Source organism: Marivirga sp. (assembly GCF_035704835.1).
Taxonomy (GTDB): domain Bacteria; phylum Bacteroidota; class Bacteroidia; order Cytophagales; family Cyclobacteriaceae; genus Marivirga.
Window position 1 is genome coordinate 57,672 of record NZ_DASSWQ010000049.1, and the last position, 57,671, is coordinate 115,342.

Sequence of the window (57,671 nt, forward strand, 5' to 3'; positions counted from 1 at the left end):
TAATTCATGAAAAGAAAGATTTAAGAATTGATGCAGGTTTATCTTTAGTGAAGGGTAATATTGGCGGTACTTTTTCTTATGGTGTCTCAGATAAAATTGCTGTACAAGTTCATGGAAATACAATGTTTGACGGAACTAAGCATAATTATCTACAAGCAGCAGGAGGTTATTACAAGCATTATAACAATAATGCAGTCTTGGAATTATACGGAGGATTGGGATATGGAAATATTTATGCTAGACAACCTTCAACAGGAGGTCATATGGATGGCAATCAGCAACTGTATTTTACACAATTGAATTTTGGTAAAATAAGTATTGACAATGGTAAAATTGATCTAGGCATTGGATTGAAAACGGGGCTTTTATTTTCTGAAATACAGGATAATAATTATTTCTATACTCCTGCTGAAGGCGACTTAAAATATAATTATAGCATTTTGTTGGGAGAGCCCACTGCTTTTATCCGCTTTGGAGGTGAACGTATAAAATTTAACCTTAAAGCAGGAGCAGTTGCAATGCACGAACTGTCAAACAGTAATCAATACTTCCCGTTTTCATGGTGGAATATAGGGTTTGGAGTGAATTTTAATTTCTAAAAGCTATTGATTATTCCTAAATAGGATTGCTTTCCACTTTATAGTTGATTTTCAAGAGACTTATTCTTCTCAAAATATCTGCACATATGCGTGATCTTGCATTCCTCACATTTTGGTCTTCTAGCGACACAAACATATCTTCCGTGTAATATTAACCAGTGATGAGCCACATGTACATATTCAGAAGGAATATGTTTAATTAGGGTTTTTTCGACTTCAAGTGGGGTTTTAGCATTTTGATTTACCAATCCCAATCTTTTGGAAACTCTGAAAACGTGCGTATCAACTGCCATGGCTGGCTGATTGTAAACAACAGAAGCGATTACGTTGGCCGTTTTTCTTCCAACTCCTGGCATTTTCTGTAAATCCTCTACTGATTCGGGAACCTCGGAATTAAAATCTTCCACCAACATTTTAGCCATCCCAAGCAAATGTTTGGTTTTGTTGTTCATAAAAGAAATACTTTTAATATAAGGCAGTACCTCATCAAAGTGAGAATTAGCCAAATGCTCGGGAGTGGGAAAAGCTTCAAAGAGTGCAGGCGTTACCATGTTTACTCTTTTATCTGTACATTGGGCAGATAAAATAACAGCCACAAGCAATTGATACGGATTTTCGTAGTGTAATTCCGTTTCTGCCTGTGGCTGGTTTTCAGAAAAATAATCTAAAAATGCTTCGTAGCGTTCTTTTCTTGTCATTTGCTAATCCTTTACAGGATGCAAATTAACAGCTTTTGAATATTCTAAAATAGAATTGATGGTTTTTTCTGAAGGAGCCATCATTCCCCCATCCATTTGCTTTTTCAGCCATGTGAGTTCATGGTATTGTTCTAAAAGTTCCATGTCCTCATTCAAGGCTAGTTCGATTTGCCGATTTTCCTCCGGCTCTGTTTCCTGGTAAACATATCGGATTAAATCGTCATGAGTAAAAATTTTGGTCATAGGCTATATTATATTGTTGCATCTTTTTCCTCAAATTAATGAGGGCATAGCGCATTCGGCCTAATGCAGTATTGATGCTGACGCCTGTCTGATCTGAAATTTCCTTGAAACTCATGTCCATATAATGGCGCATGATAAGCACTTGTTTTTGTGCTTCAGGTAATTCTTGAATCAGTTTACGAAGCGATTTATGTACATCTCTCTTCATTTGTGCATCCTCAAAAGTGCCTTCTGCAAATTCGAGGGTTTCGAATACACTATTTCCATCATCCATAACGATGGTAGGGTATCTTTTATTTTTCCTGAACTTATCAATTGCTAAATTATGTGCAATTCTTAAAATCCAAGGCAAAAATTTACCTTCCTCATTATAACGACCAGATTTTAAAGTTCGTATAGCCTTAATGAAAACTTCTTGCATTAAATCTTCAGCTACATACTGATCTTTTACAATCATGTAAATAGTGGTGAAAATTCGAGATTTGTGGCGGTTTACTAGTTCTTCAAACGCTACTTCATTACCATTGATATACTGGCCAACCAATTGGCTGTCATCCAGTTTTGTTTTTTGATTATTCATCTTAAAACACCTTGTTTAGTTTGGTAAAAGTTTATTCTATAGCGTTAATTTTTAGAGGTAGAACATAATTTTGTAGTTCCGAAAGTATTCAAATGATTTTGATTCACAAAAATATTTTTCGATTTATTTTATAATGACAACATAAATGTAAAAAAGGTTGGAATCTCTATAATTTATTTTTGTAAAAATCGTTACATGCTATTTTTCTGATTAAGTTTAATACTTTTCAAACTACATGATTTTTCATCTTATTTTAACTACCTTAAGTCACGTCATTATTAGCTTATTCATATTAGTTTAATTAAATTTTCTTTTTTTAGTCTTTATTTTATCTTAAAAAATAGTAGATTTATACTGTATTCGAAGTAGATTTTTAGAAATAACATGATAGATCAGGGAGAAATAACGCAATTATTAGTGCAAGTCAACAAGGGAGATATCAATGCATACAATAAAATATTCCCCGTTATTTATAATGAATTACGCCATATAGCTCATCGGATTAGGTTTCAGTATTTCGGTTTAGAAACTTTAAATACCACAGCCATTGTCCATGAGGCCTATCTAAAAATAATTAATTCTGAGGCGAATTGGAGCAGCAGAGCGCACTTTTACGGTGTTGCCGGCAAGGCTATGCGTCATATTTTGCTAAATGCTGCCAGAAGAAATAATGCTATTAAAAGAGGTAGAGATGCGCAACATATTTGTTTTGAGGAGTGGGAAGAAAAAATTAATTTATCTGATGAGTGTTCGAATGAGCTTTTAAGGTTAGATGAGGTATTGATTGAACTAGAAGAGAAGGATAGCAAGCAAGTGAAAATAGTAGAATGTCGATTTTTTGCCAATATGACAATTGAAGAAACCGCAGTTGTTTTAGATATTTCTCCGTCTACAGTGAAAAGAAACTGGCAAGTTATTAAGGCGTGGATATACAGTCAGATTCAAGCTAAAAAAATCGCTTAACTAATGGATTACTCTTGGAATAAGCTGGAAGAAATTTTCCAAAACGCACTAAAGTTACCTGCTATTGAAAGAGAGTACTATGTTGCTCTTCAAGCAAAAAATGACGATCGTTTGCGTGATACAATTTTAACAATGCTCAAAGATGAGAAGAATGCTGATCAATATTTTGACAATCTTCAGGCTGGGATTGCTACTGGATTTGAAGAAAAAAAGGAAGATATTTTTAAGCCTGGCGATATAATTGATAAATATAAAATTGTTAAAAGTCTCGGAAGGGGTGGAATGGGACAAGTTTATTTGGCGGAAAGAAATGATCAGCAATTTGAACAAAAAGTAGCAATAAAATGCTTTTCAGCAGAGGAGGTAAAGGATAATTTTCTACTAAATTTCCGAAATGAGCAGCAATTTTTAGCGAATTTAAACCACGCAGCGATAGCGCATATTTTGGATGGCGGAATTACAGATTCTGGGATTCATTATATTATTATGGAATATGTGGATGGTCTTCCTATCGATCAATTTTTGCGCACTAACACATTAACTACACAAGAAAAAATTCAACTTTTTTTGAAAATCTGTGATGCAATCAATTATGCACATAATCGTCTAATTTTGCATTTAGATATCAAACCTTCCAATATTTTGGTGAATGCAGACAGACAAGTTAAATTATTGGATTTTGGTATTGCTCAAAAAATAGGAACTAAACTTCAGCATAAAAATCAAAAAGCAACGCCATATTTCGCAGCACCTGAACAGATAAATTTAGGAAGCATAACTACTGCAACTGATATCTTTCAATTAGGCATTTTATTTCATATTATATTAACTTCTAAAAACCCTTTAAACCCTAAAGAAAACAACCCATTTGATAGAAATCTTATAATATCAGAGTCCTTATCTCTTGAAATTAGGAGTATTTTAGAAAAATGTTTAAATGAGCAGTCAGATAATCGATATACGTCAGTAAATGAATTAAATTCTGATTTAGAAAGATATTTACAAAACAGGCCTATAAGTACGCTTAAGCATAATAATTCCTATATTTTTTCTAAATACATAAGGCGAAATAAAATAACTATCATGTTGGTAGGATTAGCTATAGTAAGCTTGACTTCCGGTATAATTTTCAGTAGTTATCAGGCAAATAAAGCACAAAAAAGTGAACAATTAGCGTTAAAACAGAAAGAACGAGCCGAATATATTTCCTCTTTTTTAATAGGATTTTTTGAAAGTCCAAACCCTAGAGATAATTCAAAACTAGGCGCTGATTTCACAGTGGATGAATTTCTTGATTTGGCTAGAGATAAGGTTGATAACGAATTATCAGAACGACCTAAAATGAAATATGAATTGTTGGCGGTTATCACCAATATGTATAATAACTTAGGTAGACAAGAGAAAACGGCTGAAATAGATAAAGAACTGATATCAAAGTATCAAAAATTTCTTGGAGATTCTTCTACTCAATTTCTGGATGCCCAAATAAGGCTTGCACGTTTTTATTCTGAAAGAGGAGAGTTAGCCAAAGCAGATTCTATGTTCAATAAAATTGAATCCAATACTGATATGCCTTATTTTGCAAGAGGAAATGCATTGACAGAACATGCATTGTATTATCAAAACATTAAAGGTGATTTTAAAACCGCAGATTCATTGGTGCAATTATCTTTGAATTTATTCATTGAAAATAGAGATACTTTACGAAAAGAATTTGCTGATGCACTTAGCATTGCTGGTACAATAAAAAACAGGTTTTCAAACTTTAAAGAAGCGGGAGAATATTATGAAAGAGAATTAACGATAAAAAATGAAATTAGTACTAATGATCCTGTAGATATTGCCCTCACAAAATCTAATTTAGCTACCATCTATTTACAAACAGGGAAAGCGAAAAAAGCATTGAAAATTCAATTGGAAGCTTTAAAAGTACTAGAAGAAAATTTAGGTGAATCCCATATTCATACTATGCACGCTTATAATAATCTAACGCATATCTATCTTGATAACTATAAATTTGACTCTGCAAATTATTTCTCTCAAAAAGCTCTCAAATTATACAATAGTACGGTGGGTGATAAATCTTACGAAACTGCTTATGTCAGTTTAAATTCAATAATATTTGACATTAAAAAAGGTAATTATGAGGAGGCGCAAAATAAAATTGACAATGCAAGAGCCTCCTTTGAAAGAACTTTACCTCCTAATCATTACCTGAATAGTTTACTTGGAATATATCAATCTTCCCTTGCCATAGCGGAAACTAATCCTCAAAATGCATTAAAGGCAGTGCAAGAATCAAAAAATTATATAAAGGGCGTTCTGCCTGAGACACATTTCTTTTATGCTTATATAATAATTAATGAAGCACGCGCTCAGTTATTACTGAATGAAAAAGAGCAAGCATTAAAGTTATTGGAGCAATCGTTTGAAATTTTGAAAGAAAGCAAAGGAATGCTGAATTATCGAACTCAGCAAACGGTGGCGGAGTTAGCTAAAATTTATATAGAAAAAGGTGAAATGGGGAAGGCGAATATCTATCAAGCCTATATAACTCCAGAATTTAAATCAAGCAAATTATCAGACTAATTCTCAACAATTAAAATTCCTCAAACTTTAATTTTTGGATGTAGTTCTTTTGCAAGATATTGTCACTTGAAAAGGTAGAAAATTTAAATCCATTAAATGAAGGCGTTAATTATTGGGGCAGGAGTAGGTGGAATAGCAACCTCTATTCGCTTGGCTAAAAAAGGATATGAGGTTGAGGTGTACGAACAAAACAGTTACCCTGGAGGGAAACTATCGGTTTTTGAACAAGATGGTTTTCGTTTTGATGCAGGTCCATCCTTATTTACTATTCCGGAATTGGTGGATGATTTGGTAGCACTTCAAGCAGAAGGAGCTCAAATTGAATTTCCATATAAAAAGTTAGACGAATCTTGTCGTTATTTTTGGGAGGATGGTAAGCGATTAACTGCGTTCACTACTCCAGAAAAATTCGGAGCAGAAGTAGAATCAGTTTTAGGAGTTTCTGCTGAGGTTGTGGTAAATTATATAAAAAATGCTGAATTCAAATATGAGAAATCAGCTCGAATATTTTTAGAAAAATCGCTTCATAAATCTTCTACCTTTTTGTCGAAAGATATACTGCCTGCTTTATTAAATATCTATAAGTTCGGATTATTTGAAAGTATGAATCAAGTAAACGAGGCAAAACTGAAGCATCCTAAATTGGTTCAATTATTCAATCGGTTCGCTACGTATAATGGATCTGACCCCTATCAGGCTCCAGGAATCTTAACTTCCATAGCTAATTTGGAATTGAATAGAGGGACATTTTATCCCAAATCGGGAATGTATCAAATAACAGATACACTTTTAAAAGTCGCTGATAGTCTGGGAGTAAAATTCCTATTCAATGCAGGAGTTGAAAAAATTATTGTTGAAGATAAAAAAGCTGTAGGAATTCAGCAAAACGGAGAGACGATTTTGGCCGATTTAGTAGTGAGTAATATGGATATTTACCCTACCTACAAAAAACTGCTTTCCGAACAAAAGCAACCTGAAGCTATTTTGAATCAAGAAAGGAGCAGCTCGGCTTTAATATTCTATTGGGGCATCGGCAAGGAGTTTAGTGAATTTGGTCTTCATAACATATTTTTTAGCGATGATTATAAAAAAGAATTTCGACACATATTCAAATCAAAAACGATAGCTTCTGATCCTACCATTTATGTGAACATTACTTCCAAGCACACGCCTTCGGATGCTCCTGAAGGAATGGAAAACTGGTTTGTGATGGTCAATGTACCTTCGAATAGCGGGCAAGATTGGGATAAATTAATTCCTGAAATCAAGAATTCGGTTTTAGCCAAGCTAAGTAGAATGTTGAATGTAGATATTTCTGAGTATATTAAAACAGAAAGTATTTTAGAACCTAGAACGATTGAAAGTAAAACTTCATCCTATCAGGGGGCGCTTTACGGAAGTAGTTCCAATAATCGATATTCAGCTTTTTTAAGACATCCAAATTTTCATCAAAAGATTAAAGGCTTATATTTTTCAGGTGGAAGTGTTCATCCGGGTGGCGGAATTCCATTATGTTTGCTATCTGCAAAAATAATTGATGATTTAAGTCCGGAAATTAAATGACTTCAACTAACCTGCGTACTTTTATTGAAAGTATCAAAGCCAAACCATTGATTGGCATTTTGATTATTTCTGCATTCTATTTTTTTGGAATTATTGGGATTCTTTCAAACTATAGTAATTGGTTTATTGAAAAAACCGCATTTAACCTATCTTTATCTTTCATCATACTCCTCATATATCAAGAAAAGTATTCATGGTCATTACTTTGGTCTTTTTCATTTTGTTTCCTAATTGGTTTTTTAGCTGAATACTTGGGCGTAAACTTTGGATTGATTTTCGGAAATTACATTTACCCTGACACTTTAGGGCCTCAAATTGGTGGGGTCCCTATAATTATTGGTGTGAATTGGTTTTTGATTACTTTTTGTGTGGCTTCTTTAATATTTCCTTTAAAGTGGAATTCCATATTAAAAATTATTTTTGCTACAATTTTAACTGTTTTGATAGACGTGTTGATAGAACCTGTTGCAATGGAATTAAACTTTTGGAATTGGGAAAATGATCAGGTTCCATTTCAAAATTACGTTGGGTGGGCTGTAATTTCGTTTTTGATATTTTGCTTCTATTATTTTATTAAACTTCAAATAAAAAATGAGGTAGCAAAGGTATTACTGATTTGGCAGGTGGTATTTTTTGCCATTTTAAACCTACTTCTTATTTCATAAATAAACTGTTTACTTCACAAAAAAGCCGACTTAAAGCCGGCTTTATTTATCTCCTCATGCTGAGTTTTTAATATATTGATTCTCTTCAATTAATGTAAAATACTCTTCAAAGAGCGATTTTGAGATTAATTTACTTTCAGTGCCTGAACCCCATTTCGCATTGAGTTCAAACAATCCGTTAAAAGCTCGACCTTCGTAATTTTCACCTTGTTTAAAACCTGTCAATCCAGTTTTTTGGTCAGGCAATTTATTGCAAACGAAATTTATTCTATACCTATCCATGTCTAAAAGTTTGTGTAAAACTATATACAATAGACCAAGATGTGTGCCAAAAGGTTGGTTTTTCTAAAGTATTAATCGACAAACGGCATGTATTTTCAGATGAGTCCATATTTTAATAAAGTAAAATAGGAAAAGAGTCTACTTTATGAGCTTATGATTATGTGAAGATTTAAAGTGCAGCAACAAAAATTTTAGATCAAGGCATATTAGAGTAAATAACCTCTATTTGGGGCTTAGGTAGCATCATAATTATTTACCTTTGCAGGTATGAAATTTAAATCACTTTTACTTAAGTTTCTTATTTGGCGTGTTAAACATGTCAGCACCAATAATTTTGTAATTGCTACGAGTGGTGTTATAGGAATTATATCGGGCTTGGCCGCTGTAACCCTCAAGGAAAGTGTACATGTAATTCAAAATTTTTTAACTCGCGATTTCCAACAAGAATTTGGTAATTATTTGTACTTAAGTTACCCATTGATTGGGATTGTGTTAACACTTCTTTTATCTAAATATATATTGAAAGAGAAGTTAGGGCATGGGATTACAGATATTTTATATTCAATATCCAAGAAGTCAAGTATAGTAAAGCGAACTAAAACCTTCTCTCGAATGATAACTAGCTCGCTAACTGTTGGTTTTGGTGGTTCAGTCGGATTGGAGGCTCCGATTGTGGTTACTGGCTCTGCAATTGGTTCCAATATAGGGCGTTTAGTCCATCTTAATTATAAACAAAGAACATTATTGATAGGATGTGGTTCTGCGGCTGCTATTTCTGCAATTTTTAATTCACCAATAGCTGGAGTTATTTTCAGTATTGAAGTCATCTTAGCAGAGGTTACTATTAGCTCATTTATTCCGCTATTAATTGCTTCTGTTTGTGGAGCTTTAGTTTCTTTGACATTATTGGGTGATGATGTACTATTTTCTTTCAATCTCACAGATGAATTTATAGCCTCTGAGACTCCTTTTTATATTTTTTTAGGTGTTTTTACAGGATTAGTAGCATTATATTTTACCCGAGTAGTGGGTAAGGTTGAAGGTATGATCAAAAATGTGAAAGGGGATTTAAATCGAGCAATTATTGGAGGTGTTTCTTTAGGTTTTTTAATTTTCATAATGCCTCCGCTTTATGGTGAAGGTTACGATACTATTACTAAATTATTGGAAGGTAATGCACAAAGTATCTTGAATAACAGTTTGTTTTTCGATGAAGTTGAGGCTTTCTTTTTAATTGTACTTTTTGCGGCAGGTATAATTTTAGTAAAACCTATTGCCACAGCATTAACCATCGGTTCAGGTGGAAGTGGTGGAATTTTCGCCCCTTCTTTATTTTTAGGAGGTGTTACAGGATTTTTATTCGCTTATTTAGTAAATAAAATGGGGATAACAGCACCTATAAGTCTAAGTAATTTCACACTAGTTGGAATGAGTGGCGTAATGAGTGGAGTTTTGCATGCGCCTTTAACAGCCATTTTCCTTATAGCTGAAATTACTAGTGGCTATACACTTTTTGTTCCTTTGATGATTGTTTCAGCAATTTCATATAGTACTATTTCATATTTTGAAAAATATTCAATTTACACGAAGCCATTGATTGAAAAAGGTGATTTGATTTACCATGATAAGGATAGGCAAGTGCTTAGTCTAATTGACTTAAAGAAAGTCATTGAAACTGATTTACTTACAATTGATCCCGATGCTACCTTAGGTGAATTGGTCGATTTAGTTCGTTTTTCTAAGCGAAATATATTCCCTGTTGTCAATAGCGACCAAGAATTGATGGGGATAGTTACTTTGGATGATATTAGAGAAATTATGTTTGATGAAGAATCTCGAAAAAATATTATTGTGAATACTTTAATGCATACCCCTCCAACTTTTGTTACAGGCAAAGAAAGTATGCGTTCTGTCATGATGAAATTTGAAAAGACTGGCGCTTGGAATTTACCTGTATTAGAGGAAGGAAAATATGAAGGATTTGTTTCCAAGTCAAGAATTTTTAATGCCTATCGTAAAAAGCTCATTAGACAGCAAATCGAATAATCTCAAATAGAAAATATTACATCTAATACCAAAGTAGCTTCTTGAAAGCAGATATAGTGCTAACTGGTTGGCTTACTGTGGCTTGTCCACAATTATTAACAGTAAGGTATATAGTTTAAACAACTGATAATCAATAGGTTATATTTTTAATGTGGATAAGTGTGGATAACTTATGGTTTTTGTGGATAAAAAACTCTTTGATAATTTGAATCTTTTTTTTGTTAAAAATAATACAACTTTTGAAGAGTCAATGTAAGTTTTTAAGAAGTGCTAAATTGTTTTGCTAAATCTCATATTACTTAAACAAAACAAGGCTAAGTAAAAATACTTAGGTTAACATTACCTCATTTTTATCTGTATGAATTGAATGTTTACTTTAAGTTAATATAATGCAAATTCAGTATTAAGATTTAGCAACTCGGATTTACTTCCATTATGAAGATTTTGGATTGGGTGGCTATATTAGAAAAGTACAATTATCTATTTTTAATAAATTTAATTGCTTCTTCTATCATTGTATCTTTTCCATTGGCCAAATCTGTGGAATCTAAGTTTACAATTATATCTGGAACAACACCAAATTCAATATTATTACCATTTGCATCTAATGTTTTGGTGGAAGAGAATCGAAAACGCCATCCATTAGGGAGTTCATTATTAATAGGTAAGCCTCCACCTCCTCCAGTTTGGTCACCCATCAAAGTGACGTTAGGTAAGAAACTCATCATACTAGCGAAAAAATTAGCGGAGCTGTAACTTCCTCTATTGATTAGAACTACTATCGGTTGATAGAATTTATTTAGTTCATTCCCTTCAAATTCTATGAATTTCTCTTCTGCTTGGGTAAAATCGTCATGTTCTGGGCCATTTTTATAAAACCAATCTGCAACTTTTGTTTTTTCATCTGCAAAACGATTAGTAATGGTAAATGCATTGCTAATGCTTCCACCTCCATTATTTCTAATATCAATTATTAAACCCGCAACAGGACCTTCCAGGCTATTGATTTGAAAGCTTCCTTTGGGCTCATTAATATTAAATTTTTGTACTAAGTAATCCATTAAAGAAGTGCTAACATTTGCAGAGAAGCTTTCATAATACATGTAACCAACCGAATCAATTATGGTATTGTGAAAAGGGCCTGAAATTTGATAATCTTCACTAGGAACAAGATAGTTTCTTTCTATTAGATCAAAATTAAAGTTGGTTGGATATTCTAAATACCATTCCCAATTACGTGATAAATCAATTCCTGCAGAAATATTGACATGTCCATCTTTTAATATGAACAGCATGTCTGCTAATACATTAAACAATTCAATGCTATTTCTGGCATTAATAGCCTTTGGTCTGAAAACAGTTCTTGCTGAATCCCAATCTATATTTTTATCCGTGAAAAACGAATATTTCTCATCAACTGTCTCCCACAAATGGTCAAAAATGGCTGCATTTGCAGGTTGTGGTTCTTCCTTGATAAAAAGTCTTTCACAGGATGAAAACCCTATGATCGCGATAAGAAATATGATGAATAGTTGTGGTCTCATATTTTAAAGAATGTACTAATCATAATTGAATGCTCGCCTGTTTGCATCGGATTAAGCGCTTGATAGTTTTCGTAGCTCCAGAAATAATCGAGTCTTAAACCATTACCGTTCTTAAGTGGGAAATACAGATAATATTGTGCTGACCATTTAAAATAATTTCCAAAACTTATAATTTCTCCATCTTTAAGATAATCAAAAAACTCAACTTCATCTTTATTTACAGAAGCTGAAAATCTGGTAGAAGCAAATAATGGGCGAGTTGCATAGGTGATTAAAGGAATGCTCGTAAAAAGACCAATTTCAAAATTTCTATTCCATAATTGGAACGGAAGCGCAACCATAATGGCAGGTGCTAAAGAAAAACGGGTTTCAATATGTTGGCTATTATTAGTATAGCCAAGATGTTGCCTTAGAGCCCATTTAGCTGATAAATCTAAGCCTGGTCTTATTTTCCACTTTTGATTTTTTTGGCTTTGTATTTTCCAATAATACTGATAGTGCCCTTCCAGTCGAAAAGTATACATTTCAGCATTACTGATGCTACTCGATGGATTATTGAAGTCGAATTTTGCAATTCCAGTTTTGACATGGTTTTCTTTTTCCTGATAGAATCCCAGAACAGCACTGCCTCCAATTCCATTATAGAGCAAAGGAGAAATTCCTTCATCTATTACATTGACGTAACTGCCACCTATCCCAGTTATAAAATGTGTTTGATTTTCAAACTCACTATTTTCTTGCCCCATTCCGTGGAATGAATAAAGTAAAGCTAAGCTAAAGCAGAAAATATATAGTTTATTCGAATTCAACAATTACTTGGTTTCTTAATAAATCATCTAAAGATTCTCTTTTTCTGATGAGACTATCCTTTCCATCATGAACTAATACTTCTGCTGGTCTATAGCGAGAATTATAATTTGAAGCCATTGAAAAGCCATAAGCTCCTGCATTTTTAATGGCGATAATATCTCCTCTTCTCACTTCTGATAATCTCCTATCAGTTCCGAAAGTATCCGTTTCACAAATATATCCCACTACCGTGTACACTCTTTGAGTATCCGATGGATTGGAAATGTTTTCAATATGGTGGTAAGCATCATACATCATAGGACGCAGTAAATGGTTCATACCAGTATCCAAGCCAACAAAAACGGTTGCTGGTGTAGTTTTAATTACATTTACTTTTGAAAGAAAATAACCCGCTTCTGATACCAGAAATTTCCCAGGCTCGAACCAAAGCTCTAATTCTTTTCCTCTTGACTTACAAAAATCTTTAAATCTCTTGCTTACTTCTTTTCCGAGTTCTTCAATATCTGTAGTAATATCACCTGCTTTATATGCAACTTTAAATCCACTGCCGAAATCAATAAAATCAAGATTGGGGAAATCTTCAGCGGCTTCAAATATAATTTCGGTCCCTCTTAAGAATACTTCTGAATCCAATATATCTGAGCCAGTGTGAATATGTAAGCCCACTACATTGATGTTGTAATTATCAATTACTCTTAACAAATGACGCATTTGCAAAATGGAAATTCCAAATTTTGAATCGATATGACCCGTTGAGATTTTAGAATTCCCTCCTGCCATTATGTGCGGATTTAATCTCACGCATACAGGAACCGTATCATGATAACGATCGCCAAATTGCTCTAAAATAGAAATATTGTCAATGTTAATCATTAATCCTAAATCAACAGCTTCCACTATTTCATCAATGGAAACGCAATTTGGAGTATAGAGAATATCTTTAGCTTCAAATCCAGCTTTTAGTCCTAAATAGGCTTCTTGAATAGACACCACATCCAGACCAGTGCCATGCTTTTTCATCCATTTCAGAATAGAAACATTGCTCAACGCTTTGGTGGCATATTTCAGTTTAAGGTTAATACCTGAAAAGGCATTATTTAATCTGTTAATTTGAGATGCAATTTTATCGGCATCATAAACATACAAAGGGGTGCCGTATTTTTTGGCAAGTGATGTTAAATCTGAATTCTCCACTGAATGATATATATTAAATTAATGATTTTTAAGTTAGGTTAATCAAATGCTGATTTTGTCGTAAAATTGTTCCAAATCTTCCGGTTTACCAAATACAAAAATGGTATCACCTTTTTTAGGAGTCGTTTCTGGACCAATTTGTGTTGTCAGTTCACCATCTCTTTTGATGCCAATCACTGTAACACCGAACTTATGACGAATGTTAGTTTCCGCTATCGGTTTGTCAGTAATTTCGTTATTATCCATTTCTATTTCGTAGCAGGCAGTAGTCAAATTCGGAAATTCCTCCGTTAGCTTTTGCATAGGGTTTCTTTTAATTACACCTCTTAGCATTTCATAATTATCTGCTCTCACATTCCGCACAAATTCTTTTATCTTTTTCTGTGGAATGAAATATTGATTTAGTACACGAGTAAAAATTTCCACTGATGTTTCAAATTCCTCAGGAATCACTTCATCTGCACCCAGTCGTAAATTTTCTTCCGTTTCAGTAATAAATCTTGTTCTCACTATAATATGAATGGTATTACTTATTGTTCTGATTTGAGTCACAATTCGCTTTGTAGCCAGTGGGTCAGAAATAGCAATCACTACCACCTTGGCTTTGTAAACACCTAATCCTTTCAACACCTCTGGCTGAATCGCATCTCCATAATGTATTGGCTCGCCTAAAGCTTTATATGTTTTGATCGTGTCAGGATTCATCTCACAGATTACATAAGGGATACCAGCGCTTTTTGCTGCTTTCGCAACGTTCTGTCCGTTTAATCCAAAGCCTATAATGACGATGTGTTTATCGAGTTCATCTTCTGGGGTTTCGCTCCCATCTTGCGGATTGGCTGGAAATGAGAAGAACATTTTATGAGTTCTGCTGCCTAATTTAGTGGCCAATTTACTAGACGCTAATTTATCTGCAAGTTTTGGAGATATACCCATCATAAATGGCGTAATTCCCATTGTAAATAAGGAAACCGAGAGAAAATATTGATAAGTTAGATCGGAAATTACGCCATAGGTAATTCCTACAGTAGATAAAATAAAAGCAAACTCTCCGACTTGAAAAATGGAAAACCCTATTCTATAGGAGGTTCTTCCAGGATAGCCTAGCATAGCTCCTGCCAATGTCGCGATTAAAGATTTTCCTATTACAGTTGCTACCATCAGTCCGATAATGATCAAAAAGTGGTCGGCTACAAAGAAGATATCCAAAAGCATTCCAATCGATACAAAGAAAAAGGAGGTGAAAAGCTCATGAAAAGGAAGAATATTGCTTGCAGCTTGATGGCTGTATTCCGATTCAGAAACTATTAAACCTGCTAAAAAGGCTCCTAATGCAAGTGAAAGTCCTAGGGCAGCACTTAACCATGCAATGGAAAAGCAAATTAAAACGATTACTAAGATGAATAACTCCTTACTTCTTGTCTTGGCAATTTGATAGAATAACCATGGTACTATATATCTTGCACTCACCAATACAAAAGCTATTAATAATGCAGCTTTCAGTACCATCATTAGGATTTCCATCCAGATATTTTGGGATTCACCAGCCAAAAGTGGGGTAAATAACATCATAGGTACTACTATGATATCTTGGAATATCAGAATTGCCAAAATGGTTTTACCATGAGGGGTGGTAGTCTCTCCTCTGTCTTGAATAATTTTAAGTACGATTGCGGTACTACTTAATGAAAATAAAAATCCTAGGAAAATTGCAGCGCTTAAATCAAAACCGGTGTTTAATGCAATAAGCATCACCAATAATATGGTGCCTACAACTTGAACAATTCCACCAATAAAAACTGCTCTTTTGATCGAAATTAAGCTTTTGATAGAGAATTCAATACCAATAATGAATAGCAATAGGATTACCCCAATTTCTGCAAATACTTTAACTCCTTCAGTAGCATCAATTAGTTGAAAGCCATAAGGACCTGCAATTATCCCCGTTATAAGGAATCCAATAATGGGTGGAACTTTTAATCTGCGGAATAGAAGAATTACAAAAATAGAGAGTCCAAGAATTACAACAATATCACTTAAAATTGGAATATCTACACTGGCAGCTAAAATCATTCGGTTTTAATTTAGTCTCAAAATTAAGCATATATACTAAATTATTGAGGCTATTTTCAAAGCTTTCTGATTAAAAAAATATTTGTATCAGAATCATCATAAAATAAATTGATCGTTTCAAAGCCATTGTTTAAATATGGTGCTAAGATTTTAATTACTTAATTTTGTAGCAATCATATATAATGCTACAGGCATAAATTTCACTTCTTTCTATGCAGGATTCTTCTTTTATAAAGTTTCAATCTGATATTTCAAAATATTCTTTACCCGAGAAATTTACGTTTCCATTTTCATATGAGCCGCATCCATTGACGCAGAAAGCCGCTGAAGAATTACAAAAGCATTTAAAATCTGCAAAAATTGAAAATGAAATCAGTGGTAAAATGTATGGTGTTTTGGTCGTTCAAGATAAATCTGGTCAACTAGGATTTCTTGCTTCTTATTCTGGTCAAGAATACGATGGTGATGTTTCCATCAATTTTGTCCCTCCTATTTATGATAGAATGGCAATGGAAGGTTTTTATAAGAAAGGGGAAGAGGAATTGGTGAATATTAATAATAAGATCAAAAAGCTGGAAGACGATCAAAATTTCAGAAAATTGATGGACGAGCTAAAAAAGCAAAGTAAATCCTCAAATTTGGAATTAAAATCGGAGCAGGAAAAGAAGCAAAAGGCCAAAGCAATCAGAAAAGAAAAGCGCGAAGAAGGAATGATTAATTTGAGTCCAAATGCTTTTGACAGCTTAGATGAGAAACTAAGAAAAGAAAGCATTGAAATCGATTTTAATTATAAAAAGCTTAATAAAGATTGGAAAAAGAAGATTGCTGCTATTCAATCGAAAGTGGCAGTATATGAGTCTCAGATTCAAAACTTAAAAAAGTTAAGGAAAGAGAAATCTAATAAACTACAGAAACAAATATTTAATCAATATCAATTTCTTAATGCGAAAGGAGATAAGAAAAGTGTGGAGGAAGTTTTTCAATCCATAGGATACCCGCCTTCAGGTGCAGGGGATTGTGCTTTACCTAAATTATTGCAATATGCTTTTGTTAATCAATTTAAGCCCTTAGCAATGGGGGAATTTTGGTGGGGAAAAGCCCCTAAGTCAGAATTGAGGAAAGAGGGAAGATTTTATCCAGCCTGTAGTGGAAAGTGTAAACCAATTTTAGGTCATATGTTGAAGGGGCTAAAACTGGAAGACGATCCCTTGATGCAATATACTGCGGATGATAAAGTAATTGAAACCCTTTATGAAGATGAACAAATATCGGTGATCGTTAAACCTGCTGGTTTGTTAAGTATTCCATCAAAAGAAATAAAAGATTCTGTCTTAACAAGGATGAAAAAAAAATACCCACAAGCCTCGGGTCCCTTGTTAGCCCATCGGCTTGATAAATTAACCTCTGGTATTATGTTGATTAGTAAAGATTTAGAAAGCCATAAATTTTTACAACAACAATTTATGGATAAGACCATTCAAAAAAGATACTGCGCAGTTTTGGAAGGAAAGCTGTCTGGAAATGAAGGAGAAGTCAATTTACCACTAGCGGTGGATGAAGATAATCGTCCTATGCAAAAGGTTGATTATGAATCAGGAAGAAAGGCTTTAACGAAATGGAAATTAATCGGCCAAAATGAAAAAAGGAGCATGGTCGTATTTATCCCAGTCACTGGTAGAACGCACCAACTAAGAGTTCATGCTGCTCATCCTCAAGGATTAAATGCACCTATAGTTGGGGATACACTTTACGGCAATAAATCTAAAAGATTAATGCTGCATGCGGAATATATTCAATTCAAGCATCCGAAGAGTGCGGAAATCATGGAATTTGAAAAGAGAGCAAATTTTGGTGTATAAACTGGTATAAAAAAGCCCACAAGATTTTTAAATTCTTGTGGGCATAAATTTATCACTTAGTTGTTACTCAATCACAATTTTCATTTGTGTGCTTTGCTTACCGGTAGAAACTCTTACCAAATAAAGTCCCTTTTCGGTATTGTTTAAACTAATAGCATTTTCTTCTTTTTGAGCATGTTTATTGAAATGCTGAGAAAAAATCTTTCTACCATTTAGGCTATAAATTTCCACATGATATTTACCTATATATTCGTTTTCAAAGGAGATATTCAATTCTTTATTATCCTTCAATGGATTAGGGAAGGCAGTAAAGCTTCTTGTTAATGGGGAATCATTTGAAGTGATAACATTATTAGAATTTGAAAATCCAACACAACTTTCAATTTTTACTGCTACAGAATAAAAGCCCTGTTCTTCCGCTAAATAAGCTCGTTCTGTGGCACCAGGGATAGAATCTCCAGCAAGAAACCATTGATAGCTATCGCCTTCGCTGGCAGTAAGTAAGACCGTAAAATCTTCAGTTCTCTCACCAGCTGAAATAGTTGGGGTATGATTACTACTGATGTTGATGTAGTTTACTTTTTCCTCAATAATTTCTGCACCCGTAAAGTCAACTGCGGTCAGGCTTACGGTATAATTTCCAGCGTTGTTGAATACAACCGAATGTGGGCCAGGACCAGTGGCAGTTCTAGGTGTTGCTCCCTCTCCAAAATCCCAATCCATACTTGATATAGAACCTAAAGATTCATTTTCAAAAACGATTTCTGATCCAGCACAACCCTCAGTAGATTCACTTGTGAAATTTGGGATTGCAGGACCTGGATCAGGACCAGTTAAAACGATATTATCGATAGCCATTCCAGCATCGACTTCTGCTTGATCTGACAAAAATTTAATTCTAAAATTTACAACTCCTAATCCGCCTAAGAAAGATATGTCTGTATGCTTCCTTTCAAATTGATTATTAGTATTTCCACTAAAAATTGGTACTTGGTTGCCAAATATAGATTCAGCATTACTTATTTGATTGTACCACCCAGGTGCTACTTCATTATTTAATTTCAACCAGGTTTCGCCTCCGTCTAATGTATATTCAACTATGAATCCATCCCAGTTATCTTCAAAACTGTAATTGGTTTCAAATGACAATTCGTAGCTACCTACACTTTCAAAATCAAATGCTGGAGTATAAACATATGCTTCAGAATTATCTTGATAGACTTCAGCATTTATACCAGTTACAAAGGCATTGCTACCACTTGCAGTGCCGGCTTTTCCTTCGATAGTACTTTGACCGATTTCAAATCCAGTTCCTGAAATATTCTGAATGACAAAGTTTCGACCTCCATCTTCTAAATCAGCACCATCTTCCAAGTTAAATGATATTTGTCTGGTAGGAATTACAGTAATTAATTCTTCTTTTATGACAGTATTAGTACCATCAGCACTAGTTATGGTTAAGCTAACATCATAAAATCCCCCGTCCTCATATACATGAGTTGGGTTTTGAACAGATGAGGTATTGCCGTCTCCGAAATCCCAAGAAAATGAGTTGGCGCCAGTTGAAATATATTCAAAGCTTACCTCATCACCTGGAAAAACCAAATCACCTGCGGTAGTAATGAAATCTGCAGTTGGGTTGCTTTTTACAATTTGAAAATCATCGATTAAAACACCATCGGCATCATAACCTTGATCTGGAAACGATTCTCTTACAAAAAATACAAATCTAAAATTCACTTTATCATTTCCCGTTAAAAAACTAACGTTGTATTTAGGATTAACTGGTATAAAGGTGGTATCACCATTAATTACCTCAATTGTTTGCTGAATCCAACCCGCATTTTTATCAATTGGAAAAACAGTTGGATCTGATTCTTCAACATTATACCAGTTTTCTCCTCTTTGGTCTTCTAAATCGCCTAATAACTCCCATGTTTGTCCTTCATCCACGCTATATTGAACTTGAAGACCGAACGGACCAAATCTGAAAAGTGCAGATGTATATGCGTTCTCCATTAAAAAACTAAAAGAAAGCTCATGGTTTTTAGTGTTATCAGTAAAATCGAAAGTGGGAGATACTAAGGCACTACTACTTGTTTTGTTTGGGATCCCAACGTTTTCGTTTAGTTTTGTTTTCCAAACATTATTACCTGAAACAGCTTCATTTAATGTATTTGAAGGCTGTCCATATTCCCAAAAATTAGTATCACCCGTTAAGGCATAACTGCTAAAATCATTTTGATTAGATTCAAAATCACCACCATCTGTTAATAGATAAGATACAGGCTTATCGGGTATCGCTAAAATATTAATGTCATAATAATCTGAAGGTGCTTGTGCAGGTGACACATAATTTCTACCTGTCCCATCTTGGACACCCTCAAAATAGTATTGTATTCTTGAAACCACTCCTGGATTAGGGATATTGGCAGAAAAATGTATTCCATCTCCCGAATCTGTCATTTCTATTGACGATGTGGTTTCAAAACCATCTATTGAATAAATTAAAGTGGGTGTGAGTTCATTATAGGTAGTATCACTAGTCACGCTCAAATCAATGGTAAATGGCTCGGTAAAATTCTTAGAGATTTGTTCAGTGTTTTCATGCGTTAAATAAGTATGCACCCATCCCATATCAGCAAATATATCTAAAGAAACGCCTGGGTCATGAATAGCTTCTCCTGCTCCAAACTGTGGAGACATGAGAGAATTAGGATCGCCAGCTGGAAATTTATTCTCATCAAGGTGAGAATAACTAGACCCACCATTCCATTCACTAGGAGCATAAAGTTGTGCAGGTTCTTCTAATGCCGATACCGTAATTGGGCCATTGAAAAATAGATTTCCACTTTTCAAGGCATTTCCAACTTCTACACTTCTATTAGGAATGTCTAAGAAAGCTGATCCATCTCCTAATTCGACAAACTGTGAATATATCGATGGGATGTCACCTGCACTTAAGGACCAGTTTCCTGTGCTGTTAGCATCATCATATCTAACGCCTCCTGTGAATCCTAAACCATGGCCAAGCTCGTGTAAAACAATAGATACAAAATCATACTGATCAGAAGGCGGATTGCCATCTAATCCAAAATAGAAATCAAAGCCACTATTAAAATTAGAGTTGATATCAGCCTCACCTTCATTTATATTTCTGCCCGCCATTTTTTCAGCTAAGGCAATTGGATAAAAGGTGTCTGGAGTAACTGCTCCTGGAAAATTTGCCACATAAGTTCCAGGTCCAGCTGAGCCTAGCACCCCTTGACCTAAGTTGGTGAAATTAGCATTCACGATAATTTCAACTGGAGAGTCTAAGAGAGAAGCCCAAATGTCTACTGCGTATTGGTAAGCTACTTTTGCTTCTTCTGTAAACCCATTATAATTTACCGTAATATTTGCATTGTTAGCTGTTCTTGATGTGGTGCTTTGTTTAAAACCTTTTGGAGGTGGCACAAAGGTGTCATATGAATTATGATCCACAGGACATATAACCGGGTCAACTTCTTTAAAAACTTGGGCACTTAAATTGCTTGCCGTAAGAAACAACACTAATATAGAGAAGAGTAATACTTTTTTCATATTTGTTAGTTTGATATTATGAACTTTAAATTTAATTATTCTATTTTGGAAAAATGTTGTTTTATAATTTTAAATTCAAAATTTCTTACATACAAATACATGCGTTTATTCTATTTAAATAGTATCAGTTTTTTATTATGTTGTTGTATTGCTATGTCTTGCAAAACGAACCAAACCAACTCTGTTCCAGAAGCAGAGGTAATTTTCAGTTTAAAAACTACGTCTTGTATGGGGGAGTGTCCTGTATTCGAAATGGAACTTTATGGTGATAAAACGCTAGTTTTTAATGGAAAGCAACACACTGAAGTATCAGGAGAGCAGCAGAAAACATTGACTGACGAACAATTTGAAGCACTTTTAGGAATTATAGAATCAGCAGATTGGCCAGGATTAGATGATGAGTATAAATCCACTATGTTAGATTTACCTACTCAAAATTTTAAGTATAATCGTAACGGAATTCAGAAAAGTGTTATTAAGTATGGAACAGCTCCAAAATCAATCAATAATATGAGTGATATCATATTGACTTTTGTGGAGGAACAGGTTTTTAATGAGTAAGATTATTCTTCAAGATACTTCTCAGGAAGCTTTTCATTTTCGGTTTCATTGCTCCAGAATACATTCATAATGAACCATCTATCTCTTCCTTTGAGCAATTGGATACTGTTTATACCACGTCTTTCAATGGAACCATCTTCTGTTGTTTTCACGGCATAGGTGCTGAAACAGTGCGCAATATTTCCAAATGATTCAGTAATTCTAAATAACTCCTGTTCATAAAAGGCTGTGCCACCTCTGTTCTTTTTGTACATTTCTACATAATCTTGAGGTGTCCAGTAATTATAGACAACCTCTCCAGATTCAGTTGTTTGTGTAGGGATCAGTTTAGCATCTTTAGAAAACAAAAATTTAAATCTTTCCCAATCTCTCTCCTCGTTTGCGGCTCCAGATATGACTTCTGTTTATGCTGTCATAATAGATTCAATAGATTGAACATCTTTTTGGTAATTCTGCGCAACAGATGAATTATAATTGAGAATGATTAGGCAAGTAATTAAGAAAGAGGTCTTCATTATTTTAGTCATGATTTTTATCAATAATTTTAATTAGGTCAGTGTTACTTTTCAACACAGTGTGTAGAATGTCAAGTAAATTTTCGTAATCAGCAGATAATTTTTTATTGAGGTCTTCAGGATTTTGATTCGAGTTCATTCTCATCTTATGAAATGCTCTGAAACCATCAACCATCTTATGTATATCTTTATTTTGGTTCTTTAACCTTTTAACCTTGTCATCTGAATTTTGACTTCCTTTTAAAGCATTTACGCGATCTTTTAGTCCTTTAATAGGAAATTTTTCTTCAAAAATTTTAAATGGGTTACTTTCTTGAATATTCCTTTTGGAGGAATATTGCAAATCATCATTTACAATTTGATGAATATCTATTCCAAAATAATCAGCAATTTTCACCAAATTTTCAATACTAGGCTGAGCTAATTCTTTTTCATAGGATGCAATATTGCCTCTTTTGAGTCCAACTGCCTCAGCCATTGCCGTTTGACTTAAACCTTTCTCAGTTCTTAAATATTTTATGTTGTCTGATATTTTTGTCATTTGTCAACAATATTAACATTTTATGATTAAAAGTGTCAAAATATGTAACATTTTTTTCTATTCTGGGTTATTACAGTAAAGAAAATTTAGAAACTAAAACATACAAACTATGAATAACGGAGTAAAAATATTGACTGGATTTAGTTTAGGTTTATTAACAGGAGCAGTTGCAGGTTTATTATATGCACCTGAAAAAGGAGATAAAACAAGAAAGAAATTGAAAAAAAATGTTGACAAATCATACAAAGATTCTTTAAAAAAAATTGATGAGTTGAAATCGACATTAAATAAAGAAATAGATAGCGTTTCTACAAAAGGAAAGCAAACTATTGACCAATTAAAAGAATCAGTGAATTACAAAAATTAATGTTTTGCTGATATTTTAATTTTTTAATCAATTAAATAAATTAAGTATATGAGTACTACAACAGATAAAAGATATAGAAAATTAGGTTTTGATAAAGCAGAGACTGAGAAATTAGTAGAAGTGATGAACGCTTTATTGGCTAATTATCACATGCATTATCAAAAGTTAAGAAACTTTCATTGGAATGTTAAAGGAGCAGATTTTTTTGATTTGCACGAGCAGTTTGAGGAAAGATATGACATAGCTAAAGAAAGTATAGATGAAATAGCTGAAAGAATTAGAGTGTTTGGACATACACCACTTAGTAATTTAAGTGATTACATGGAGCATTCTAATATCAAAGAATCTCCTACCGACTTAGCTGCTGAAGCCATGGTACAGGAAATTTTGAAAGATTATCAAATATTGTTGTCTTACTTAACTGATGCCATGAATGCTGCAATTGATATAGGAGATGTTGGAACAGAAGATATGTTGAATACATTTATTCAGGATATGGAAAAACATCACTGGATGCTAAGTTCATTCCTTGGTAAATAATAGATAATAGTAATAGTAAGTAGTAAATTAGTGGAGCTGGATCTAGAAATGGATTCAGCTTTTTTTATATAGAATTTAAATAGTCAATTTGTTTGTTAAAAGATTTCACACAATTGAAAATCAGAAAAATGAACTACCTTTAAGCTGCTTTTTTTAGCTTTGTAGCCAAAATGAAAACACTTGAACTGGACATACCGGAGGGAAAAAAAATATATTTCGCATCTGATTTTCATTTGGGAGCCCCTAATCTACAAGAAAGTCATTTAAGAGAGCAGAGGATAGTAAATTGGATGACTGAAATTCAAACGGATGCTTTCGCTTTATTTTTGGTAGGAGATATTTTTGACTTTTGGCACGAATATAAAAAAGCCATTCCGAAAGGGTTTATTAGGTTTCAAGGAAAATTGGCAGAAATGGCTGATTCAGGATTACCTATATATTTATTTACGGGCAACCATGATATGTGGATGTTTGACTATTTTAAAATAGAATTAGGGGTGGATATTTTCCATAATCCAATCCGGTTAATTGCTAATCAAAAAAAGATTTTAATCGGACATGGAGATGGACTTGGGCCAGGTGACAGACAGTATAAATTTCTTAAAAAAGCATTTGACAATAAGATTTGTCAATGGTTATTTCGACAAATTCATCCAGATTTAGGCATTAGTATTGCTAATAAATGGTCTGCGAGTAGTAGGATTAGTAGCAGTACTGATGAAACCGAAAAATTTTTAGGGGAGGGAGAATGGCTATGGACTTATGCTAAAGAATTGGAGAAAGATACTCATTATGATTTTTATGTGTTCGGACACCGGCATTTGCCACTTGATTTGGAAGTAAATGAAAATTCTCGGTATATAAATTTAGGGGAATGGGTGAATTATAATACTTTTGCATCTTTTAATGGCAAAGATTTTGTATTAGAAAAATTTGAAGAATAACTGCTGCCTTTAAATATGATTAGAATTTTACCAATTTTTTTATTTTTTTGCTTTACATTATCGTCCTCTTATGCTCAAGAAAGCTCTAAAGATAGTGTGAGAGTAGATGGTGTTGAAAAAGACGGAAGGTTTAATTACCCTAAAAAACTATTGGTAAATACAGAATTTGATTTCAAATTAAAGAAAACTGGAACTGGAAAATTTACTATCAGGTTTTATAAAGAAAATGAAAAAGCCATTACAATTAAAATATATGATTTAATCGGTAATCTGATAAAGCAAGAAACCGTCTCAGAATCTGGCTTATTTAATAAAGAATACGATCTAAGTTATTACAATCCTAAATTTTTTATTGTGGAGGCTGGGAGTTCAGAATACAACAAAACTAAATCGGTGATTGTGGAATGATTTACAATAAACCAAAAGTTTCATTCATCAATTTACCTAAAAAGCCTTTCAGATTTTAAATCTGAAAGGCTTTTTACTTTAGTAGGTTGCAAGTATTATGCTAACGCTTCCTCTGGTTTATCTTCATATTCTGAAACTGGAATACAGCTACACATCAAGTTCCTATCACCGTAGGCACTATCAATTCGGCTAACACTTGGCCAGAATTTACTTTGTCGAATAGATTCTAATGGGAAAACTGCTTTTTCTCTTGAGTATGGCAATTCCCATTTTTCAGCTAATGCTACTGACATGGTATGGGGCGCATTTTTCAAAACGTTTTGCTCAGCATCTGCTTTACCATCTGCTATTTCCTGTATTTCTTTTCGAATAGAAATCATAGCGGTACAAAACTTATCCAGTTCATTTTTACTTTCACTCTCAGTAGGCTCAATCATCATAGTGCCCGGTACTGGGAATGAAACAGTTGGAGAGTGATAACCATAATCCATCAATCGTTTGGCTATATCTTCTACTTCAACACCATGGTCTTTGAAAGCTCTGCAATCGATAATCATTTCATGAGCAGCACGACCTTTTTGATTAGTGTATAACACCGGAAAATGACCAGCTAATTTTTCCTTTATATAGTTAGCATTTAAGATAGCTATCTGAGTAGCTCTTTTAAGACCCTGACTGCCCATCATACATATATAGGCATAGCTTATCGCTAAGATGCTTGCGCTTCCCCAAGGGGCTGATGAAACAGCTGAGATGGCTTGGTTACCACCAGTTGGTACTAACGGATTACCCGGTAAGAAATCTTCTAGGTGTTCTGCGACACAAATTGGTCCCATACCTGGTCCGCCTCCACCATGAGGAATACAGAAGGTTTTATGTAAATTCAAGTGGCAAACATCTGCCCCAATATTTGCTGGAGATGTTAATCCTACTTGAGCGTTCATATTAGCTCCATCCATATATACTTGTCCACCATTATCATGAATGATTTGACAAATTTCTTGGATACTTTCCTCAAAAACTCCGTGAGTCGAAGGATAAGTTACCATCAAGGCTGCTAAGTTGTTTTTATATTCTTCCGCTTTAGATTTTAAATCATCCAAATCAATGTTTCCTTGATCATCACATTTAGTTATGATTACTTTCATACCAGCCATTACAGCGCTAGCAGGGTTAGTGCCATGCGCAGATGAAGGTATAATAGCAACATTTCTATGATCATCTCCTCTGCTTTGGTGATAAGCTCTGATTACCATCAAACCTGCATATTCACCTTGAGCTCCTGAGTTTGGTTGCAATGAAGTAGCAGCAAATCCAGTGATTTCAGTTAGCATGTTTTCCAATTTGATGAACATCTCCCTGTATCCTAAAGCTTGTTCTTTAGGAGCGTAAGGATGAATATGAGCTAATTCAGGCCAGGTAATAGGGATCATCTCAGCAGTTGCATTTAATTTCATGGTGCAAGAGCCTAATGAAATCATGGAATGAACCAAGGATAAATCCTTATTTTCCAATCTTTTGATGTAACGCAACATTTCGTGCTCAGCATGAAACTGGTTAAACACGGGATGTTCCATAAATTTACTTTCTCGAATCAGTTGCTTCGGCCAATCTAATTCAAGCTGGTCAACTTTCTCTTCCACAGAATATTTATTGGCATCTTCATCAACCACTAAAGCAAATATTTCAATCAACTCTTTTACATCATGAATACGGGTTGTTTCATTTAAAGCAATAGAAACAGTATGCGTTCCTGTTAAGTTAAGATTGATTTTTCTTTCGTATAATATAGAATGAAGTTTTTCTCTTAATTTTTCTGATTCAAGTTGAACCGTGATGGTATCGAAATATTTTTTATTGCTTACCTCATAACCCAAAACAGTTAAGCCATTTGCTAATAATTTTGTGAGTGAATGAGTTCTTACAGCAATTTTTTTCAATCCTACAGGCCCGTGATAAACACCAAACATTCCTGACATGATGGCTAATAAAACTTGCGCAGTACAGATGTTAGAAGTAGCTTTTTCCTTTTTGATATGTTGCTCTCTTGTTTGGAGCGCCATTCTGTATGCTTTGTTTCCATGTTTATCAACAGAAACACCAATGATTCTACCTGGGATTTGTCTTTTGTAAGCATCCTTAGTTGCAAAATATGCAGCATGAGGTCCACCGTATCCTAAAGGAATACCGAAACGCTGAGATGTACCTACCACACAATCAGCCCCCATTTCACCTGGAGGTGTTAATAAAGTTAAAGCCAATAAATCAGCTCCAACAGTTGAATAGATATTGTATTCAGTTGCTGCTTCAATGATAGGTTTCAAATCATTGATTTCACCTTTAAAATTGATTTGCTGGGCATAAAATCCGAAAATATCCGCATCAGTGACGTCAAATTGCGACAAATCTGCAATTCTAAGCTCAATTCCCATAGGATTAGCTCTTGTTTTTAAGACATCAATGGTTTGTGGAAAAGTATTTTCATCCACAAAAAAGACATTTGCAGATTTCTTCTTACCTTTTCTTAACCCATAAAACATACTCATAGCTTCTGCTGCAGCTGTTCCCTCATCTAACAGAGAAGCATTCGCGATTTCCATTCCTGTCAAATCAATGACCATAGTTTGGAAATTTATTAAAGCTTCCAATCTGCCTTGAGCAATTTCTGCTTGATATGGAGTATAAGCGGTGTACCATCCTGGATTTTCCAAAATATTTCTTTGAATCACTCCAGGTGTATGTGTATTGTAATATCCCAATCCGATGTAAGACCTGAAAATTTGATTTTTCTGAGCGATTTCTTTAAATGACTCTAAAAATTCAAACTCAGTTTGAGCTTCTGGGAGGTTTAATTCCTTCTTCAGCTGAATAGCTTTAGGGATTGTTTCATCAATAAGATGCTCCAAAGAATCGGCTTTAACCGTTTTCAGCATCTCTGATATTTGCTGATTATCCGGTGCATTATGCCTCACATCAAATCTTTCTTGGTACAAAGGGTTTAATTTCATAATATTAGAAAGTATCTTTAATAAATATTTTAGATATTCGCAGACTGTTTCGTGCCACAAAAGTACAATATATTATTTAGGATTTTTGTTCACATAACATTAAAAAATTTAAATTAATTTACCATAAACACTTAATTATGAAGACTTTTTTTTCAACTCTAATCATGAGTTTAATGGCTGTTAGCATTTTATCAGCTCAAGTAATGGAAAAGCAGGCAAGAAAGTTTGCAAAAACCATCACAGATGATGATCTAACCCGTCATTTATCCATATTAGCTTCCGATTCCTTAGAAGGAAGAGAAACTGGAAAAAAAGGCCAGAAAATGGCTGCTGAGTATATTAAAAATCATTTTGAGTCTTTAGGACTTAAAGCGCCAGTTGATGGGTCTTACTTTCAAAAATTTAATTTATATCAAACCTACCGTGGGAACTCAGAATTGGTTGTAGACGGAAAAACAATCAAGAACTTGGACCAAATGGTTTATTGGGCGAATGTGCCCTTTGAAAAAGACGAGATTGAGATTGTTTATGTCAATAAAGCAACAGAAGAAGATTTGAAGGATGTAAACGCTAAAGGTAAGTTTTTGGCTTTTAAAGCAGACGGACAATTTACTCCAATCCTTAAAACCATAGAAGAGATGGGCGCTGAAGGAGCTCTTGTGTTTGCTGAAGATAGTAGCAGAATGAACATGGTATTGCGTTATGGAAGATATTACGCTACACATGGTTCATTATCTAGAAATAAGCCTGCAAAAGAAGGACTTGCAAGTGTTGTGCTTTATAAAGAATTAGCAGAAGATTTTTTTGGGAAACCTTTAGCTGAATTAAAAACTGGGGATACTGCATCTGCTGAGCTTTTTGCCGAAATCAATACTAAAATCATGGAAACAGAAAATGTATTGGGTTATCTAGAAGGCACAGAGAAGAAAGATGAATTGATTGTAATTACTGCGCATTATGATCATGTTGGAATTCAAGATGGAAAAGTTTACAATGGTGCTGATGATGATGGTTCAGGAACCACTGCTGTTTTAGAAATTGCTGAGGCATTTGTAAAAGCAAAAGAGAAAGGGCATGGTCCGAAAAGAAGCATATTATTCATGCCAGTAACAGGTGAAGAAAAAGGATTGTTAGGTTCTGCTCACTATGCGGAAAACCCTGTTTTTCCATTAGAAAATACAGTGGCAAACTTGAATATTGATATGATAGGTAGAGTAGATTCTGCTCATATGGATGATAGAGAGTTTGTTTATTTAATTGGTTCTGATAGGATTTCAACTGAGCTTCATGAAATTAGTGAGGCCATGAACGAAAACTACACGAAATTAGAATTAGATTATACTTATAATGCCGAAGATCATCCAGATAGAATTTATTACCGTTCTGATCATTGGAATTTTGCTAAGAATGGTGTTCCAATCATTTTCTATTTTAACGGCACGCACCCTGATTATCACCAGCATACTGATACTGTGGATAAAATTGAATTTGATTTATTAAAGAAAAGAACGGATTTAGTTTTTTATACTGCCTGGGAAATTGCTAATCGAGAAGATCGTTTGATTATTGATGAAGTAGAAGAGTCGGACGAAGATTAAATAGAACTATTATGAAAAAACTATCAACCTTTTTAATGATTTTAATGATTTCAGCCTGCGGACTGGTTGAAGTTTGTGTGGTTTGTACCGAGGCTAATACTGGCGTAGAACAAGATTATTGTGGTTCTCCTGATGAGGTTCAAGAATTTGAAGATGATCTGGAGAATACTGGTGCTCAATACGGTCAAAACTGGAGCTGTATTGGTTCGTGAAAAATCAAAGAAGATAAGTTGGTTGATTTAATCAGCTTATCTTTTTAATAAGTTCTCCACTTCAATTCCTCTATGAATTGCCATAGCTTGGATGGAATTCTTTAAGTTTATGGAAGTTTCCTTTCTTGTTTGGTATGGATAAAATTGCAAGCCCGTTTTATCCTGAATGCCGATTTTATAATGTCCTAATTCCACTTTTTTTACATCCCCCCAATCAATAAAATCTGATTTTTTGAAAACGCCTGTCTTTATTTTAAGTCCTTTTTCAGAAATGATAAAATGAGGAGCAAATTTTGATGTTGTGGATAGTTCAATATGGGCTCTGATGAAAAAGATGAGCCCTGTAAATAAATACAATCCAGACATTCCAACTCTTTCGGATAAGCTAATTTCGTCTCTTACTAGATACAAGATTGCTGCAACTAAGAATAAGACAGAAAATAGGTAATTTACTCTTATGATAGTTCTTTCAGAAAATTTAATATTTCCTGTTCCTAAATTTATTCTTTGACTTTTCTCTAATTCTTTTCCTTTCATGATTTCTTAGTATTTTGAGTAGCTATTGGAAAAAGTCGGACAATTAGTTTACTCCGCTGTCGAAAAAATGAAATTAATTAATTTAATAAAACTTATTTTAAAAGATTTTCCACTTCTATACCTCGTTTAACAGCTATTGCTTTAATAGATCTTTTAATATCTATTGAAGTATCTTTTCGAGCGGTGTAAGGGTAATAGATTAAATTTTTGGTGTTGTTCAATTTCAATCCGATTTTAAAATTCCCTAATTCTATCTTCTTAATATCATTCCAACTAATGTGTTCCGATTTTTTGAAAACGCTTGTTTTGATTTTTAGAACATTGTCAGAAATAATAAAATGTGGAGCATATTTAGAAGTTTTGGATTGAACAATACCAGCTTTACCCAAATAAAAAATTGCTATTAGGAAGTACGCAAGGGGGTGCAATTTATCCACAAAATTTGAATCTGAATCATTTAACAAATTAGATATAAGAATTAACGTCATTCCTAGAAATAGGAAACCTACAATAAAATTAAAAATTCTAGCATTTTTTTCTGAGATATCAAGCCTACCTGATCCTAAATTTATTCTTTTACCTCTTAGTCCTAATTCTTTTCCTTCCATGATTTCTTAAGTATTTTGAGTAGCTATTGGAAAAAGTCGGACAATTAGTTTACTCCGTTATCGAAAAAATAAAATTATAAATTAACTTATTTTAAAAGATTTTCCACTGTAATACCTCTTTGAACCGCTACAGCTTCAATAGAACTCTTAATTTCTTGCAAAGTGCTCTTTCGGGCTTTTTAAGAGTAATAAATCAAATTTGTGGTGTTGTTTAATTTCAATCCGATTTTAAAATTCCCTAATTCTATTTTCTGAATTTCATTCCAACCAATAAATTGAGATTTATTGAATATTCCAGGTTTGATTTTTATACCTTCTTCGGAAATTAGCATATGAGGGGCAACTTTTGATGTTTCAGTGAACTTTGTTGTTGCTCTAAATAAAAACACAATTCCTGAAACGAAATAAAGTCCACCAATCAAAATGTGTTTTATTAACTCGGTACCTTCCTCTAAATAATCAAAAACCATAAACAGAGAGGAGAGTAAAAATAAACCAGCAATCACATAGCTTAGCCTTTTGCCTGTATTTTCAGGCAAACCTAAATTGCCTTTCCCTAAATTTATTCTTTGGCTTTTTAGTTGAGATTGTTTTTCCATCGGTTCTGGAGTATAGTTAATAGCTCTTTGTAAACATCTGGAGAGCAAGATACTATTTCTCGGCCAAAAATGTAATCGTTATCTCCATTAAATCGACTAACTTTTCCACCTGCCTGTTGGACTATGAAGGCTCCGGCTGCTACATCCCAGGCATTGAGATTGTACTCAAAATAAGCTTCATATCTGCCACAGGCTACATAGGCTAAATCTACCGCTGCGCTCCCAAATCTTCTCAATCCATGGCTGTTTTTCATCAGATGTTTAAGGATTTCAAGGTAATCATCCATCTTTTCGAAGTCATTGTAAGGGAAGCCTGTTGCAATCAAACTTTGCGATAGGTCAATGTTCTTTGAAACAGAGATAAATTTTCCATTTAACTTCGAAGATTCTCCTTTTACGGCCTCAAAACATTCATCTCTATTGATTTCCAGTACTATTCCAGATACAATCTCATCATTTTGCTGTAGGGCAACGCTTATGGAGAATACAGGCAAACCATGAACAAAATTGGTGGTACCATCCAAGGGGTCAATTATCCAATTATATTCGGCTCCTTTTTTATTGGAAGTGCCTTCTTCTGCAATAAATCCTGATTCGGGAAGAATTTCACCTAATCCTAATACCAATCTTTTTTCAGCTTCTTTATCTACATAACTGACCAAATCATTGAATCCTTTATGCTCTACTTGATCGGTATTGAAGTTTTTAGATTCTGCTCTTATAAATTCTCCTACTTCTTTTACTAGTTTTATGGCTTCTTGGTGAATGGAGTTTAACTTCATCTGTTTAAATTTTAATTCAAAACTTTTTTGAGTTACTAATATTCAAATGAAAAGGCAAAAGCTTTTCGGTGCGTAAACACCAGCTTCCCCTTTTGGGGGAAATCAAAAGGGGACTTTCAAGTAATAACTCGGTCTTAGAACGTCATACATTCATTTTCTTAGTTCTGTACAAAAGATTAAAGGATTTAAATGCAAAGTATAAAACTATTGGTAATACTGCAGCGTGCATAGCTTGTGGTAGCGTATAAAAGAAACCTAGAATCATGAATTGAACGATTCCAAAAACGGCATAAAATGCAGTATTCCATTTTTTAGCTGGTTTTCTGAAAAGTATAAAAGCCAATATCACATTCAATGGAAACGCCCATAAAATATTCCAATTGTTGACAGTCACTACATGGTCAGAAAGGAACCATAAAAAGAAAATAAGACAGCCAATCAATCCTGTAATGACAAAAAGAGTTCTGTTGAACCAAACATCACTTAGTTTAGATTTATGATGTCTTACGCTTAAGAATATTCCAAATAGGCACAAAAACCAGGTGACGTACTCCGGTAATATCTGAAAGCCAGCTTCTTCTTTGTTTTTTTCTGCCTGATAAATTATGATTTTATCTTCTACTATGGGCTTATCATTGTAAGTGGCCTCATCAAAATGCATCATCAATAAATCTGGCAAGAACATTTCATTTCTTTTATCTGCCAAATCGTCCGTTGGTTGACCTAAAACTAAATCAATTCCGAAATCCTGCCAAGGTTTATTTTTAAGGTAAATATCCAAAAACTCTCGAAAAGTGTAGCCTTCTGCTTCTTTTTCCCAGACTAATCCTTCTCCCAACACATCTTCCAGTAAATCACGAAAACGTGTGGAACAGTTGTCAAAGAAAAAGTCATATTGATAGAATCTGTTTTCTGGCTGTATATTTTCAATTAGGTAGGCGTAAATTTCATTTTTATGCTCCAAACTTAAATTAAGCTTTTGCTGTATCACTGTTCTTTCCTCTGCTTTAGCTGAATTCACTAAATAGGATATTCTACCTGCAGAAAGCATATAATCTAATTTGCCTCTCACAAACTTCATGTAGAATCCTGGTGTTTCAAAATCAAAGGTACCATAGTTGAAAACGACACTTAAACCAGTGTTTTGGTCTTCAATCCATAATGCGGAATGTCCAAAGCCTGAGTAAAGTTCATTTCCTGGTGCAACAGTAATGAGGCTTATTTCAGCATTCTCGGAAAGTTTTGTATCGAATTGCGCCATACCACTGAACCAAAAAAGGCATAGCAAAATACTTAAGATGATTTTCATAGGTTAAATTTATGATTTAGCATTTAAAACTAATACAATTTCTCCTTTTGGGGCTGTATTTTCAAAATGTGCTATTAGCCCTTTTAATGTATCTGTAATTGTTTCCTCATATAACTTGGTCAGTTCCCTGGAAACAGACGCCATTCTGTCTTCACCCATTGTTTCTGCCAATTGTATCAATGTTTTGAGCAAGCGATGTGGCGATTCGTAAAATATGATGGTGCGATCTTCTTCTTTTAGATTTTCGATCCTGGTTTTTCTTCCTTTTTTGTGGGGTAAAAAACCTTCGAATATGAAGCGATCATTTGGGAAGCCAGATTTAATCAGCGCAGGAATTAAGGCTGTTGCTCCAGGAAGGGATTCTAATTTAATATTATTTTTTAAGGCTTCTCTAGCCAATAAAAAACCCGGATCCGAGATTCCGGGTGTACCGGCATCTGATATCAATGCCATTATTTTTCCAGCTTTCAACTCTTCAATTACGTGTTCAACTTTTTTATGCTCATTATGAATATGAAAGCTTTGCAAAGGTTTCTTGATATCATAATGTTTAAGCAGCTTGCCAGAGGTTCTAGTATCTTCAGCAAGGATTACGTCAACACTATTGAGGATATTAACGGCTCTGTACGTCATATCCTCTAAATTGCCTATTGGGGTGGGCACTAAATAAAGTTGAGTTTCTATTCGCTCCATTCCCAAAATTAAAGATTTTATTAAACTAATTTATCAATTTCTTCAGCTAGCTTTTTATCTTTTTCCGTAATGGTGTTGCCTTTATCGTGAGTGGTTAATTCAAAGCTTACTTTATTATAGACATTTGACCAATTAGGATGATGTCCCATTTTTTCAGCTACAATGGCTACTTTCGCCATGAAACCGAAAGCTTCAGTGAAATCTTTAAATTCTAATGTTCTTTTCAGCGTATTATTTTCTTCTTTCCACATAATGTTTTCCTTTTCTCATTCTAACCGCTCTCAATCTGATTTGTTACGATTGGCTAAATTATAGTGCTATTACACCCTCTACTTTATTTGTTTCAATATATTTCTCAATAATTTGCTCAGAAGAATTTGCTAGCATTTTGATAGTTAAACTCACGTATTTCCCTTTACTGGAAGGTTTTGTGATAATCTCATGGTTTTCAAATATATTTTTGATTTCATCTTGCTTTTCAGTGGCTACTATAAATTTAAACATGTAGAGACTTGGCCATTCTGATACAGCCTCTAATTTTTCTCTGAAAGATTCAATATCCTTTTCCGTACTCATATTCTTAAACTTTTCTTTGCACAAAAAAGGGGGCTTAAAAGCCCCCTAAAATATTAAGTGATTAATATATTAATAGAACTTATATCTTTCATCAACTATATCAGCTTTTTCTTCAATTGCCAATTTAATTCGATTTGAGATTGAATTCCTTCTAGCCTGAGCTAATTGTTCTTTATAGCTATTGTAATCTGCAATTTCAGGTGCAGCAGTTTTATTTAAAACTTTTACTATCACTATACCATTATTTGCCTCTAAAGGTTTTGAAATAGTATTAAGTTCTAGTCCAAATATTGCTCCAATAACCTTTGGTGCTTGCCCAACATTAGGTAATGAATTTGAAGAGAAACTTATTTCATTAGCCGTATAAATATTAGCTTCACTACCATATGCTTCAGCAATTTCAGATAATTCACCTGATAAACTGTTCAATTTATCTTTAATTATTCCAGCTTGCTTTTCTTTTTGTAATTCTCTACTAACGATAGGTCTTACTGCCTCTAAATCGGCATTACCTTTTTCAGTTTTATTAGTCAAAACTGCTACAACGAAATGAGTATTGGTTTCAAAGACATCAGAAACTTGGTTTAGGTCTGCATCTGTAAATGACCACCTTACGATTGGTCTTGCACCATCCCCTAAATTTCCTATAGAGTTTTGATTAGGAGACATTTTACCTGAACTACTTACTCTATATCCTTCTTCTTCTGCGTTAGCAACAAATTCAGAATAGTTACCGCTTGAAGCAGCAAACAAATCTGCTTTTCTATATAAATCGTCTATAGTAGCTTCAGTAGGTGTAATTTCCCGCTGTATAGTTGCTATTTTATAAGTTTTGGCTGTTTTTTCTTCAGTTACTTTAATAATATGGTACCCATATTGCGTTTTGATAACTTCATTTATAACACCAGTACCACTTTTTGCGAAGACAGCTTCATTAAATTCATCAACCATTTGACCTTCTTGAAACCAACCCAAATCCCCACCATTTATAGCAGATGGTCCATCACTAACGTCTTTAGCTAATTCAGTAAAATCTTGTCCATTTTGTGCTTTTCTCAGAACATCTTGCGCTTCTCTTCTAGCAGTAGCATTTGCCGCATCTGTATCATCTTCTGCTTCAATTAAGATATGACTAGCTTTCACAGATGAGATTGTGTCATCATAAATGTTGGAGATTTTGTAAAGTATGTAAGAACCATTTTCGATATACGGTCCAATTACATCTCCTTCATTTAAAATATTTGTATTAGATGCCAAAATATCAGGAAGCTGTGAAATAGGGTAAGTTCTATAAGAACCACTTCTATCTGAATTTAATCTAGCAAAGGCTGAATCATCGTCAATTTTTTCAAATTCTGCTTTTAAATCTTCGATTTCTGAACGAATAAGAGTAGAATCTTCACCAGAAGGCAATAATTCAAATCCTACGTAGCTAATCGTTCTTGAAGCATCTGTTTCATACTCATCAATATGCTCGTTAAAGTAGCTTTTTAATTCAGCATCAGTTGGGGATGACAAGGAATCAGAAATGGTACTATAATTAATATATAAGTACTCTACATTTGCAGTAGAATTTTCATTTTGATAAGCTTCTTCAGCCTCAGCACTAGTTACGTAAATAGTGGATGAAATTAACTCATCATATTTTATTCTAGCTCTGGCGGGAACTAAACTTGATTCAAAAGAAAACCACTGTGCTTGTTGCTGTGGTGAGGCTTGTGCAATATTTCTAATGAAATTTACAACTTGTTCTTTATTGAATTCTCCCGTTTCAGGATTTGTAAAATTTTGTCTTACAATTGGACTAATATTGTTACCTTGAACCATATCAACCAATTCCGCATTGGTTACTTCAAGTCCTAATTCATCATATTGCTTCTGAAAAGCTTTTTCGATAATTAAATAATCCCATGCTTGGTCACGGATAGAATTCATTTCTCTATCAGATGGTGTTCTTCCATTTCCAGCTCGGAAGTTATTTTTGAATTCTTCAACCGTACGCTGATATTCAGTTATATTGATGGTTTCCCCAGCAATTTCACCTACCTCATTTGACTGTCCGCCACCCAAAAGCTTTGAATCAGGCCCAAGCAAATCAGTTAGCAAGAAAGCTAAGATTGACAATCCTATAAGGGCGATTAAAACCGACCCCATTTTTACTCTTAATGTATTAAATACTCCCATGTTTGTTTATTTCAAAGATTCGCAAAATAATAGTATAAATGATTAATATCAAAGGGATTCCATTTATAACTTTCTAGTTAATTTGGGTTGTTCACAATTAGCTTTACGAGATTGATTCTATTTTCTTCCATACTTTCAATTACAAACCTGAACGGAGGGCTAACTACTTCGTCTTTTAATTGTGGGAAATTTTCTGTGATGGATAAGATAAACCCCCCCAAGGTATCGTAATCACCCTCTGGAAGATTTAAGAAATATTTATCGTTAATGTAATCTATTTCAAGTCTTGCGCTAAAAATAAAGGTATTTTCAGATACTTGCTCCTCTGCGAGGTCTTCATCATCATGCTCATCTTGAATCTCTCCAAAAATTTCTTCTATGATGTCTTCTAAGCTGACAATTCCCGATGTTCCTCCAAATTCATCTACCACTAATGCCAAACTTTTGTGTTCCTGAATGAATTGAATCATTAATTCATTAGCTGGCATTGTTTCAGGTACAATTATGATGGGGGTTAAAATATCTTTAATGGAGAATGGTTTTTTAAAAAGAGCTAGAGAGTGACAATAGCCAATTACATCATCAATTGTATCTTTGTAAATAAGCACTTTTGAATGACCACTGTCACTGAAGGCATCCTTTAGTTCTTCAATTGTATCTTCATAATCTACGGCTACTACTTCCGTTCGGGGAATCATACATTCCCTCACTTTAATCGTTTTGAATTCTAATGCGTTATTGAAAATCTTCTTATCTAACTCTACCTTACTTTCTTGGTGGTCAAGTTGAACTGTGTTTTTTACAAAATGATCTAAATCTGTTAAGCCGAATACGGGTTTATCTTCTTCATAATTTAAGCGTAGCACGTATTTTATAAATAGTTTTGATAAACTAACTATAATAAATACGATGGGATATGTAATGTAATAGATGAGCCACAGCGGAAGCGCAAAAAATGATAGCAGTCCATTTGGATTAAGAAGAAATATACTTTTGGGTGTGAATTCAGCAATAAAAAGCACAAATATGGTGGAAATAAATGTTTGAGCTAGCAGAATAAATGCTGCATTTTGAAAAAATAAAGGCAAATTAGAAATAAGAATTGGTTCTATCATTTTGGCCATATAAATACCATACACCACCAAGGAAATCGTGTTGCCAATAAGCATTGTGCCTATAAATGACGAAGGTTTTTCTAGAAATTTTGAAAGTATTTTACCAGAAATGATACCCTGTTGGCTTTGCAATTCTATATGCAACTTATTAGAGGAAATAAAAGCAATTTCTGTTCCTGAAAAAAACGCAGAGAATAATAGCGATATTATGATATAGATTAAATAGCTACTTTCCATTTTTTATTTTGACTTTCCCCTCTGTTCATTTTTTTGTTTTAAATATCTTTGTAAAAGTAATAGACATATCGACAACATAAAAATCCAGTAGGAATATTCAAAGCCTACTGTTATAGATTGATGGATTCCTATAATGAAAAAAGCAAAGGCAAGGCCTAATATGATAAAATTAGGTTTGTGTGTGGTTGCTTGTTCTTTGTTTTGGTCTTTCCTTTTTTGTTTCATCGAATTTGACTAAGGTACTGGATTAGTTACTTTTTTCTTTATTTTTAGTTGGTTCTGTTAGAAGTTCAGGGGTATCGTTTTTAGTAGAATCTTCAGTTTCTTCCTCTAGATAAATTGTTCCACTAGGATTCAGAATTCTATAGGTAGAGAAATCTTGTTTGGCAACTAATCCTGTTCCTGTAGAAATTTGGTCAGCCGATTCTATTCTTACAAATTTATCAGTATATATTTCTTCTTTCTGTGGTTCCCAATATAATTCCTCACTATTCAGTTTTCTTTTTTCTATATAGCCAATTACTTCAACGTCTCCTTCTGCTTTATACCTATCCTCTTCTTTGGAATAAAAAGCAGAATTGGCATCTAAAGTGGATGACATGGTGCCATCTGGGTCGTAAAATTCTATAAAAATATCATTAGGAAATTCCCTATCGCCATTTTCATATTCAAATTGCTTCGAAGCCCTTACAATAACTCTAACTTTAGCTGAATCAGAATACATTATTTTTACAGTATCGGCTACCATGATGGGGCCTGTATATTCTTCAAACACTTTTTTATCTTCCAGTCCTGAAGAACATGCTGATATTAGAGTACTTATAGTAAGAAGACAAATGTATTTCATGTGTATATGTTTTATTTTTTAGTCGTCACATGGGATAGCTCAGCCATCCGTAAACCTTAAAACCAACACTTTTCTTTTAATATTCATGCTCGGTTGGTATGTGGCAGCTTATGGCTATTTCATGTTTATAAGTTTAATTTCAATGATTAAAAGGCCTAATTTTTATGTTTTTATAACAAATTACGTAATTGCAAGATTTCACTTAAATTTTCCTCCGTTATTAGTAGTAGGTCGTGATATATAACTTTTTCAAGTAGTAAAAATAAAAAAAGCGGTCAGATATAATTGTCATGACCGCTTTTAACAAAAATTCCTAAATTTAATCTCTAATTTGAATTTGAATTGTTTCGTTAATCCAACACCCAACGGTTAATTCTTCACCAATTTCATAATCATAGTTAAAAATGTCTTCGTTAGAAGGAAATTGTTCTTTAGCTAGGCTCATTCTTTTTTCAGCACCTCCTTTTTGATACATGTCATAAGCGGCAATAAAAACTGCTCTATCTACAACGATGTCTTTTCCTCCTTTGCAGTCATTGAAACTTTGAAAGTACAAGTCACCAATAATAGTATATGCTGTTGTTTTAGAAGGATCAGCTTCTAAAGCATTGTAAGCAAAACTTCTAGCTTGTGATCGGTTTCCTTGTTTAGAGGCTATATCAGCAAGTTCAATGTATACTTCTGCTTTTTTGATATTATCTTCTGTATATTCTAAAGCCTCTTCAAGATATTTCTGTGCAACATCTAAATCTCCATTTGATTTAGATTTTAATGCAATCATTCTAGCTAAACCAAATTCAGGCGTATTTGCTTGCACTACTTTTGCGGCCTCTATAAAAGAGTCAGAACTAGTACAACCTCCTGCTAAACCAAATTTGACAATTCTTTCAGCATCTTCTTGATTTTTTCCATCTTCTATAAACGCTGGATATAATTCTTCATCAATTATGTTACAATCTATAGTAACAGAAGCATTAAATAATGTTTCAATATAATCTCTTGCTTTTTCAATGGTTTGTTTGCTTTCTCCATTTGCTTCCATTTTGTCAAGAATCTCTTGAACTTGATCATAAATCGCGATAATATCTAAATCTGTAATTGGTCCACCAGTCAATTTATATCTTCTAGCAGCATCCATGTAGTATATAGTGTTGGATGTAAAGCCTTTTGCTCCTAACATTTCGATAGCTTCCTTTTCTATCTCATACAATTCTTTGTATTTATCTTTTCTTTCTTTCCAAACATTATAAGCATCATTGGCTTTTCTATTGGTTACATTTTCAATATCATTGAAATATTTCATTCTCAAATCATACAAAATCACAACGGAGTCCTGCATGTTTTTTTGTTCTTGACCTGTTGTAGTCTCTGCTAAGTTCTCATAAATTTTTACTCCTTGAATGTAAATGGAAGGGTTAAGGTCTGGTGTTTCTTTTAACAACCACTCTAAAGGAGGTTTCGCTTTTTCATATTTTTCTGCAGTAAGAAAATCTGAATAAAGCGCATTTTTCTCCATAGCCTTAGATTTTTTGTCTGGATCTTCTGGCCAATTCCAACCACTTTGCCCAAATATCATAGCTTGGGCTCCTATTATTAATGCAAGTGTCAATAGAATCTTTCTCATCTTTCTTAAAATTTAATCAAACTGTCTTCTTAAAAACCATCTGTCGTTAAATGTAAAACTCAAATTAAAATTTAGATAATTTTCTTGTACTAAATTATCTAATAAAGTTCCTCTCTGGCCAACTTCAAAAGCCAAATTAATATTTGATATCTTATTAATCGGTAAGGTAGAACCAAAAGTTATGCCAAACGAATTTATGGAGTTGCCATTGATAACTAATGGACCATTTGAAATGTTAAGACCTGCTCGGTATGTTATCCTTTCAATATACTTACTACCTGATTCAACATTAGGAGTAAATTCACCACCGAAATTCAGCTTTATTTGCTCCTGGAAGCTGTTTTCACTCACTCCAAAACTACTGTATTGTGACCAATCCTGATAGGAAACATCGGCTAAAATAGCCCATGAATTTGGTTTCATATAGCTTATTCCAAAACTTATTTTTTGTGGCAGAACCGTAATGCCTGCGCTATCATTATCTAAAAATAAATCTTCATCCGTTTCAGGTCTTAATGGGGTTTCGGCTGTGCTTAATAATTGTAGGTAAGAATTTCTGGAAGTCTTTAGGTTCGATTGCAAATCATATGTAGCTCCAACAGACAAGAAATTTTTCCCTATCTGTTTCATAAATTTAGTTCCTAGTGTAAACGAAAAATCAGAATATTGGTCTGAAAATTCTGTCGATACTAAGTAAGGTAGAAAAATAGTGTCAGCACCATTGATAATGTTCTGGTAAACGGTTCTGTCGGTCAATGTTCCGAAATTGTAGTTTACTTCGGCACCTACTGCAATGTTTTTAGTAATATTCCATCCGTTAGCAAAGCTAAATTGGGAGATAGTGCCCTCGCCCGAAAATTTGGTTTCTTCTGCTTGAGGGTCGTTAAGTCTATCTGAACTTTTTCTTAATATGTCATAGTTTTTTGTGGTTAATGGCCTTAATGTAAAAGATATTGCATACTTACCAGCAATGATAGGGAAAGCAATACCTACATATTTTAATCCACCATTTATTTGTCTGTAACGCGTAACATCATCATTAATATTGTTTTGATTAAGCGATAAACCAGCTTCAAAAGAGGTGAATCGTTGACTTCCTAATAAGGCAGGGTTTAGTGCAGGGATAAACCAAGGACTTTGATAAGCAATTCCTGCATTTCCCATTCCATTATTCGAAACAAATCCCTTTTCAGACATTAAACCCAATCCATATGCTGAATAAGGAGAAATCATCTGCTGAGAAAAAGATGATGAAATAAAAATGATGGAAATAATACTGGCTATTAAACCGGTTTTAAACTGACGCATTATATCTTAAAATTGCATTTAAACCCACTAAAACTAATTCAGGGATTGCAAAGATGGGCTCTTTTATTTTAGATTCAAAGAATTTTGCATCTCCGCCCGTAATTAATGTCTTGAGCGGTGAATATTTTCTTTCAACCTCTTGAATATAAGCCTCTATCTCCGCCTGAATCCCTAAAATAACTCCGCTCTGCATTGCATTGATTGTGTTGTCTGCAATGTAGTTAGTTATTGAATCAGGTTCTACCAACGGTAAACGAGCTGTAAAATTATGCATACTTTTAAATCTCATGTGCATTCCTGGTGAAATGGCACCTCCATGATAGTCATTTCCCTCCGAAAGCACTTCGTAAGTGATGCAGGTTCCCAAATCAGCAATTAGTATATTTGAATCAGGATATAAAGCTTGTCCGCCTGCTACTGCCGCTAGCCGATCCAAGCCGATCGTTTTCGATTTGTAATGATTTTTAAAAGGTAGAGGAGTTTGACTATCCAGTAAAATAGGATTTTGAAGAAGCACCAACTCATTTAAAATATCTTCATAAGGAAGATTAACACTTGAAATAATAGTAGAATTCAATTCTTTTGAACCTATAAATTGATTGAGTTCAAATAGCGATGTAAAAGATTCCGTGAAATCTAATCGGTCATTCTTAAAAATACCAATTTTAGTTTTAGTATTGCCTACATCTATGACTAAGTTCATATTTCCTGATTTGAAATTTAAAAGTAAATAATTTTATGCAAAAGCTCACCTTCAATGTAATTGGTTTAATGTCCGGCACCTCTCTCGATGGACTGGATATTGCATTTTGCAAGTTTGAATTATTGTCAAACCAGAAGTGGGACTGGGAAATTGTTACTGCCGAAACGAAAGCCTACCCTCAGGATTTGAAATTGAAATTGGCAAAATCTAAAGACCTTAGTGGTCTTGAGTTACATTTTTTAGATGTTGACTTAGGAAAGTGGATGGGGCAGGCTGTAACACAATTTTTAAATGACAATAAATTGGAAGCTGATTTTATAGCTTCTCATGGACATACTGTTTTTCATGTTCCGGAGAAGCAGCTCACACTGCAAATTGGAAATCCGAATTTTATTCATGTTATCACTAATTGCCCCGTAATTTCAGATTTTAGAACGTTGGATTTGGCAAAAGGAGGACAAGGAGCTCCTTTGGTTCCTGTGGGGGATGCCTTATTATTTAGCGAATTTGATTTTTGTATCAATCTGGGAGGAATAGCAAATCTATCTTATGAAACGCCTGAAAAGCAAAGATTGGCCTATGATATATGTGCTTGTAATATTTTATTAAACTCATTGGCCAATATGAAAGGGTTAGAATATGATGATAAAGGTACAATAGCAAAGTCAGGGAAAGTAATTGACTCGCTTTTAGATGAGTGGAATGATTTCCCTTTTTTGAAAAAGGATTTTCCGAAAAGTTTAGGTATAGAGCAAATTGAACCAGCAATTTTATCCAAAATTGACGATAAAAAATTTGCAGTTGAGGATATGCTCACCACAGCCGTTGAACATACTGCAATGCAAATCAGTAAATCATTAATTTCTTCCCCAAAAGAAGGTAAGGTGTTATTGACAGGTGGGGGAGCATTTAATGATTACTTGGTAGAAAGATTAGGGGCTATGCTAAATCAAAAATATGAGCTGGTGGTTGCAGATCCCAAAACAGTGAATTATAAAGAGGCGCTGATTTTTGCATTTTTAGGAGTTTTAAATGTAAGGAATGAATGGAATACCTTAGCTTCGGTTACCGGTTCTCATTCAAATAGTGTCTCTGGTCAAAAGCTGGGTAATATTTGAAATTAATTTTTGTAGTTTTGACGTTTTGGAATTAATGTGAAAAAATCATTAAAGCTTTTGCAAAACGATTAAAATTGAAAATATGAAGGAACTCTTAGAGAAATTTGAGAATAAGCGACCAGAGGTAGTATTTGAATGGAAGGATTCTGAAACAGAAGCCGAAGGATGGGTGGTCATCAATTCACTGAGAGGAGGCGCTGCAGGCGGTGGTACTCGCATGAGACCTGGACTGGATAAACGCGAGGTAGAATCATTGGCTAAAACCATGGAAGTGAAATTCACGGTTTCAGGCCCAGAAATAGGAGGCGCAAAATCAGGTATAAATTTTGACCCTAATGACCCAAGGAAAAAGGGGGTTTTAGAAAGATGGTATAAAGCGGTCTTCCCATTGCTGAAAAATTATTACGGGACAGGAGGAGATTTGAATGTAGATGAAATCCATGAAGTCATTCCGATTACGGAGCAATATGGTTTATGGCATCCGCAAGAAGGGGTAGTAAATGGTCATTTCAATGCATCAGAGCCTGAAAAAATCAAGAAACTCGGGCAATTAAGACAAGGAGTCATTAAAGTAATTGAAGCTCCTAATTACAGTCCTGATATTAAAAGAAAATATACTATTGCAGATATGATCACCGGGTTTGGAGTAGCCAAGTCTGTAGAACATTATTATCGTATTTGGGGTGGTAAACTTCATAAAAAGAGAGCAATCATTCAAGGATGGGGAAACGTAGGTGCTTCAGCTGCTTATTTCTTGGCACAGTCAGGTGTTAAAATAGTGGGGATTATTGATAGAAACGGTGGCTTAATCAATACTGAAGGCTTCAGTCTAGAGGAGTTGAGATTATTATTCTTGAATAGAAAAGGAAACGAATTAATTTCTGATGATTTAATACCATTTGATGAAATAAACTCCAAGATTTGGGCATTGGAGGCGGAAATTTTTATTCCAGCAGCAGCTTCCAGGCTTATTTCCAAAGAACATGTAGAAGAAATGATTGCATCTAAATTAGAAGTGATTTCTGCTGGTGCAAACGTTCCTTTTGCTGATAAAGAGATATTTTTTGGTCCTATTGCTGATTTCGCAGATAATAGAGTAGCTGTTATTCCTGATTTTATTGCAAATTGTGGAATGGCTAGAGTTTTCGCTTATTTGATGACCTCTAATGCCGAAATCACGGATGAAGCTATTTTTGAAGATACGTCCAGAACAATTGAAAGGGCGTTGCGTAAAACTTTTGAGGCTAGTAACTCTGATGTTAATATTTCAAAGACTTCTTTTGAAATTGCCTTGAGTCAATTAATTTAACATATAATTAATCATTTCTTCTTAGGGTTGTTTATTGGAAACTTCCTAAATTGAGGATTCTTGAAAAATCATTTGCATGAGAACATCATTATTTTCTATTTCAGCAATATTTTTGACCCTAGTATTTTCCATCATTTTTGTTCCAAAGCCTTACGCTGCGGAACCTGACACTGCCATTGAAATGGTGGAGCAGGATAGTCAAGATGGGAATAACTCTAAAACTGTAGAAAATTCAGAAGCTGAAGAGGAAGTAAATCATTCAGCACCTGCATGGACTGTTATTCCCTTTGTTTTGTTATTATTGATGATTGCCACAGGACCGCTTTTCTATGAACATTTCTGGCATAAAAACTATCCTAAAATTGCCGTTATCTTAGCTATTTTGGTCGTGAGTTATTATTTGTTTGTAATTCATAATACTCATAGCCCAGTTCACGCAGCATTTGAATATATACAATTTATCTCCTTACTAGCCTCTCTTTATATAGCATCAGGCGGTATAGTGATTAATGTGAATAAAAAATCTACGCCATTTGTCAATATAGCTATGCTTTTGATAGGAGCGGCAGTATCTAACTTAATTGGGACAACAGGGGCTTCTATGTTATTAATTCGTCCTTTTATTCGACTTAATAAAAATAGGATAAAAGCGTACCACATTATTTTCTTCATTTTTATGGTAAGTAATATTGGAGGTTCATTAACACCAATTGGTGATCCACCACTATTCTTAGGGTTTTTGAAAGGAGTTCCGTTTTTCTGGACACTAGAGCATAATTGGCCAGCATGGATTTTTGCTCTTTCAGTGCTAGCGGTAATATTCTATTTTCTGGATAAACGAAATAAATCAGGAGTTGAGGAAGATGAGAAAGAAGTATTTGACAATAAAATAACCATCAATGGTAAGCGAAATTTCCTATGGTTATTAGTTATCATTATTTCTGTGTTTATTGATCCAAATGTATTTTCTTGGGTGCCTGGTATATCCTACGATGGACAAGAATTTTCTTACATTCGTGAGGTAATTATGCTCAGCGTTGCTTACTTATCTTATAAATTTGCCAAAGATAAAGTTCACGATTTAAATGAATTTAGTTTTGAACCGATAAGAGAAGTTGCCTTCATTTTTGTAGGTATTTTTGGTACCATGATGCCAGCTTTGGATTTAGTTGGAGATTTTGCGAAATCCGAAACCGGAGCAGCTTTAATTACACATAATACCCTTTATTGGGGAACAGGGATACTTTCTGGATTTTTAGATAATGCACCTACCTATTTAAATTTCTTAGCGGCAGCTATGGCTTCTCAAGGAGCAAGTATATCGGTATTGTCTGAGGTAACACAATTTGCAAATGGCGGTGTTTATTATGATTCAGTAATTGATTTAACCGCTATATCTATTGCGGCAGTATTTTTTGGAGCAATGACTTACATCGGAAATGGTCCTAACTTTATGGTGAAATCAATTGCTGAACAAGTAGGTATAAAAATGCCGTCTTTCTTCGGGTATATTATTAGATATTCCATCCCATTCCTACTCCCACTACTAGTATTGGTTTGGTTATTATTTATCAGATAAAAGAAAAGGCAGAGAAAGCGCTCTGCCTTAATTATTTACCTGCCATCTCTCTTTCTTTTATTTGAGGCTGTATTCTTTTACAGCTTCTATGAAATACTTCACGTGATCAGGATTAATATCTGGATATACACCATGTCCCAAATTGGCAATATGTCTTCCTGAGCCGAATTTTTCTAACATATTTTTGGTGTGTTTCCTGATGGTTTCTTTATCAGCATAAAGAACGCATGGGTCAAGATTACCTTGTAAAGTTTTATGAGCACCTACTATTTCCCTTACAGAATGTGGATTCATTGTCCAATCTAATCCTATAGTTTGGTAATCAAGTTGGCTTAAATCTGCGAATGCGGCATGTGCATCTTTTGCGAAAATGGTTTTAGGAACATTCTGAATGGCATCGGCAATTTTTCTCAAATAAGGAATAGCAAATTCCTTATACTGCTCATGCGATAAAATACCAGCCCAACTGTCAAAAACCTGAACTAAATCAGCTCCTGCTGAAATCTGTGCTTTTAAATAAGCGATGGTGCTATCAGTAATTTTATTTAGAAGTTGATGTGATACTTCGGGTGCTGTGTAAAGCATTGCTTTTGCTCTTGAGAAAGTCTTGCTTCCGCCACCTTCTACCATGTAGGCAAAAATAGTCCATGGAGCACCTGCAAAACCAATTAATGGAACTCTACCGTTTAATTCACTTTTAGTGATTTCAATGGCTTTAGTCACATAGGAAAGACTCTCTTCAACATTAGCGACCGTTAATTTATCAACATCTGCTTCAGATTTGATGGTTTCTGGAAAATGTGGTCCTCTTTTTTCAACCATCTCATATGGCAACCCCATTGCTTCAGGAATAACCAATATGTCTGAAAAGATAATGGCTGCATCCACCCCTAAAATATCTACAGGTTGAATGGTAACTTCAGCGGCCAATTCAGGAGTTTGTGCTAATTCAATAAATCCACTAACACTGGCTCTTACCTTTCTATATTCCGGCAAAATTCTGCCAGCTTGTCTCATCAACCAGACTGGAGTTCTTTCAACCGTTTCGCCTTTTGCTGCCCGCAGCAACAAATCATTTTTTAATTCCATACTGCAAATATACATTCATCTTGTGCTTCTGAATTATAATAATGCTAAACTTTTATGTTTCTTTGCCGATTAATGCATTAGGCTAAACTATATATCGCGATGTCAATACTTTTTAGTGAATTTAAGGAATGGAAAGAATACTGTGAAAAGAAAGGCGTAAAGCTGTTTGAGCCCGTTTTGGAATATGAGAAAGACCAAAAGGGAAAAGAGGCAGATTATGTTTGGGAAAATTTACTAATTGCTTACGATGTAATGCGTGATGCAGTAAAAACTGGATTAGAAGAAGATATGCAATCTCGCTCAGGAATGATCAATAATGGAGCTAAAAAAGTATATCAAAATCCATTAACCGTTTTGGATCCTAATTTTCAGAAGTTGATAGCGAGAGCATTGGCTGCAAAAGAGGTGAATTCTTGCATGGGTAGAGTAGTTGCTGCTCCAACCGCAGGGGCAAGTGGGATTTTGCCAGGCACTATGGTGACACTTCAAGAAATTCATGGATTAGAGGATAGAAAGATTTTGGAAGGTCTTTTAGTCGGGGCAGGAATTGCTTTAATTATTGAACAGAAAGCTTCCTTAGCAGGTGCAGTTGGGGGCTGTCAGGCAGAAACTGGAAGCGCAGCAGCGATGGCTTCAGGGGCAATTGTTTATTGTTTAGGTGGCGATATCGACCAAGTATTTAATGCCGTTGCCATTACCATTCAATGCATGTTAGGATTAGTTTGCGATCCTGTAGCAGGACTAGTAGAGGTTCCTTGTGTGGTGAGAAATGCAAGTGCGGCAGCTATTGCGAATTCATCTGCGCAAATTGCTTTGTCCAATGTAAGTGGTGTCATTCCAGTAGATGAATGCGTGGATGCACTCGGTGAAGTAGGACAAAGTATGGAAACCAAATATAAAGAAACCGCAATGGGAGGTTTGGCTGCAACATTAACTGGGCAAAGTATATCTAAAAGAGTTTTAATTCAGGATATTGAAATGTTACCTGATGAGGATGAAAATAATTAATTTACTTTCAAGTTATAACGGTGATGGTATAGTAGACATATACACCTACTAGTATTAAACCCTCATAGCGATCAACAGTTTTATTGAGAGCCATAAATGGAAGGATTAGTAAGGTAATTCCTATCATCCATATCATGTCTGAATTAATAATAACTTCGCTTACTTCTATATCGGCAATCAAGCTGGTAATACCTAGAATAGAAAGAATATTGAAAATATTAGAGCCCATAAGGTTACCCAGTGCCATGTCAGTTTCTTTTTTGAAAGCTGCAACGACTGAGGTAACTAACTCAGGTAAACTTGTACCTACAGCAACTACAGTTATACCAACTATACGTTCACTAATACCCATGTAGATTGCTAAATCTTTAGCACTATTTACAAACCAATCGGAACCAAAATAAAGCCCAGCCCCACCGATTGCTATAAGTGAAACGTCTCTTATCATATTCTTTTTCGAACTTGAAGTTGGAATTTCAACTTCAATCCCAAGATCTTGTGGGCTCATATGGTTTTTTCTTGACCTACGAATAATAAAAATTATGTACAATGCTAAAAGTAACATAAATCCTATTCCCTCATAATCATTTACATAGCCTTCTTGCACTAAAAAGTATAAAAGTAGTGAACAGCCCATTGTCATAGGCCAATCAATCTTAATAGAGTCTGAATTTACAGGAATGGGAGCTATCAGTGCTGTAATTCCTAAAACTAAGGCAAGATTACAAATATTAGATCCAATGACATTTCCCATGGTAATATCAGGGCTTCCAGCTAAAGCAGCCTGTATACTTATTAGTAGCTCTGGTGCTGAGGTACCAAAAGCTACAATTGTTAAGCCAACAACCAATGGTGACATTTTCAATCGTAAAGCAATTCGTGAAGCGCCTCTAACTAATAGTTCACCTCCTAAAATTAGGACGGCTAAACCAAGTATGAGTAATAGAGTGTTAGATAAAGGCATTTATTAATTAGTATGTTTTTGTCCGAAACTTAAATCTCCAGCATCTCCTAAACCAGGTAAGATGTAGGCTTTTTCATTTAATTCCCTATCCAATGAACCTAAATATATTTCACAATTTCCATCAAAATAATCATTAATGTAATTCACACCCTCTGGAGTTCCTATGGCTGCAGCAATGATTATCCTTTCAGGTTTACCTATTTGTTGGATATGATCGATTGCTTTCACTAACGATTGGCCAGTGGCTAACATCGGGTCGGCTATTATTAATGTTCTGTCCTTTACTGGAGGCAAAGCTTCATACCCCATTTCAATGGTGAAATTATGGTCATCAGTATGCTTTCTGTAAGCACCGATAAAACCAGAGTCTGCATGGTCGAACGTATTAAGAAATCCCTGATGGAAGGGTAAACCAGCTCTCATCACACTTACTATCACAGGAAAATCATACATCAGCGCTACCTGTGTTTTTTCAAGTGGTGTTTGAATTTCTTTGTTCTGAAAATATAAAGTTTTGGAAATCTCATACGAAAGTAATTCTCCTATTCTTTCAAGATTTCTTCTAAAACGATATCGGTCTCTTTGAATATCTACTTCACGTAGTTCAGCTAAAAAATGGTTCGCAATGCTATTCTCTTTGTCTAAAATATACATTAATAATAGTAGGAAGGTAATTTTTAATGAAACAACTTAAATATAATTTTATTTTCTAAGAAAAAAATTAAAAAATTGAAATATCGTGATGATTATCCTCAATTCTCATATCAAAAGATTTTAACTTTGCCACAATGATAGATTATAAAGTACTTCAACAGCTATGCAGTATTCATGCTCCTTCAGGAGAAGAATACATGATGAAAAATTTTCTACTTCAATACATCAAAAAAAATCAATCAAACTGGAAAGTAAAGCCAAAGCTACATCATGGCGAAGATTATCAGGATTGTCTTGTTTTGGTTTTTGGCAAGCCTACCACTGCAGTTTTCGCTCATATGGATTCGGTTGGATTTACGGTGCGTTACGAGAATCAGTTGATTCCAATTGGCGGACCAGAAGCTAAAAAGGGATACAAATTAAAAGGAGAAGATTCATTAGGACCAATCGCTTGTGAATTGGAATTGAATGAGGAAAATCAAACCTTCTATAAATTTGGAAGAGGAATTGATCGTGGTGCAAGCCTTACGTTTGAATGCGATTTCAGGGAGACAGATGACTATATACAATCCTGCTACCTAGACAATAGATTAGGCATTTTTAATTGTCTTAAATTGGCAGAAACATTAGAAAATGGTATGATCGTTTTTTCTGCTTACGAAGAGCATGGAGGAGGAACGGTTCCTTTTTTAGCCAAATTTATGGTGGAGCAATATGGAATTCATCAAGCTTTAATTTCGGATATTACATGGGTAACTGAGGGAGTGGAACATGGAAAAGGAGTAGCTATTTCTATGCGAGATCGTAATGTTCCCAGACAATCATTTGTACAGTTGATTCAAAATATGGCAGAACACTCAGGAATTCCATATCAATTAGAAGTAGAAGCGGGCGGCTCCAGCGATGGACGAGAATTACATGAATCTCCTTATCCAATTGACTGGTGTTTCATTGGTGCGCCTGAGGATAATGTTCATTCTCCTGATGAAAAAGTTCATAAAAGAGATATTGAAGCTATGTTGGCGATGTATCAATACTTAATGAAAGAATTATAAGTATGATTAAAATTATAGATAAGGAATTTGTTCCCTACCTATCGGAAGAAGAAATTAAGGATAGAGTAAAAGAAATGGCCGCTGAAATTAGTGCTGCCTATGAAGGTAAAAAGCCACTTTTGGTGAGTGTATTAAATGGTTCATTTATTTTTACAGCCGATTTAATTAGAACAATTGATACACCCATAGAAGTGACATTTATTCGAGTGGCTTCTTATGAGGCATTGCAAACCACTGGGAAGGTAAAAGAGATATTAGGATTGAAAGAGAATGTTTTTGACCGAGATATTTTGATTTTGGAAGACATAGTAGATACGGGTACAACTTTAGAACATTTACTAGATGCTTTTAAAGATTTAGGTACAAAATCTATAAAAGTGGCCACCTTACTGCATAAACCTGATGCTCAGGAAAAAGCCGAAAAGCCGGATTTTATAGGATTTAAAATTCCTGATAAGTTTGTAGTTGGGTATGGCTTGGATTACGAGGGGATGGGAAGAGAATTAAAGGAAATTTATCAATTAAGATAATTGTAACAATTTTAAACATAAAACTTTTATCTTTGATTTTCTATTATATTAAATCTAATAATTGATTTCATAAAATTTATTGTTTAGTACTGAAAATAAGATAGTTATAAACTTTACTCGTGTAATTGCCTAATAGGCTCTATTTAAATTACAATCATGTTGAATATTATATTATTTGGCCCTCCCGGAGCGGGAAAAGGGACACAAAGCGAAAAAATTATCGATAAATATAAATTGACCCACATTGCAACTGGGGATTTATTCAGAAAACATTTAGGAGAAGGTACTGAATTAGGTAAATTGGCTCAGAAATATATGGATGAGGGCAATTTGGTTCCTGATGAAGTAGTAATCGGAATGGTGGACGAAAAAATAAAGGAAACTAAAGCAAGTAGTAGTGGATACATTTTTGATGGATTCCCTAGAACAGTCCCGCAAGCAAATGCTCTCGATACTTTATTAGAAGAAAAAGGTGAAAAAATTGCCGGAATGATTGCATTAGATGTTCCTGAAGAAGAATTGAAAAAGAGAATTAAAGAGAGAGGAAAGACATCTGGAAGGACGGATGATCAAGATCTTGCAAAAATTGAAAATAGAATAAAGGTTTATCAAGCAGAAACTTTACCAGTAGCCAACTATTACGATGGCAAAGGTAAATTTGTCAAAATACACGGTGTAGGCAGTATAGGTGATATTTTTGGTAAAATCTGTAATGAAATCGAGAAAATAAAATAGGATTAATGATGTCCTACTCCAGCCGACTTATGCAAAATAGGTCGGCTTTTTTATTTTCCTGCCTAAATTAAACTAAATTTGCGCCTTAAAATTTAGTCCCATGGCCAATCCCAATTTTATTGATTATGTTAAATTCTGCTCTCGTTCCGGAAAAGGAGGTGCAGGTGCCGTTTCTATGCGAAGAGAAAAGCACGTTCCCAAAGGTGGGCCTGACGGAGGAAATGGGGGACGTGGCGGAAATATTATTTTAAAGGGCAGTACCCAACTTTGGACACTCCTGCATTTGAAATATAAAAAACACGTTATAGCAGATGGCGGTGAAAATGGTGGAGGAGCTAGGAGTTCTGGAGCAGATGGAAAAGATATCATTCTTGAAGTTCCACTGGGCACTGTTGCCAAAGATGCCGAAACAGGTGAGGTAAGATTTGAAATAACCGAGGAAGGAGAAGAAAGAATATTAACTGAAGGCGGTAGAGGAGGACTAGGAAATGCAAATTTCAAAACGGCTACGAACCAAACGCCCCGTTACGCTCAGCCAGGAGAGGATGGAAAAGAAGAATGGATTATTCTAGAGCTTAAATTATTAGCGGATGTGGGCTTAGTAGGTTTTCCTAATGCGGGAAAAAGTACTTTGCTTTCAGTTGTTTCCGCTGCAAAGCCAGAAATAGCTGATTATGCTTTTACTACCTTAACGCCAAATCTTGGAGTAATTCCTTATCGTGATCATAAATCATTTGTGATGGCTGATATTCCAGGGATTATTGAAGGAGCTGCAGCCGGAAAAGGTTTAGGAACTCGCTTTTTAAGACACATCGAAAGAAATTCCATTTTGCTTTTTATGATTCCTGCTGATAGTAAGGATGTCAAAAAAGAGTATCAAATCTTGATTAATGAGCTTAAGGAATACAACCCGGAGTTGCTTGATAAAAACAGATTATTAGCCATCACAAAATCGGATTTAATGGATGAAGAACTGATGAATGAGCTTAAAAAAGAATTACCTAAAGACTTACAACATGTTTTCATTTCATCTTTAACGCAGGATAATATTGATGAGCTTAAAGACATGATTTGGAAGTCTATAAATGCGTAAATAGAATTAATTATACAATTACTCAGCATTTAGATTCAAATGTCAACTTGTCAGTGATATGGCATTTGGCAAACTCCTTGTCACCAAATGCTGGAAATTAGATAGAATAACAACATACAGTTATGGCTAAAGAAGAATTAGACGAAAAAGATTTGAAAAAAGAAGCAGAAACTGCTGAAGATATAAAAGACGAGCAAAATTCAGAGGAAGCAAATCAGGAAGAGCGCTCTGAGGAAGAAAAAGCTGCAGAAGCAGAAGCTCAGGCTAAGGATGAAGAATTGTCAGATTTCGAAAGGCTAGAGATCGAACTGGCAGAGTCGAAAGATAAATTCTTAAGGCTATATTCTGAGTTTGAAAATTTCAGAAGAAGAAATGCTAAGGAACGATTAGAATTAGTGAAAACTGCTTCCCAGGAAGTAATTGCTGACCTTTTGCCTGTGATGGATGATTTCGAAAGAGCTCAAAAATCTTTTGAAGATCAATCTGAAAATGAAGCTTTGAAAGAAGGCTTTACCTTAATCAAAAATAAATTCGAGAAAACCTTAATGAATAAAGGCTTAAAAGTGATGGATAATGAGCCAGGAATCGAATTTGATCCTGAAATTCATGAGGCTATTACCAAAATACCTGCTCCTGATGAGAAATTGAAAGGCAAAGTGGTGGATGTAGTTGAAAAAGGATACTTATTGAATGATAAGGTAATCCGTTTCGCGAAAGTAGTTATAGGAGAATAAATAGAGCGTATTAGGCAATATAGGTGTTTTTTTTGCCCCGATAATTACTGGGATTGATAGTCAATACCAAAGAAAACATTTGTCTTTTTAAATATTAGAATACAGATAAGATGGCTAAAAGAGATTATTACGATATACTAGGTGTTAGCAAAGGTGCTTCGGAAGCAGAAATTAAGAAGGCTTATCGAAAAGTAGCCATCAAGTTTCACCCCGATAAAAATCCTGATAACCCAGAGGCAGAAGATAAATTTAAAGAGGCAGCTGAGGCTTATGAAGTATTGCGCGATCCGCAAAAACGTCAGCGCTATGACCAATTTGGTCACGAAGGAATGAAAGGCGGAGCAGGCTTCGGTGGTGGCGGTATGAATATGGATGACATCTTCTCTCAATTTGGCGACATCTTTGGTGGTGGCGGAGGTGGTGGCTTCGAAAGTTTCTTTGGAGGGGCTGGAGGAGGTCGCAGAACTAGAGGAAGAAAAGGTTCAAACCTTCGAATTAAGCTTAAACTAGATTTAAAAGAAATTGCTCACGGTGCTGAAAAGAAAATAAAAGTTAACCGATTGGTTTCTGCCGATGGAGTAACCTATAAAAATTGTGATACTTGCGGAGGTTCAGGCCAGGTTAGAAGAGTAACCAATACGATGCTTGGACAAATGGTTTCGGCTAGTACTTGTCCAACTTGTCATGGTTCTGGTAAATTTATTGATAAAAAGCCGCCTCATGTAGATAATACTGGACTTCAGTCTAAAGAAGAAGTGATCAGTGTTAAAATCCCAGCAGGTGTAACGGATGGCATGCAATTATCCATGGCGAGCAAAGGAAATGAAGCCCCAATGGGAGGTGCAGCAGGTGATTTGATTATTCTTATCGAAGAAATTGAACACGAAGTATTAAAGCGTGATGGGAATAATATTATTTATGACCTTTATGTGAATTTCGTGGATGCCGTTTTAGGAACAACGGTAGAAGTACCGACTATTGACGGGAAAGTAAAAATCAAAATAGAACCAGGTACACAGTCTGGTAAAATATTAAGATTAAGAGGTAAAGGAGTTGGAGATGTAAATGGATATGGTAGAGGAGATCAGTTAATTCATGTGAATGTTTGGACCCCAAAGAAAGTTACTGAAGAAGAGAAAGAAATGTTAGAAAGCATGAGAGCTTCAGAAAACTTCAAACCAAATCCTACAAAAGCAGATAAAGGATTTTTTGATCGAGTGAAAGAGTTTTTTAATTAAGATTCATCCTATATTCCTTAGGTGGAGCAGAAAGTTACTTTAAATGTAGAAAGAGTTTTATACGCAAGCAGACGTTTGCGAAAGCTAAATACCATTATTCTAAAATGAGTAGTGGTTTTTTATTTTTAACAACAACCTAATAGATTATGCCACCGTAATAGCTATATTATGGCTAGGGCTTTTCAGAACATCTCAATTTTAACTTATTTATTACTATTTGCATCAACTGCAGTTGGTCAAGAATTGCACAAGCATTTTGAGGTTAAAGAATCTCGCGGAATCGATAAAATAGAATTGAAAGTTTCTACTAAAGCGGGAAAATCATTTTTAAATGCGGTAGATGAAGATGAGCCAATATTAATTTTAGGCGCAACTGAAAATGATGTAGCTGCAAGCTCCTTTAAAATTGAAAAGCTACAAAACACACAAAAAGTAAATGCAGAACTCACTTGTAAAAGCCATATGGGCTTAAATTTTACTGAATCAGTAGCTAATAATATATTTTCATCATCAGACCAGATTCATGATATCTGGCAAATAAATTTATCTGAACATCAAGCTTTTGATTTGAATTTGAGTTATTTGATGGGTGAAGCAAATGTAGATTTGAGCAGACTGGCGGTGGAGCGTTTAAAAATAAAATCTGCAAGTGCCGATGTTAAATTAGCTTATAGTGAAGCCATCATGAATAGTGTGGCCATGGACACTTTTTTTGTAAAAGTGAATTTTGGTAATATTGAAGTAAAAGATTTGAACTATGCATTAGCAAAAGAAATCATAGCTGAAGTAGGTTTTGGAACCATTTCCATAGATTGTGGCTCTGATTGGAAAATAAATAGCAGAGTTTCAGCCTCAGTTGGGGCTGGTACTTTAAATGTTATTTTACCGCCCGAAGAAATACCTGTTATCATCAGATTAAACAACTCCCCTCTTTGTAATATAAAAATGGCTGAAAATTTTGAAAAAATCGGGCATAACACCTTCGGCAATCAAGCCTACATCAACAATCCTGATGAAAGCATGGAATTTTTGCTTGATGTGGGACTGGGGAGTATAGCTTTTAAGAATCGATAGGTTTCCAAATCTATTAGATTCAAGCATCGGTTAGAACTAATTAAGCCACCCCTCATTCAAAAATCCACTTGGATCAATCTTGGATTATAAAATTTATACTCAATCCATGTAAGCTTGCCATTGCACCAAAATAAAACGGTAAAGTTTTTTCCTTTTATCAAATTTCCTCAAGAAACCATATTCATAACAAAAAAGATACACATCGTCTTTTTCATTTTTCCAATAGTTGGTAAAATATTTAGGATTGAAACCTTCTCTCAACAGCATTTCTTCCCTTACAGTTGTAACGCCATCTTTATTGTATTGCTTTAAAATTTTCCTGTTTAGCTTCAACTGTTTGTCCACCTTTTCAAATAATGATTTAGGCGTTTTCTTTTTTTCCTGA

Annotated in this window: 55 protein-coding genes (2 of these 55 cut by a window edge); 25 read left to right on the top strand and 30 right to left on the bottom strand. The window is 34.5% G+C overall.

Going from position 1 to position 57,671, the window contains the following annotated elements:
- A protein-coding gene (locus VFM92_RS07785) for a hypothetical protein (RefSeq protein WP_325121639.1) crosses the window boundary here: on the top strand, positions 1-599 show its 3' portion. The gene continues 106 nt to the left of window position 1, outside the view; 599 of the gene's 705 nt are visible here — the last part of the coding sequence; its start codon lies beyond the left edge, outside the window; its stop codon occupies positions 597-599.
- A 38-nt stretch (positions 600-637) separates the two neighbouring features.
- Here the strand turns inward: VFM92_RS07785 and nth are convergent, their stop codons facing one another.
- Genes nth through VFM92_RS07800 form a run of 3 tightly spaced genes read right to left on the bottom strand, consistent with a single transcriptional unit; the run spans position 638 to position 2,120 of the window.
- On the bottom strand, positions 638-1,297 hold the full coding sequence (gene nth, locus VFM92_RS07790; protein WP_325121640.1) for an endonuclease III: 660 nt from the start codon (positions 1,295-1,297) through the stop codon (positions 638-640).
- A gap of 3 nt (positions 1,298-1,300) precedes the next feature.
- A complete protein-coding gene (locus tag VFM92_RS07795) occupies positions 1,301-1,540 on the bottom strand; it encodes a hypothetical protein (RefSeq protein WP_325121641.1) in 240 nt (79 codons plus the stop codon).
- Entirely contained in the window at positions 1,518-2,120 is a 603-nt protein-coding gene (locus tag VFM92_RS07800; protein WP_325121643.1) for a sigma-70 family RNA polymerase sigma factor, read from the bottom strand. Before VFM92_RS07800 ends, VFM92_RS07795 begins: the two co-directional genes overlap by 23 nt.
- A gap of 384 nt (positions 2,121-2,504) precedes the next feature.
- Between VFM92_RS07800 and VFM92_RS07805 the strand changes: the two genes are divergently transcribed.
- The 4 genes from VFM92_RS07805 to VFM92_RS07820 all read left to right on the top strand — a co-directional run bounded on the left by VFM92_RS07805 (position 2,505) and on the right by VFM92_RS07820 (position 7,900).
- The gene (locus tag VFM92_RS07805; RefSeq protein WP_325121644.1) at positions 2,505-3,083 is read left to right on the top strand and encodes an ECF-type sigma factor; all 579 of its coding nucleotides are present in this window, start codon (positions 2,505-2,507) and stop codon (positions 3,081-3,083) included.
- Between the two features lie 3 nt (positions 3,084-3,086).
- On the top strand, positions 3,087-5,672 hold the full coding sequence (locus tag VFM92_RS07810; protein ID WP_325121645.1) for a serine/threonine-protein kinase: 2,586 nt from the start codon (positions 3,087-3,089) through the stop codon (positions 5,670-5,672).
- Between the two features lie 96 nt (positions 5,673-5,768).
- A complete protein-coding gene (crtD, locus tag VFM92_RS07815; protein WP_325121646.1) occupies positions 5,769-7,235 on the top strand; it encodes a 1-hydroxycarotenoid 3,4-desaturase CrtD in 1,467 nt (488 codons plus the stop codon).
- On the top strand, positions 7,232-7,900 hold the full coding sequence (locus tag VFM92_RS07820) for a carotenoid biosynthesis protein (RefSeq protein ID WP_325121647.1): 669 nt from the start codon (positions 7,232-7,234) through the stop codon (positions 7,898-7,900). The genes crtD and VFM92_RS07820 overlap by 4 nt, the downstream gene beginning before the upstream one ends.
- A 54-nt stretch (positions 7,901-7,954) precedes the next feature.
- Here VFM92_RS07820 and VFM92_RS07825 read toward each other — a convergent pair whose 3' ends face one another.
- On the bottom strand, positions 7,955-8,182 hold the full coding sequence (locus tag VFM92_RS07825) for a hypothetical protein (protein WP_325121648.1): 228 nt from the start codon (positions 8,180-8,182) through the stop codon (positions 7,955-7,957).
- 267 nt (positions 8,183-8,449) lie between these two features.
- Between VFM92_RS07825 and VFM92_RS07830 the strand changes: the two genes are divergently transcribed.
- The gene (locus VFM92_RS07830; RefSeq protein WP_325121649.1) at positions 8,450-10,228 is read left to right on the top strand and encodes a chloride channel protein; all 1,779 of its coding nucleotides are present in this window, start codon (positions 8,450-8,452) and stop codon (positions 10,226-10,228) included.
- A 476-nt stretch (positions 10,229-10,704) separates the two neighbouring features.
- Here the strand turns inward: VFM92_RS07830 and VFM92_RS07835 are convergent, their stop codons facing one another.
- From VFM92_RS07835 to VFM92_RS07850, 4 genes are read right to left on the bottom strand one after another with little or no spacing between them, the layout of a single operon-like run.
- On the bottom strand, positions 10,705-11,772 hold the full coding sequence (locus VFM92_RS07835; protein ID WP_325121650.1) for a S41 family peptidase: 1,068 nt from the start codon (positions 11,770-11,772) through the stop codon (positions 10,705-10,707).
- Entirely contained in the window at positions 11,769-12,518 is a 750-nt protein-coding gene (locus VFM92_RS07840; RefSeq protein ID WP_325121651.1) for a hypothetical protein, read from the bottom strand. The genes VFM92_RS07835 and VFM92_RS07840 overlap by 4 nt, the downstream gene beginning before the upstream one ends.
- A gap of 49 nt (positions 12,519-12,567) precedes the next feature.
- Positions 12,568-13,776 carry a diaminopimelate decarboxylase gene (gene lysA / locus VFM92_RS07845; protein WP_325121652.1) on the bottom strand — a complete coding sequence of 403 codons (1,209 nt, stop codon included), beginning with the start codon at positions 13,774-13,776 and terminating at the stop codon, positions 12,568-12,570.
- A gap of 42 nt (positions 13,777-13,818) precedes the next feature.
- On the bottom strand, positions 13,819-15,849 hold the full coding sequence (locus VFM92_RS07850) for a cation:proton antiporter (protein WP_325121653.1): 2,031 nt from the start codon (positions 15,847-15,849) through the stop codon (positions 13,819-13,821).
- Between the two features lie 212 nt (positions 15,850-16,061).
- On the opposite strand from VFM92_RS07850, the gene VFM92_RS07855 reads away from it, so the two are divergent.
- The gene (locus VFM92_RS07855) at positions 16,062-17,708 is read left to right on the top strand and encodes an RluA family pseudouridine synthase (RefSeq protein ID WP_325121654.1); all 1,647 of its coding nucleotides are present in this window, start codon (positions 16,062-16,064) and stop codon (positions 17,706-17,708) included.
- Between the two features lie 63 nt (positions 17,709-17,771).
- On the opposite strand, the gene VFM92_RS07860 is transcribed toward VFM92_RS07855, so the two are convergent.
- Entirely contained in the window at positions 17,772-21,290 is a 3,519-nt protein-coding gene (locus tag VFM92_RS07860; protein WP_325121655.1) for a PKD domain-containing protein, read from the bottom strand.
- A gap of 99 nt (positions 21,291-21,389) precedes the next feature.
- Here VFM92_RS07860 and VFM92_RS07865 point away from each other — a divergent pair, with 99 nt between their 5' ends.
- Positions 21,390-21,851, top strand: a complete 462-nt coding sequence (locus VFM92_RS07865) for a DUF6438 domain-containing protein (protein WP_325121656.1) — start codon at positions 21,390-21,392, stop codon at positions 21,849-21,851.
- Positions 21,852-21,853: 2 nt separating this feature from the next.
- On the opposite strand, the gene VFM92_RS07870 is transcribed toward VFM92_RS07865, so the two are convergent.
- Positions 21,854-22,198, bottom strand: a complete 345-nt coding sequence (locus VFM92_RS07870; protein WP_325121657.1) for a hypothetical protein — start codon at positions 22,196-22,198, stop codon at positions 21,854-21,856.
- A gap of 172 nt (positions 22,199-22,370) precedes the next feature.
- On the bottom strand, positions 22,371-22,907 hold the full coding sequence (locus tag VFM92_RS07875; RefSeq protein WP_325121658.1) for a helix-turn-helix transcriptional regulator: 537 nt from the start codon (positions 22,905-22,907) through the stop codon (positions 22,371-22,373).
- Between the two features lie 109 nt (positions 22,908-23,016).
- Between VFM92_RS07875 and VFM92_RS07880 the strand changes: the two genes are divergently transcribed.
- From VFM92_RS07880 to VFM92_RS07895, 4 genes are all read left to right on the top strand, one after another.
- Entirely contained in the window at positions 23,017-23,274 is a 258-nt protein-coding gene (locus tag VFM92_RS07880; RefSeq protein ID WP_325121659.1) for a YtxH domain-containing protein, read from the top strand.
- Positions 23,275-23,322: 48 nt separating this feature from the next.
- Positions 23,323-23,814: a Dps family protein gene (locus tag VFM92_RS07885; protein WP_325121660.1), complete on the top strand. Its 492-nt coding sequence runs from the start codon at positions 23,323-23,325 to the stop codon at positions 23,812-23,814.
- 170 nt (positions 23,815-23,984) lie between these two features.
- Positions 23,985-24,758, top strand: coding sequence for a UDP-2,3-diacylglucosamine diphosphatase (locus tag VFM92_RS07890; protein ID WP_325121661.1), 774 nt, complete (start codon positions 23,985-23,987; stop codon positions 24,756-24,758).
- Positions 24,759-24,773: 15 nt separating this feature from the next.
- A complete protein-coding gene (locus VFM92_RS07895; RefSeq protein WP_325121662.1) occupies positions 24,774-25,166 on the top strand; it encodes a hypothetical protein in 393 nt (130 codons plus the stop codon).
- Positions 25,167-25,261: 95 nt separating this feature from the next.
- Here the strand turns inward: VFM92_RS07895 and gcvP are convergent, their stop codons facing one another.
- Positions 25,262-28,174: an aminomethyl-transferring glycine dehydrogenase gene (gene gcvP / locus VFM92_RS07900; RefSeq protein ID WP_325121663.1), complete on the bottom strand. Its 2,913-nt coding sequence runs from the start codon at positions 28,172-28,174 to the stop codon at positions 25,262-25,264.
- A 137-nt stretch (positions 28,175-28,311) separates the two neighbouring features.
- Here gcvP and VFM92_RS07905 point away from each other — a divergent pair, with 137 nt between their 5' ends.
- Complete coding sequence (locus VFM92_RS07905) at positions 28,312-29,772, top strand: M28 family peptidase (RefSeq protein WP_325121664.1); 1,461 nt, start codon at positions 28,312-28,314, stop codon at positions 29,770-29,772.
- Positions 29,773-29,783: 11 nt separating this feature from the next.
- Entirely contained in the window at positions 29,784-29,984 is a 201-nt protein-coding gene (locus tag VFM92_RS07910) for a hypothetical protein (protein ID WP_325121665.1), read from the top strand.
- Positions 29,985-30,020: 36 nt separating this feature from the next.
- Here the strand turns inward: VFM92_RS07910 and VFM92_RS07915 are convergent, their stop codons facing one another.
- The 14 genes from VFM92_RS07915 to VFM92_RS07980 all read right to left on the bottom strand — a co-directional run bounded on the left by VFM92_RS07915 (position 30,021) and on the right by VFM92_RS07980 (position 43,106).
- Positions 30,021-30,521: a hypothetical protein gene (locus VFM92_RS07915; protein ID WP_325121666.1), complete on the bottom strand. Its 501-nt coding sequence runs from the start codon at positions 30,519-30,521 to the stop codon at positions 30,021-30,023.
- Positions 30,522-30,613: 92 nt separating this feature from the next.
- The gene (locus VFM92_RS07920; RefSeq protein WP_325121667.1) at positions 30,614-31,129 is read right to left on the bottom strand and encodes a hypothetical protein; all 516 of its coding nucleotides are present in this window, start codon (positions 31,127-31,129) and stop codon (positions 30,614-30,616) included.
- A gap of 179 nt (positions 31,130-31,308) precedes the next feature.
- Positions 31,309-31,728, bottom strand: coding sequence for a hypothetical protein (locus VFM92_RS07925; protein WP_325121668.1), 420 nt, complete (start codon positions 31,726-31,728; stop codon positions 31,309-31,311).
- Positions 31,707-32,510 carry an inositol monophosphatase family protein gene (locus VFM92_RS07930; RefSeq protein ID WP_325121669.1) on the bottom strand — a complete coding sequence of 268 codons (804 nt, stop codon included), beginning with the start codon at positions 32,508-32,510 and terminating at the stop codon, positions 31,707-31,709. The genes VFM92_RS07925 and VFM92_RS07930 overlap by 22 nt, the downstream gene beginning before the upstream one ends.
- Before the next feature lie 142 nt (positions 32,511-32,652).
- Positions 32,653-33,819, bottom strand: coding sequence for a DUF4105 domain-containing protein (locus VFM92_RS07935; RefSeq protein WP_325121670.1), 1,167 nt, complete (start codon positions 33,817-33,819; stop codon positions 32,653-32,655).
- Positions 33,820-33,828: 9 nt separating this feature from the next.
- On the bottom strand, positions 33,829-34,512 hold the full coding sequence (gene rsmI / locus VFM92_RS07940; RefSeq protein ID WP_325121671.1) for a 16S rRNA (cytidine(1402)-2'-O)-methyltransferase: 684 nt from the start codon (positions 34,510-34,512) through the stop codon (positions 33,829-33,831).
- Positions 34,513-34,532: 20 nt separating this feature from the next.
- On the bottom strand, positions 34,533-34,763 hold the full coding sequence (locus VFM92_RS07945; protein ID WP_325121672.1) for a 4a-hydroxytetrahydrobiopterin dehydratase: 231 nt from the start codon (positions 34,761-34,763) through the stop codon (positions 34,533-34,535).
- Between the two features lie 58 nt (positions 34,764-34,821).
- The gene (locus tag VFM92_RS07950; protein ID WP_325121673.1) at positions 34,822-35,088 is read right to left on the bottom strand and encodes a DUF493 domain-containing protein; all 267 of its coding nucleotides are present in this window, start codon (positions 35,086-35,088) and stop codon (positions 34,822-34,824) included.
- 69 nt (positions 35,089-35,157) lie between these two features.
- Entirely contained in the window at positions 35,158-37,272 is a 2,115-nt protein-coding gene (locus VFM92_RS07955) for a SurA N-terminal domain-containing protein (RefSeq protein ID WP_325121674.1), read from the bottom strand.
- Between the two features lie 77 nt (positions 37,273-37,349).
- Positions 37,350-38,624 (bottom strand): hemolysin family protein, encoded by a 1,275-nt coding sequence (locus VFM92_RS07960; protein WP_325121675.1) that lies wholly within the window; start codon positions 38,622-38,624, stop codon positions 37,350-37,352.
- Between the two features lie 247 nt (positions 38,625-38,871).
- Entirely contained in the window at positions 38,872-39,471 is a 600-nt protein-coding gene (gene lptC / locus VFM92_RS07965) for an LPS export ABC transporter periplasmic protein LptC (protein WP_325121676.1), read from the bottom strand.
- Between the two features lie 319 nt (positions 39,472-39,790).
- Positions 39,791-41,095 carry a tetratricopeptide repeat protein gene (locus VFM92_RS07970; RefSeq protein WP_325121677.1) on the bottom strand — a complete coding sequence of 435 codons (1,305 nt, stop codon included), beginning with the start codon at positions 41,093-41,095 and terminating at the stop codon, positions 39,791-39,793.
- Between the two features lie 12 nt (positions 41,096-41,107).
- Positions 41,108-42,403, bottom strand: a complete 1,296-nt coding sequence (locus tag VFM92_RS07975) for a hypothetical protein (protein ID WP_325121678.1) — start codon at positions 42,401-42,403, stop codon at positions 41,108-41,110.
- Positions 42,390-43,106, bottom strand: coding sequence for a type III pantothenate kinase (locus tag VFM92_RS07980; RefSeq protein WP_325121679.1), 717 nt, complete (start codon positions 43,104-43,106; stop codon positions 42,390-42,392). The genes VFM92_RS07975 and VFM92_RS07980 overlap by 14 nt, the downstream gene beginning before the upstream one ends.
- Before the next feature lie 35 nt (positions 43,107-43,141).
- Here VFM92_RS07980 and VFM92_RS07985 point away from each other — a divergent pair, with 35 nt between their 5' ends.
- The 3 genes from VFM92_RS07985 (at position 43,142) to VFM92_RS07995 (ending at position 47,112) form a co-directional block, all read left to right on the top strand.
- Complete coding sequence (locus tag VFM92_RS07985) at positions 43,142-44,224, top strand: anhydro-N-acetylmuramic acid kinase (protein WP_325121680.1); 1,083 nt, start codon at positions 43,142-43,144, stop codon at positions 44,222-44,224.
- 82 nt (positions 44,225-44,306) lie between these two features.
- Positions 44,307-45,533 (top strand): Glu/Leu/Phe/Val dehydrogenase dimerization domain-containing protein, encoded by a 1,227-nt coding sequence (locus VFM92_RS07990; RefSeq protein ID WP_325121681.1) that lies wholly within the window; start codon positions 44,307-44,309, stop codon positions 45,531-45,533.
- A 76-nt stretch (positions 45,534-45,609) separates the two neighbouring features.
- On the top strand, positions 45,610-47,112 hold the full coding sequence (locus tag VFM92_RS07995; protein ID WP_325121682.1) for a sodium:proton antiporter: 1,503 nt from the start codon (positions 45,610-45,612) through the stop codon (positions 47,110-47,112).
- 57 nt (positions 47,113-47,169) lie between these two features.
- Here VFM92_RS07995 and hemE read toward each other — a convergent pair whose 3' ends face one another.
- Positions 47,170-48,201 (bottom strand): uroporphyrinogen decarboxylase, encoded by a 1,032-nt coding sequence (gene hemE / locus VFM92_RS08000; RefSeq protein ID WP_325121683.1) that lies wholly within the window; start codon positions 48,199-48,201, stop codon positions 47,170-47,172.
- 99 nt (positions 48,202-48,300) lie between these two features.
- On the opposite strand from hemE, the gene sdaAA reads away from it, so the two are divergent.
- Entirely contained in the window at positions 48,301-49,209 is a 909-nt protein-coding gene (gene sdaAA / locus VFM92_RS08005) for an L-serine ammonia-lyase, iron-sulfur-dependent, subunit alpha (RefSeq protein ID WP_325121684.1), read from the top strand.
- A gap of 7 nt (positions 49,210-49,216) precedes the next feature.
- On the opposite strand, the gene VFM92_RS08010 is transcribed toward sdaAA, so the two are convergent.
- Positions 49,217-50,173 (bottom strand): calcium/sodium antiporter, encoded by a 957-nt coding sequence (locus tag VFM92_RS08010; RefSeq protein WP_325121685.1) that lies wholly within the window; start codon positions 50,171-50,173, stop codon positions 49,217-49,219.
- A 3-nt stretch (positions 50,174-50,176) separates the two neighbouring features.
- Positions 50,177-50,827: a uracil phosphoribosyltransferase gene (upp, locus tag VFM92_RS08015; RefSeq protein WP_325121686.1), complete on the bottom strand. Its 651-nt coding sequence runs from the start codon at positions 50,825-50,827 to the stop codon at positions 50,177-50,179.
- 134 nt (positions 50,828-50,961) lie between these two features.
- On the opposite strand from upp, the gene VFM92_RS08020 reads away from it, so the two are divergent.
- The 7 genes from VFM92_RS08020 to VFM92_RS08050 all read left to right on the top strand — a co-directional run bounded on the left by VFM92_RS08020 (position 50,962) and on the right by VFM92_RS08050 (position 57,286).
- Entirely contained in the window at positions 50,962-51,882 is a 921-nt protein-coding gene (locus tag VFM92_RS08020) for a M20/M25/M40 family metallo-hydrolase (protein ID WP_325121687.1), read from the top strand.
- Between the two features lie 2 nt (positions 51,883-51,884).
- Positions 51,885-52,412, top strand: coding sequence for a hypoxanthine phosphoribosyltransferase (gene hpt, locus VFM92_RS08025; RefSeq protein WP_325121688.1), 528 nt, complete (start codon positions 51,885-51,887; stop codon positions 52,410-52,412).
- A 156-nt stretch (positions 52,413-52,568) separates the two neighbouring features.
- The gene (locus VFM92_RS08030; RefSeq protein WP_325121689.1) at positions 52,569-53,147 is read left to right on the top strand and encodes an adenylate kinase; all 579 of its coding nucleotides are present in this window, start codon (positions 52,569-52,571) and stop codon (positions 53,145-53,147) included.
- A 100-nt stretch (positions 53,148-53,247) separates the two neighbouring features.
- Entirely contained in the window at positions 53,248-54,240 is a 993-nt protein-coding gene (obgE, locus tag VFM92_RS08035) for a GTPase ObgE (RefSeq protein ID WP_325121690.1), read from the top strand.
- 122 nt (positions 54,241-54,362) lie between these two features.
- Positions 54,363-54,974, top strand: coding sequence for a nucleotide exchange factor GrpE (locus VFM92_RS08040; protein ID WP_325121691.1), 612 nt, complete (start codon positions 54,363-54,365; stop codon positions 54,972-54,974).
- A gap of 110 nt (positions 54,975-55,084) precedes the next feature.
- A complete protein-coding gene (gene dnaJ / locus VFM92_RS08045) occupies positions 55,085-56,212 on the top strand; it encodes a molecular chaperone DnaJ (protein ID WP_325121692.1) in 1,128 nt (375 codons plus the stop codon).
- Positions 56,213-56,380: 168 nt separating this feature from the next.
- Positions 56,381-57,286 carry a hypothetical protein gene (locus tag VFM92_RS08050; RefSeq protein ID WP_325121693.1) on the top strand — a complete coding sequence of 302 codons (906 nt, stop codon included), beginning with the start codon at positions 56,381-56,383 and terminating at the stop codon, positions 57,284-57,286.
- 99 nt (positions 57,287-57,385) lie between these two features.
- On the opposite strand, the gene VFM92_RS08055 is transcribed toward VFM92_RS08050, so the two are convergent.
- Positions 57,386-57,671: the 3' portion of a hypothetical protein gene (locus tag VFM92_RS08055; RefSeq protein WP_325121694.1), read on the bottom strand. The gene runs 98 nt beyond the window's last position; the window shows 286 of its 384 coding nt (coding positions 99-384); its start codon lies off the right edge, out of view; the stop codon is at positions 57,386-57,388.

Bases quoted from the DNA above. Each gene is read 5' to 3' on its own strand.
- nth (WP_325121640.1), bottom strand. From the start codon at position 1,297: ATGACAAGAAAAGAACGCTACGAAGCATTTTTAGATTATTTTTCTGAA.
- VFM92_RS07795 (WP_325121641.1), bottom strand. From the start codon at position 1,540: ATGACCAAAATTTTTACTCATGACGATTTAATCCGATATGTTTACCAG.
- VFM92_RS07800 (WP_325121643.1), bottom strand. From the start codon at position 2,120: ATGAATAATCAAAAAACAAAACTGGATGACAGCCAATTGGTTGGCCAG.
- VFM92_RS07805 (WP_325121644.1), top strand. From the start codon at position 2,505: ATGATAGATCAGGGAGAAATAACGCAATTATTAGTGCAAGTCAACAAG.
- VFM92_RS07810 (WP_325121645.1), top strand. From the start codon at position 3,087: ATGGATTACTCTTGGAATAAGCTGGAAGAAATTTTCCAAAACGCACTA.
- crtD (WP_325121646.1), top strand. From the start codon at position 5,769: ATGAAGGCGTTAATTATTGGGGCAGGAGTAGGTGGAATAGCAACCTCT.
- VFM92_RS07820 (WP_325121647.1), top strand. From the start codon at position 7,232: ATGACTTCAACTAACCTGCGTACTTTTATTGAAAGTATCAAAGCCAAA.
- VFM92_RS07825 (WP_325121648.1), bottom strand. From the start codon at position 8,182: ATGGATAGGTATAGAATAAATTTCGTTTGCAATAAATTGCCTGACCAA.
- VFM92_RS07830 (WP_325121649.1), top strand. From the start codon at position 8,450: ATGAAATTTAAATCACTTTTACTTAAGTTTCTTATTTGGCGTGTTAAA.
- VFM92_RS07835 (WP_325121650.1), bottom strand. From the start codon at position 11,772: ATGAGACCACAACTATTCATCATATTTCTTATCGCGATCATAGGGTTT.
- VFM92_RS07840 (WP_325121651.1), bottom strand. From the start codon at position 12,518: ATGGGGCAAGAAAATAGTGAGTTTGAAAATCAAACACATTTTATAACT.
- VFM92_RS07850 (WP_325121653.1), bottom strand. From the start codon at position 15,849: ATGATTTTAGCTGCCAGTGTAGATATTCCAATTTTAAGTGATATTGTT.
- VFM92_RS07855 (WP_325121654.1), top strand. From the start codon at position 16,062: ATGCAGGATTCTTCTTTTATAAAGTTTCAATCTGATATTTCAAAATAT.
- VFM92_RS07860 (WP_325121655.1), bottom strand. From the start codon at position 21,290: ATGAAAAAAGTATTACTCTTCTCTATATTAGTGTTGTTTCTTACGGCA.
- VFM92_RS07865 (WP_325121656.1), top strand. From the start codon at position 21,390: ATGCGTTTATTCTATTTAAATAGTATCAGTTTTTTATTATGTTGTTGT.
- VFM92_RS07875 (WP_325121658.1), bottom strand. From the start codon at position 22,907: ATGACAAAAATATCAGACAACATAAAATATTTAAGAACTGAGAAAGGT.
- VFM92_RS07880 (WP_325121659.1), top strand. From the start codon at position 23,017: ATGAATAACGGAGTAAAAATATTGACTGGATTTAGTTTAGGTTTATTA.
- VFM92_RS07885 (WP_325121660.1), top strand. From the start codon at position 23,323: ATGAGTACTACAACAGATAAAAGATATAGAAAATTAGGTTTTGATAAA.
- VFM92_RS07890 (WP_325121661.1), top strand. From the start codon at position 23,985: ATGAAAACACTTGAACTGGACATACCGGAGGGAAAAAAAATATATTTC.
- VFM92_RS07895 (WP_325121662.1), top strand. From the start codon at position 24,774: ATGATTAGAATTTTACCAATTTTTTTATTTTTTTGCTTTACATTATCG.
- gcvP (WP_325121663.1), bottom strand. From the start codon at position 28,174: ATGAAATTAAACCCTTTGTACCAAGAAAGATTTGATGTGAGGCATAAT.
- VFM92_RS07905 (WP_325121664.1), top strand. From the start codon at position 28,312: ATGAAGACTTTTTTTTCAACTCTAATCATGAGTTTAATGGCTGTTAGC.
- VFM92_RS07910 (WP_325121665.1), top strand. From the start codon at position 29,784: ATGAAAAAACTATCAACCTTTTTAATGATTTTAATGATTTCAGCCTGC.
- VFM92_RS07915 (WP_325121666.1), bottom strand. From the start codon at position 30,521: ATGAAAGGAAAAGAATTAGAGAAAAGTCAAAGAATAAATTTAGGAACA.
- VFM92_RS07920 (WP_325121667.1), bottom strand. From the start codon at position 31,129: ATGGAAGGAAAAGAATTAGGACTAAGAGGTAAAAGAATAAATTTAGGA.
- VFM92_RS07925 (WP_325121668.1), bottom strand. From the start codon at position 31,728: ATGGAAAAACAATCTCAACTAAAAAGCCAAAGAATAAATTTAGGGAAA.
- VFM92_RS07930 (WP_325121669.1), bottom strand. From the start codon at position 32,510: ATGAAGTTAAACTCCATTCACCAAGAAGCCATAAAACTAGTAAAAGAA.
- VFM92_RS07935 (WP_325121670.1), bottom strand. From the start codon at position 33,819: ATGAAAATCATCTTAAGTATTTTGCTATGCCTTTTTTGGTTCAGTGGT.
- rsmI (WP_325121671.1), bottom strand. From the start codon at position 34,512: ATGGAGCGAATAGAAACTCAACTTTATTTAGTGCCCACCCCAATAGGC.
- VFM92_RS07945 (WP_325121672.1), bottom strand. From the start codon at position 34,763: ATGTGGAAAGAAGAAAATAATACGCTGAAAAGAACATTAGAATTTAAA.
- VFM92_RS07950 (WP_325121673.1), bottom strand. From the start codon at position 35,088: ATGAGTACGGAAAAGGATATTGAATCTTTCAGAGAAAAATTAGAGGCT.
- VFM92_RS07955 (WP_325121674.1), bottom strand. From the start codon at position 37,272: ATGGGAGTATTTAATACATTAAGAGTAAAAATGGGGTCGGTTTTAATC.
- VFM92_RS07960 (WP_325121675.1), bottom strand. From the start codon at position 38,624: ATGGAAAGTAGCTATTTAATCTATATCATAATATCGCTATTATTCTCT.
- lptC (WP_325121676.1), bottom strand. From the start codon at position 39,471: ATGAAATACATTTGTCTTCTTACTATAAGTACTCTAATATCAGCATGT.
- VFM92_RS07970 (WP_325121677.1), bottom strand. From the start codon at position 41,095: ATGAGAAAGATTCTATTGACACTTGCATTAATAATAGGAGCCCAAGCT.
- VFM92_RS07975 (WP_325121678.1), bottom strand. From the start codon at position 42,403: ATGCGTCAGTTTAAAACCGGTTTAATAGCCAGTATTATTTCCATCATT.
- VFM92_RS07980 (WP_325121679.1), bottom strand. From the start codon at position 43,106: ATGAACTTAGTCATAGATGTAGGCAATACTAAAACTAAAATTGGTATT.
- VFM92_RS07985 (WP_325121680.1), top strand. From the start codon at position 43,142: ATGCAAAAGCTCACCTTCAATGTAATTGGTTTAATGTCCGGCACCTCT.
- VFM92_RS07990 (WP_325121681.1), top strand. From the start codon at position 44,307: ATGAAGGAACTCTTAGAGAAATTTGAGAATAAGCGACCAGAGGTAGTA.
- VFM92_RS07995 (WP_325121682.1), top strand. From the start codon at position 45,610: ATGAGAACATCATTATTTTCTATTTCAGCAATATTTTTGACCCTAGTA.
- hemE (WP_325121683.1), bottom strand. From the start codon at position 48,201: ATGGAATTAAAAAATGATTTGTTGCTGCGGGCAGCAAAAGGCGAAACG.
- sdaAA (WP_325121684.1), top strand. From the start codon at position 48,301: ATGTCAATACTTTTTAGTGAATTTAAGGAATGGAAAGAATACTGTGAA.
- VFM92_RS08010 (WP_325121685.1), bottom strand. From the start codon at position 50,173: ATGCCTTTATCTAACACTCTATTACTCATACTTGGTTTAGCCGTCCTA.
- upp (WP_325121686.1), bottom strand. From the start codon at position 50,827: ATGTATATTTTAGACAAAGAGAATAGCATTGCGAACCATTTTTTAGCT.
- VFM92_RS08020 (WP_325121687.1), top strand. From the start codon at position 50,962: ATGATAGATTATAAAGTACTTCAACAGCTATGCAGTATTCATGCTCCT.
- hpt (WP_325121688.1), top strand. From the start codon at position 51,885: ATGATTAAAATTATAGATAAGGAATTTGTTCCCTACCTATCGGAAGAA.
- VFM92_RS08030 (WP_325121689.1), top strand. From the start codon at position 52,569: ATGTTGAATATTATATTATTTGGCCCTCCCGGAGCGGGAAAAGGGACA.
- obgE (WP_325121690.1), top strand. From the start codon at position 53,248: ATGGCCAATCCCAATTTTATTGATTATGTTAAATTCTGCTCTCGTTCC.
- VFM92_RS08040 (WP_325121691.1), top strand. From the start codon at position 54,363: ATGGCTAAAGAAGAATTAGACGAAAAAGATTTGAAAAAAGAAGCAGAA.
- dnaJ (WP_325121692.1), top strand. From the start codon at position 55,085: ATGGCTAAAAGAGATTATTACGATATACTAGGTGTTAGCAAAGGTGCT.
- VFM92_RS08050 (WP_325121693.1), top strand. From the start codon at position 56,381: ATGGCTAGGGCTTTTCAGAACATCTCAATTTTAACTTATTTATTACTA.